The organism is Bradyrhizobium sp. SZCCHNRI1009 (assembly GCF_032487575.1).
Classification (GTDB): domain Bacteria; phylum Pseudomonadota; class Alphaproteobacteria; order Rhizobiales; family Xanthobacteraceae; genus Bradyrhizobium.
The window spans coordinates 1-40476 of sequence record NZ_JAUEUL010000037.1 but is presented as its reverse complement, the minus strand read 5'-3'; the positions used below and the strand labels follow the sequence as shown (position 1 = coordinate 40476).

Below are 40476 nucleotides of genomic sequence, written 5' to 3'. Positions count from 1 at the left end.
TTCGAAAGCGATTCGTCAGTCACTCGACCGAGGAATCATCCATTTCCGGCAGCAAAATGGTAAGTTAGCGCCAATGGCGTTCGCCCTCACCCTGGCCTATCTCGGCGAGCAGTGCAGCGCCGGCGAAGCCGGCAGCGCCTTCGCGGCCTATATCACCGGCAACGTCGCCAGCAATCTGGTGGGGCGGCTGCTCTCGGCCGGTCTGACCGGGGCCCTCGGCCTCAAGCCGACCTTCTACGTCTTCGCCGCGCTCAATGTCTGCGGCGCCCTGCTCGCCGCATTCGCGGTCGGAGGCACGGCCATGCGTGCGGAGGGAGCGATGCGGCTGCGCGGCGGGGCCATCGCCGATCACCTGCGCGACCGCCGCCTGCGCGCGGCCTTCGGCGTCGGCTTCTGCGTCCTGTTCGCCTTCATCGGCGCCTTCACCTTCGTGAACTTCGTGCTGGTGCGGCCGCCGCTGTCGCTCGGCATGATGGAGGTCGGACTGGTGTATTTCGTCTTCCTGCCGTCGATCGCCACCACGCTGCTGGCGGGCCGGATGGTCGCAAGGATTGGCACACAGGGCGCGATCTGGGGCGCACTCGCGACCGCAGGCCTCGGCCTCGTCCTGATGCTGTCGTCACGGCTCGGGGCGGTGCTGGCCGGCATGGTGCTGGTCGGCGCCGGCACGTTCTTCGCCCAGGCGGTGACCACAGGCTTCGTCGGAAAGGCCGCCACGCACGATCAGGGTGTCGCCAGCGGACTCTACCTCGCCAGCTATTTCGCCGGCGGCATCGTCGGCACGGCCGTGCTCGGGCAGTTGTTCGACCGGTTCGGCTGGACGGCCTGCGTCGCAGGCATCGCCGCCGCGCTGGGGATCGCGGGATACCTGGCGCGCTGGTTGACGCCGCCGGACGCTCAGGACCGGCTCGGCGCCGGCTCGGGCTGAGACGGCGGGGCCTGCTCATCGTCGTCGGCGATGGCGCGCCAGGCCGCCCCTTCGAGATCCTCATACTGGCCGCTCTTTAGCGACCAGAGAAAGCCGACCAGGCCGGCCAGGCCGAGCGCCAGAGCGAGCGGGACGAGAATGATCATCACTTCCATGACGCGGCCTCCCCGGCCACCTTGCGGGCACGTAGCGCATTCAGCATGACGATGATCGAGGAGCCGGACATCGCGGCTGCCGCGATCAGCGGGGTGACGACGCCGCTGATCGCAAGCGGCACCGCCAGGACGTTGTAGCCGACTGCGAGCCACAGATTCTGCCGCATCAGATGCAGTGCCTTGCGCGCGTAGTCGATCGCGGCCAGCACCGGCGCCAGGGGACGACCGAGGAAGACGAGATCGGCGGTGGCCTGGCTCAGATGTGCGGCCGAGATCGGCGACATGGAGACGTGCGCCGCGGCGAGCGACGGCGCGTCGTTCATGCCGTCGCCGACCATCATGACCTTGACGCCCGCGCGCTTCAGCTCCTCGATAACAGCGATCTTGTCGGCTGGCGTGACGCCCGCGCGCCACTCGCTGATGCCGAGCGCCTTGGCGGCCGCGGCCACCGCAGCCTCGCGATCGCCCGAGAGGATCTCGACCTTGATGCCGCGCCGCTGCAGGCCGGCGACGATCTTGGCGGCGTCAGGGCGCAGGCCCTGGCGCACCGAGAACAGGTACCTGCTATCGCCGCGGCTGAAGGCCACCACCGAGGCCTCGGGATCGACGCCCTTGGTCTGCGCAACCAGCGCCTCGGCGCCACAGAAGGCCGGACGTCCCAGCCTGATCTCGACGCCGTCGACGACGGCGCGGACACCCTGGCCCGGCTCCTCGACCGCGCCCATCAGCGGCGACCGCGCATTGGCGGCCTGGGCCACCGCCGCGGCCACCGGATGATGGCTCGACAGCGCGAGCTGGCCGGCCAGCGCGAACACATCTGCAGGAATGTCGGCGGCGTTGACGACCTCGAGCTCCGGCAGCGTCAAGGTGCCGGTCTTGTCGAAGATGACGTGATCGGCCTCGGCGAGGCGCTCGATCGCATCGCCCGCATTGAGCAGCACGCCGGACTTGAACATCGCGCCCGACGCCACCGTCTGCACGGTGGGAATCGCAAGCCCGAGGGCGCAGGGACAGGTGATGATCAGCACCGCGATGCCGGTGACGATGGCATCGTGCCAGCTCGCGCCCATCAGCACCCAGCCGAGCACGGTGAGCGCCGCCGTCGCGTGCACGACCGGCGCATAGAGCCGCGAGGCGCGGTCGGCGAGGCGCATGTAGCGCGAGCGCGCCTGCAGCGCGTTGTCGAGCAGGCGCGTGATCTCGGCGAGCAAGGTGCCCTCGGCGGCGGCGGAAACCCGGACACGCAGCGTGCCGGAAATGTTGAGCGAACCGGCATAGACGGCGGTCCCCTGCTCGGCCGGTACGTACAGCGTCTCGCCGGTGATCAGGCTCTGGTCGATCTCGGAGCGGCCCTCGACCACGACACCGTCGACGGCGCAGCGCTCGCCGGGCCGCAGCAGCACTAGATCGCCGGCGCGGACGGCGGCGACCGGCACCTCCGAAATCTCGTCGGGACCGATGAACTTGGTCGCGGTCTCCGCCTTCAGCGCGGCGAGATTGCCAGCGACCGCGCGGGTCCTCCGCCGCATGCTCTGGTCGAGATAGCGGCCGACCAGCAGGAAGGTCAGCAGCATGATCGCGGCGTCGAAATAGGCGTGCTCGGCGTGATGAAACGTCTCGACGATCGACATGCCCAAGGCCAGGATCACGCCGATGCAGATCGGCACATCCATGTTGACGTTGCCGGTCTTCAAGGCGCGCCACGCCGAGCGGAAAAACGGCTGGCCGGCATAGGCCGCGGCCGGCAGCGCGATCACGGCCGACAGCCAGTGGAAGAAGTCGCGCTGCTCGGGCAGCATGTCGCTGCCGTTGCCCGACCACACCGGGATCGACAGCATCATCACGTTCATGGTCGCGAACGCGGCGACGCCGAGGCAGCGCAGCAGGAAGCGCGATTCCTCGGCCTCGGTGGCCTCGGCGCTCGCCTTCTCGAACGGATAGGCCTTGTAGCCGAGCTCGGCGAGGCGGTCGATGAACCTGGCCGGATCGAGGGTGCCCTGCTTCCATTCCAGCGCGACGCGGCGGTCGGTGAGATTGACGCGCGCAAGCGTCACGTCGGGCAGCGCGGAGAGGCCGCGCTCGATCTTGGCCATGCAGCCGGCGCAGCTGACACCCTCGACCGCGAGGTCGATGTGCTTCAGGCCGGCGCCGAGATCCTTGACGTAATGGGAGAAGTCACGCGTCACATGCATGATCGGACGTCCTTCAGTTCAGCAGCACGCGGTTCTTCGACAGGAACAGGCGGCGGCCGCTGGAATCGCCTTCGAGCACGAGGTCCCACTGGCCCGGCGCGATCGCCTCCGCGGTGCCTCGATAGATGCCGCCGCCGATCTCGGCCAGCGCGACCTCCTGGTCGGCGCGCTTGTCGGCCGGACGCTCGAGCCGGCCCTGGAAGGTCAGGCCAGACAGCGGATTGCCGCTCGCATCGCGTGCGTTGACCTGCACCACCGCCGCGCCGCCTGCGCCGCGCTCGATATGCGCCTCGACCTGCCAGCGCCGCGCCTCCTGGGCGCGCGCCGCCGCGATCTCGTCCTCGTAGCCGAGGCTGGCGCTGTAGGCGCTGTCGACCTCGGTGCCCGGCAGGGTCGAGATCGCCGCCGTCATCATGTAGACGTTGACGCCGATCACCGTCCCGAAGAAGGCGAGAAGCATCGCGAGCACCATGCCTCCGGTCAGCTGGAAGGAAGGATTGGAACGGCTGGCCATTGATGGGCTCCCTTGCTCTACGGGCTGACGAAATTGTCGGTGGCGGAGGCGACGACGCCGAGACCGATATCCGTCACATGGAACTTCACCGGAATCGACTTCTCGGGATTGCTCTCTTCGGGCGCGGTCACCAGCAGGCGCAGCTCCTCGGTCTGGTCGCGTCCGATCACGATCATCGGCCGGTCCGGGGTCACGGAATCGGCGCCGACGACGTGGACGGCGGCGTTGGCCGGCCCTTCGATGTCGATGGCGATGACGCGATCGAAGCCGTGCTTGTTGAGGACGCGCACCGTATAGGCATTGCGGATCGAGCCGTCGGACAGCTTGATCGCGATCGGGTTGCGGTCGTGCAGCACGTTGACCTCGAGCAGCGACCGGGTCGCGAGCTTGTAGACCATGGCACCGCCGACCACGGCGATGATCGCGGCATAGACGATGGTCCTCGGGCGCACGAGCTTGTAGATCGGCGGCTTGCCTTCCTGTCGGCGATGAATGTTGATGTCGTTGTCATAGCCGATCAGCCGCGTCGGGCGGCCGATCTTGGTCATGACGGTATCGCAGGCGTCGATGCAGAGGCCGCACTGGATGCAGTCCATCTGGGCGCCGTCGCGGATGTCGATGCCGGTCGGGCACACCGCCACGCATTGCTTGCAATCGATGCAGTCGCCGGCAGGCTGGCCGAGCGCGCGCAATTCGGCGGCCTTCTTGACCGACATGCGGCTCTCGCCGCGGTCATAGCGGTAGGTGACGTTGAGCGCCCATTCGTCGGTCAGCGCCGCCTGGATGCGCGGCCACGGGCACATATAAACGCAGACCTGCTCGCGCATGAAGCCGGCGAGCGTGTAGGTCGTCGCGGTCAGGATCGCGATCCAGACATAGGCGAGCATCGGCCCCTGGAAGGTGACGAGATCCTTCACGAGCGTTGGCGCATCGCTGAAATACAGCACCCAGGCGCCGCCGGTCCACCACGCGATCATCAGCCAGATCGAATGCTTGAGCACGAGCTCCGAAATCCGCTCCAGCTTCATCGGGTCGCCGGAGGCATCCTTCTTCATGCGCTCCCGGCGGTCGCCCTCGATCAGGCGCTCGACGGCATAGAACAGGTCGGTCCACACTGTCTGCGGGCACAGATAGCCGCACCAGATGCGGCCGCCGATCGCGTTCATCAGGAACAGGCCGATGGCGGCGATGATCAGGAGGCCGGTGAAGTAGTACACCTCCTGCGGCCACAGCTCGATGAAGAAGAAATAGAAGCGGTGGTTCGGGAAGTCGATCAGCACCGCCTGGTCGGGCGCGCCGAGGCCGCGATTCCAGCGCACGAACGGCAGGAAATAATAGACGCCGAGACAGAAGCCCATCAGGCCCCATTTGATCCGGCGGAAAGTGCCCGAGACGCTCTGCGGATAGACCTTCTTGTGCGCAGCATAGAGCGGACCGTAATCGTCCACCTGTTGCAGATCTTGGGGCTGCAGGTCGTCCGGTTTTACCGTCTGGTTCATGGCTGGCGGATCATGGCTGGGGTCTTCTCGCAGTTGCGGCCGAAGGTATGTCCACCTCCGGCCGCTCAGTTGATCCAGCTCAATTGAAGGGAAAGTTCCGTTGGATTTCCGTTACTTTCCGCCGCCCAGCGAGTGGACATAGACCGCCATCGCCTTGATCGTGGTCGGGTCGAGACGGCCCTCCCAGGCCGGCATGACACCGGCGCGACCGTTGGTGATGGTCTCGATCAAGGTCGCCTCGTCGGAGCCGTACAGCCAGATCTTGTCCGTGAGGTTCGGCGCGCCGAGCTCCGGATTGCCCTTGGCGTTGTCGCCATGGCAGGCCGCGCAGTTCTCGGCGAAGATCTTGGCGCCGGCCTTGGCGTCATAGCCCGGCCGGGTCGGCAGGCCCGCCAGCTCGCGGACGTAGTTGGCGACCGTGATGATTTCCGCCGGCTTCAGGACACCGTCCTTGCCGAAGGCGAGCATCTGGCCCTCGCGGGTCTTCGGGTGCCCCGAGCGCACGCCGTACAGCAGGGTCTGCTGGATCTGCTCCAGCGAGCCGCCCCACAGCCAGTCGTCGTCGTTCAGGTTCGGGAAGCCCTTCGCACCGGCCGCGCCGGTACCGTGGCAGGCGGCGCAGTTGTCGCCGAACACGGTCTTGCCCTTGGCACGCGCCAGGGCAAGCATCGCCGGATCCTTCTCGATGTCGGCGAGCGAGGCCGTCGCGAGCGCGGCCATCTTGGCGCCGCGGATCTTCTCGAGATTGGCAAGCTCGACCGCCACGTCCGCACGGGACGAGTAGCCGAACATGCCTTGCGTGTTGCTGGAGATCAGCGGCCAGGCCGGATACACGATCCAGTAGCCGATCGCCCAGACGATGGTGATGTAGAAGGTGATCACCCACCACCGCGGCAGCGGGGTGTTGAGCTCCTTGATGCCGTCCCAGACGTGGCCGGTCGTGGCCGTGCCCGTGACGCTGTCAACTTCGTTGTGGTCAGCCATGATGAATTACTCCTCCCGCAACGGCATGCTCGCCGCCTCGTCGAAAGCGGCCTTGTTGCGAGGCCAGAGGGCATAGGTCACGATCGCGAGGAAAATCGCGACGAAGATCGGGGTCCACAGCGTCGTCACGAGTGACGACGCGATGTTTTCCACTGCAATGATGGGCTTCATGATGCTCGCCTCTCGATCTCAGCGCAGATTGGCTTTTTCGTTGTAGATCTTGAAGTCCACCAGCGTGCCGAGCATCTGCAAGTAGGCCACCAGCGCATCCATTTCAGTCGGCGCACCCGCCTTGCCGTCGAAGTTGCGCACCACCGCCTTCGGATAGCGCTTGACCAGCGCCTCCGCGCCGGCACCGTCCGGATCGACCTGCGCCTTGAGGTCGGCGGCGGCGTTGGCGATCTGGTCGTCGGTGTAGGGCACCCCAACCATCCGCAGCGTCTTCAGATGGTCGGCGATGTTGTCCGCGTCGAGCTCGGTCTCCTTCAGGAAGGGATAGCCGGGCATGATCGACTGCGGAACGATGGCGCGCGGGTTGGTCAGATGGGTGACATGCCAATCGTCGGAGTACTTGTTGCCGACGCGGGCGAGGTCAGGCCCCGTGCGCTTGGAGCCCCACTGGAACGGGTGGTCGTACATGCTCTCCGCGGCGAGCGAGAAGTGGCCGTAACGCTCCACTTCGTCGCGCAGCGGACGAATCATCTGCGAGTGGCAGAGATAGCACCCCTCGCGGACATAGATGTTGCGGCCGGCCAGCTCGAGCGGCGTGTAGGGCCTGACGCCGTCGACCGCCTCGATCGTGCTCTTCAAGTAGAAGAGCGGAGTGATCTCGACGAGGCCGCCGATCGCGACCACCAGCAGGATGCCGATGACCAGGATGATCGAGTTCTTCTCGAAGACTTGGTGTCGTTGCCAGAAAGACATGATTGGTTACCTCACTCCGCCGGCTGAAGGGCGACGGGCGACTGAACTTCTTCCTCACCGACACGGACCGTCATCCAGAGATTGTAGGCCATGATCAGCGAGCCGATGACGAACAGTGCACCGCCGGCTGCGCGGATGATGTAGAAGGGATGCATCGCCTCGACGGTCTCGATGAACGAGTACTCGAGGAAGCCGAGCGCCGTGTAGGACCGCCACATCAGACCCTGCAGGATGCCCGAGACCCACATCGCGGAGATGTAGAGCACGATGCCGAGCGTGGCCGTCCAGAAGTGCCAGTTCACGAGCTTGAGGCTGTAGAGACCCTTGCGGTTCCAGATCCACGGCACCATGCAGTACAATGCGCCGAAGGACACGAAGCCGACCCAGCCGAGCGCACCGGAGTGCACGTGACCGATGGTCCAGTCGGTGTAGTGGCTGAGCGAGTTGACAACCTTGATCGACATCATCGGACCTTCGAAGGTCGACATGCCGTAGAAGGCGACCGACACGACCAGCATGCGCAGCACGGGGTCAGTCCGCAGCTTGTCCCATGCGCCCGACAGCGTCATCAGGCCGTTGATCATGCCGCCCCAGGAGGGCATCCACAGCATGATCGAGAAGGTCATGCCGAGGGTCTGCGTCCAGTCCGGCAGCGCCGTGTAGTGCAGGTGGTGCGGGCCGGCCCAGATGTAGAGGAAGATCAGCGCCCAGAAGTGGATGATCGACAGCCGGTAGGAATAGACCGGACGCTCCGCCCGCTTCGGGATGAAGTAGTACATGATGGCGAGGAAGCCGGCGGTCAGGAAGAAGCCGACCGCGTTGTGGCCGTACCACCACTGGAACATCGCATCCTGTATGCCGCCCCAGGCGATGTAGGACTTGGAGCCGAACAGCGACACCGGCAGCGACGGATTGTTGCCGAGATGCAGCATCGCGATCGTGACGATGAAGGCAAGGTAGAACCAGTTCGCCACGTAGATGTGCGGCTCCTTGCGCTTGATGACCGTCACCAGGAACACCAGAAGATAGACCACCCAGACGATGGTGAGCCACAGGTCGGAGTACCACTCCGGCTCGGCATATTCCTTCGACTGCGTAACGCCGAGCAGATAGCCCGTGCCGGCGATCACGATGAAGAAGTTGTAGCCCAGCACCACGAACCACGGCGCGAGGTCGCCGGCCAGACGGGTCCGACAGGTCCGCTGCACGACGTAGAACGAGGTCGCGATCAGCACGTTGCCGCCGAAGGCGAAGATGACCGCCGAGGTGTGCAGCGGGCGCAGGCGACCGAAGCTGATCCATTGCAGATCGAAGTTCAGCGCCGGCCATGCCAATTGCGAGGCAATGATGAGACCGACGGTGAAGCCGGCAATGCCCCAGAACATCGCCATGATCGCGCCGAGCTTGATCGGACCGAGATTGTAGTTCGGTCGGCCATTGATCTCCTGCGGCGGCAGCTCGCCGCGCTCGAAGTAGCGGTTGAGGATGAAGAAGACGGACGCCGCGCTGGCGGCAGCCGCGAGCGAGGCGTGGAACGCGAAGGCCGTATCCAGTGCCTTCGCCGCAGCGAAGACGCACAGGAAGGCGGTGACGGCAAAAGTGAGCGACAAGCCACTTTCGCCGATGGTCATGGATTTTGTGGATGAGGACGCGCTCATGCGGAATCTCGCTGAAAGAACACGAGCCCAGCAACCACAATCGTTCACACGTGGAATTGATCGAAATCAACTTTGCGACCGGCTCGCCGTAAAGACTGGGAATGTTGCAGAACCAGCCGGAGGGAACCAGGACCGCGGCAGAGTACGATCCCGGCGATGCATGCTCCGATGCACAGAGCCAGAGAGGCCCGCACGCGGCACACGTGCGGGCCTCATCTCCCAGACGTTGGCACAAGGCCTGAGATCAGGTCTTCAGATCAGGTCCTCGCGATCATTCCTTGGCGGCGGCGGCCAGAGCCCTGACGATATCCTCGCGGGCGACGATCCCGACGACCCTGTTGTCGCCGTCGGTCACGGGCAGGCTGCGGATACGATGCTCGACCATCAGTTGTAGCACGCGCGTCAGCTTCGTATCCGGCCGGACATAGATGAACTCGGATGTCATCACGTCGGCGACCGTCCGGTTCATCAGGTCCGTATAGCGCGGCAGCATCTGATTTGGCGTGAAGGCAAAGCATTTCAGCACGTCGAACTTGGTGACGATGCCGATCACCTCGTCGTTCTCGACGACGGGGTAGGTGTTGAAATCGTCGCGGTCGAACATCTCGCCGAGCTCGCGGATCGTCGTCTCCCGGGTCACGGTCGTGACGTTCCGCGTCATGTAGTTGCCGGCGGTTTCCTCGAGAAATCTGTACAAGGCGGCAATCCTGTTCTCGAATGAAGCGGGTCGAATTTCAGTGCGACAGCAGAACGCAACGCTCGCTGCGCGTCATCAGATGCTCGGTGACCCCGCCGAGCACGAGCTCGCGGAATCGGGAATGGCCATAGGCGCCCGCCACGACGAGACCGGCCGAAACATCGGCGGCGACGGCGTCGAGCGTAGCCGCAACGTTGCGCCCCGGCCCCGGTTCCGCGATGCGCGCCGATGCGACGATCTTGTGACGGCCGAGCCATGCGACAACGTCCGCAAGACGCGCCTCGCAGGCGTCATATTCCGAGGTGTTCTCCGGGATCTCGGCGACCACGACGCCGCTCGCCCTGGCGAGCAGCGGCAGGGCATCGGCCAAAGCGCGGCGCGCCTCCGGTGTCTCCTTCCAGGCCACCAGCACGGTCCCGAGATCGAGGCTGCTGACGTTGTCCGGCACCACGAGCAGCGGGCGCCCGGCCTGCATGACAAGATCCTTGGGATTGGCCACCGCGAACGCATCGGACACCCCGGGCGGCACGCCGCCGGTGACGAGAATGTCGGCGGCACGGGCCTGCGCCAGCACGTAGCGCGCGGGGAAATCCACGGCGCTGCGCCAGCTCAACGACGCAGCCCGGTCACCCACTGCGGTGCGGAACTCCTGCTCGAGCTCGGCCAGTCGATTCCGCAGCGCGGCCTCACCCTGCTCGATCAGATCCTGCGCCTGCTCGCCGGTCGTGAAGTACAGCGGCGGCGCGAATTCCGCGGCCGCAACGCCGATGACAGCTGCGTCAAAGCGCGCCGCCAGGTCGGCCGCGACCCGAAGGCGGGCCTCATTCGGCTGACTGAGCGCAAGGCTCACCATGACAGTCGCGAACGTCATCCCGCCTCTCCAAACATTGCTTCCATGCAACTCTTAGAGGTGAAATCGCCTGCCGTGATGAGATAGATCAAGGTGCGGCGCGGGAGCATGGACGGCAGGACACCGTTGCAACCCGACCCAGGATCGGAGAAAGCCTTGAATTGTCGAACCAAAGTTTAAGTCGGCCCGGGTTGCAACGGCGCAATCTGGTATAGGATACCGCGGTGGTCGGCCTCCCGGCTGCGGCGGTAACGGCGAATCGGATAACGGCGAATCGATCAAAGGCTTCGAATTGCGCGACTTCACCCACCCCTTCCCGGATGCATCCGCCAGGCCCGAGGACGCTCCCGAGGACGCTCGGAGGCTGGGCTTCGGCGCGTGGGATCTCGATCTGGCCTCGGGCGAGTTCTACTGGTCGGTGACGACGCGGAAGCTGTTCGGCGTGGCGGCCGATCAGCCGGTGACCTACGGCTCCTTCCTGGCGCTGCTCGCGCCCGAGGATCGCGCGCCGGTCGAGGCGGCGATCGAGGATTCGCGCCATCGGAGCACCGGATTCGACATGTCGTTCAAGGTGTCCGGCGGCGGGCACTGGATTCGCGTGCTCGCCGGCGTGGTGTCCGACGAGGCCGGCACGCCGCATCATCTGCGCGGCATCGCCCTCGACATCGACCAGGAGAAGCGGCTGGAGGAGACACTGCGGCTGCGCGAACAGCATTTCCGCTCGATCCTGGACACCGTGCCGGACGCGATGATCGTGATCGACGGCAGCGGCACGATCCAGTTCTTCAGCTCCGCGGCGGAGCGGATGTTCGGCCTCACCGAGGCAGAAGCGGTCGGCCTTGACGTCAGCGAATTGATGCCCGAGCCGGACCGCTCGCGCCATGCCGGCTACCTCACCCGCTACCATGCCAGCCGCGAGCGCCGTATCATCGGCATCGGCCGCATCGTGACCGGCCGCCGCCGCGACGGCACGACGTTCCCGATGCATCTGTCGATCGGCGAGATGCAGTCCGGCGGCAAGCCCTATTTCACCGGCTTCGCCCATGATCTCACCGAGCATCAGCAGACCCAGGCACGGCTGCGCGAACTGCAGTCGGAGCTGGTCCACGTGTCGCGCCTCAGCGCCATGGGCGAGATGGCCTCGGCGCTGGCCCATGAGCTGAACCAGCCGCTCGCCGCGATCAGCAATTACATGAAAGGCTCGCGCCGGCTGCTGGCCGGCAGCAGCGATCCGAACACGCCCAAGATCGAGAGCGCGATGGAGCGCGCCGCCGAGCAGGCGATTCGCGCCGGCCAGATCATCCGCCGTCTGCGCGACTTCGTCTCGCGCGGCGAATCGGAGAAGCGGGTCGAGAGCCTGTCGAAGCTGATCGAGGAAGCCGGCGCGCTCGGCCTTTCCGGCGCCCGCGAGCAGAACGTCCAGCTGCGCTTCCAACTCAATCCGGATGCCGATCTCGTGCTCGCCGACCGGGTCCAGATCCAGCAGGTCCTGGTCAATCTGTTCCGCAATGGGCTCGAGGCGATGTCTCATTCCGCACGCCGCGAGCTCAGTGCGACGAATCGCAAGATCAGCGACGACTTGATCGAGGTTGCGGTGTCCGATACCGGAACGGGATTCCACGACGACGTCATGCCCAACCTCTTCAAGACCTTCTTCACCACCAAGGACACCGGAATGGGAGTCGGCCTCTCGATCAGCCGGTCCATCATCGAGGCCCATGGCGGGCGCATGTGGGCCGAGAACAACGAAGCGGGCGGCGCGACGTTCCGCTTCACCCTGCCGGCTGCCCCAACCAAGGTTGAGCACGATGGCTGAACAGGCCAAGGTCTATGTGATCGACGACGACGAGGCGATGCGGGACTCGCTGAACTTCCTGCTCGATTCATCAGGCTTTGACGTCACGCTGTTCGAGAACGCGGAGGTCTTCCTCGGCCAACTGCCGATGCTCCCTTTCGGCTGCGTCGTCTCGGACGTGCGGATGCCCGGCATCGATGGCATCGAGCTGCTCAAGCGCATGAAGGCCGCCGGCAGCAGCTTTCCGATCCTGGTGATGACCGGCCATGGCGATGTGCCGCTCGCGGTCGAAGCGATGAAGCTCGGCGCGATCGATTTTCTGGAGAAGCCGTTCGAGGACGAGCGACTGGTCGCCATGATCGAAACGGCAATCCAGCAGGCCGAGCCAGCCGCGAAGAACGAATCGGTCACGCAGGACATCCTGGCGCGCGTCGCCAGCCTGAGCCCCCGGGAGCGCCAAGTGATGGATGGGCTGATGGCCGGCCTCTCCAACAAGCTGATCGCGCGCGAATACGACATCAGCCCGCGCACCATCGAGGTCTACAGGGCCAACGTGATGACCAAGATGGGAGCGAACAGCCTCTCCGAGCTGGTGCGTCTGGCGATGCGCGCAGGCGCGCTGAAGGATTGAGCTAGATCAAGCTACCTTGACAGAATCGAGTGTTATGTTGTGCCTCGGTTCAACATCACATTCTCGCGGCACGTGCGATGTCGGCTCACACAAAACTCACGGTCTACGTGGCCGACGACGATGCTGATGTCCTCGGCTCGCTGCGCTTTCTGCTGGAGGCCGACGGCTTCGACGTGCGCACGTTTCGCAGCGGCACGGCGCTGCTCAAGGCGTCCGACCATGCGACCGTCGACTGCTTCGTGGTCGACTACAAGATGCCGGAGATCAACGGGGTCGAGCTCGCCGAACGGTTGCGTCAGCAGGGAGCCACCGCTCCGGTGGTGCTGATCACCGGCCATTACGATGACCGGCTTGCGGCGCGCGCGGCGGCCGTCGGGATCCAGGATTTCCTGCTCAAGCCGCTGCTCGACGACAACCTGGTGAAGCGGATCCGCAAGGCGATCGCCAACGACCATTCGGGTACCGCCCAGCGCGTCGTCTGACCCGGCCGGCCTACGTACATCTACGTAAGGGACCCCCCTTAAGATAACGGCCGAAATGTCCTTAACGGGAGCCGCAATGTACCACATCGCCATCCGCCGCAAGGAGATGGTCATGCTCAATCAGTCGATTACCCACCCGGTCGTCACCACCAACGCCCCCCACGCCGTCCCCTCTGCTGTCGTCCCTTCTCCTGCCGCCAATCCCTTTGCCGAGATCACCGGTCATGCCGGGCTGATCGCCAGCGAGTTCTCCTACAAGAAGGACGAGGAGATCTATGGCGAGGACGAGCCGGCCGAGTACGTCTACCAGGTGATCTCCGGCGCCGTTCGCAGCTACAAGCTGCTCTCCGACGGCCGCCGCCAGATCGGCGCCTTCCATCTTCCCGGTGACGTTTTCGGCCTCGAATTCGGCTCGATGCACCGTCTCGCCGCCGAAGCCATCATCGACACCACCGTGCGCCTGGTGAAGCGCCGCAGCCTCGAACAGGCCGCAGGTGTCGACGTCGCGGTCGCCCGCAAGCTCTGGACCATGACGGCCGGCGATCTCCGCCATGCCGAGGACCACATGCTGCTGCTGGGCCGCAAGACCGCGATGGAGCGCGTCGCGACCTTCCTGCTCGAGATGGACCGCCGCCTCGCCGTCGCCGGCATGATGGCGCTGCCGATGTGCCGCCGCGATATCGGCGACTATCTCGGCCTGACCCTGGAGACCGTGTCGCGCGCGCTGTCGCAGTTGCACAGCCAGGGCGTTCTCGGTTTCTCCGGTGCCCGCCAGATCGTGCTGCGCAACCGCCAGCGCCTGCGCAGCATGGACGCCTGAGGCGCCCTGCCCGTTCATGCCCTGCGCTCGCGCTGCCCGGTCTCCGGCATCAAGAGCGCGATCAAGAGAAGACCTGTCAGCGCCACGCCTGACAGACCCATGAATGCAGTGGCGCTGCCGTAGCGGTCGCTGGCGAAGCCGGCGACCACGGTGGACAGCGATCCGCCGATCCCGGATGCCGTCCCGACGATTCCCTGCGCCAGATTGAAATGTCCGCTGCCGAAGGCGACGTCGGCCACCGTCAGCGGAATCATGACGGCGAACACGGCCGCCGTGACGCCGTCGAAGATCTGCACCGCCACCAGCACGTAGGGATCGTGCACGACCGCGAACAGCGCGCCGCGCGCCGCGAGCGCGGCAAACCCCAGCATCAGCAGCGGCCTGCGGCCCCATTGCTGCGCGACCGCGCCGACCGAAGGCGAGGTCAGCGCCACGATCGCCTGCGGCACCACGATGCAGAACGCGATCAGCATCGGCGCCCATTCGCTCGATTTCGTCGTCACCACGCCGGCCATCAGCGGCAGCATCGCCGCATTGGCGAGCTGCAGTAGGAACACGCCGAGCGCGAAGACGAGCAGCGCGCGCTGGCGCAGCAGGCCGAGCAGGTTCGACAGCCGCGCGACCTCCTTGTCCTCGTGATCGGCCTGGCCGTGCGCCCGCGCGACGTCGATCTCGCGCTCGCGGATGCGCGACAGCGCGATCAGCGTCGGAAAGGCGAGAATGAAGGTGACCAGGAACACGGCGCGGCTGGACAGCAGATAGCCGCAGGTGCCCATCACGGCCGCAGCCACGCCGTTGCCGAGCGACGCGAACCGCGCATTGCGGCCGAGCCGCTCCGCCATGCCGCGCGGCCCGACCAGGCCGAGGCTGATCGCCGCGATCGCAGGTCCGAGCACGCAGCTCGCCGCCGCATGCAGCGTCGCGGCACCCGCGACCACGGGAAAGATCGGCCAAGCGGCATAGGCGAGCGCGCAGCAGCCGATGGTCGCGATGGCCAGACCGGCGACGCGGCGCTCGGACCGGGCCGCATCGATGATCGCGCCGCCCGGCATCTGCCCGATCAGCCCGACGATGCCGCCGATCGACAGCACCAGGCCGATCTGGGCCTGCGTCCATTTCTGCGTCGTCAGATAGACCGCGATGAAGGGACCGAAGCCGGTCTGCACGTCGGCCAGGAAGAAGATGAACCAGTCCAGCCCGCGCAGGCTCTGCCGCGACGGCGCAGGTCTCGCAATCGTCGGGCCATGATCCTGCCCTGCATCCGGACGCGCGCCCGCCTCTGCCGCGCCGTCAGGCTCGGGCTCCCGGTCAGGTGATCTCGACGGCCGTGCAATCGGCATGGCTTTCTATTCTCAACTCAAGAGGCTGACGGGACAGAACATCCCCCACCGTGTTCCGCTGCACGCGCAGGCCGGACCGGCAATCTCACGCATCAACTCAATGATCGAAATCCCAGGGTGACAGCTTGCCGGACGCGCCGAGCACGACGACGGGCTTGTCCTCCTTGTATTCGGGCGCGGCCTTCACCTGCTCCTTGGTAAGGTCGAGCGTGACCTGGTCGCTCTTCTCCGCGATGTGCTTGAAGTCGAGCGCGGTCCAGTCGACCACGATCTTGCGGCTGCCGACGCCGAGGAAGCCGCCGAAATCGATCACCGCGGCGCGCACCGTCCCGGTGGGATCGACGATGACATCGACGATGTGGCCCATGTCCTCGCCGGTCGAGCTGCGCACGTCGCGGCCGAGCACGCCATGCGCATCGCGCGCGCCGAGGATCGTGACCGAGGGCGGCGGTGCCGGCTCCTTCGCGGGCGCCGCTGCGTCCCTGGCAGTCGGTGTCGGCGACGGCTGCTGCGCATGCCCATCGCCTGCATACGGACCGATCAGCAGCGGCAGCATGACGAGGCAACTGCGAGTAGCCCGGCGAAGAGTGTGTTTCAGCGTCATCATTGCGCCAGCACCAGCGAGACCTGGATCTGACCGCGCCGCCGCAGCACCTCCATCGAGATATCCTCGCCGTGGCGGCGAATGCGCAGGTCGATCGTCGAGCTGCCGAGCCGGAGATCGCGCAGCACAACCCAGTCGAGGAAAGGCGGCAGCCGCGGATTGCGCAGACGGATCTGGCCGCGCTCGGCGTCGAACTCGAGTCCGAGGGCCGCTTCGAGCAAGGTGAACGGCGTCGCGCTGGCCCAGGCCTGCGGCGCGCAGGCCACCGGATAGAGCGTCGGGCCGCGATGCTTCTCCCGCCGGAAGCCGCAGAACAGCTCCGGCAGCCGGCGCAGATCCATGTAGGACGCCGCTTCGAACAGGCCGCCGAACACCTGCTCAACCGCATGCTTGAGGCCATAGCGCGACAGGCCGAGCGCAATCAGCGCGTTGTCATGCGGCCAGATCGATCCGTCGTGATAGGACATCGGATTGTAGCGCGCTTCGCCGCACGCCACGGTGCGGATGCCCCAGCCCGAGAAGAAATGCGGCCGCAGCAGGTCAGCGGCGAGCTTGCGGGCGCGGTCCTCGCGCACCATGCCGCTGAACAGGAGCTGCCCCGCGTTGGACGTCCGCACCCGGCACGGCTGCTTGTGGCCGTCGAGCGCCAGCGCATAGGTGTTCAGATCCTCGCACCAGAAGGCGTCCTCGAACCGTTCCGCGAGACGGGCGGCCTCGGCCTGGAGCCGGTCCGCCATCTCGGCCTTGCCGAGCCGACGGGCGCAACGCGCCGCCAGCTGCTTGCCGGCAAAGACATAGCCCTGCACCTCCGCAAGCGCGATGTAACCTTCCGCGAGGCGGCCGTCGGCATGGAACACCGCGTCGTAGGAATCCTTCCAGCCCTGGTTGGCGAGGCCCTGCTCGGAGGCGCGCTGATATTCGACGAAGCCGTCGCGATCGGGATCGCCGGGTCCGTCGATCCAGCGCAACGCCAGCTCGATCGCCGGCCAAAGCTCGCGCAGGGTGTCGATGTCGCCGGTGCGCTCGATGTAGAGGCCGGCGAGCAGCACGAACAGCGGGGTGGAGTCGACGCTGCCGTAGTAGCAGGCGAACGGCACCTCGCGCAGCGCCGCCATCTCGCCGCCGCGCATCTCGTGCAGGATCTTGCCGGGCTCGGCATCGGCCAGCGGATCGGTCGTGCGCGCCTGATGCACCGCGAGCCGGCGCAGCACGCCGCGGGCGATGCGCGGATCGACCCACAGCATCTGCATCGCCGTGATCAGCCCGTCGCGGCCGAACGTCGTCGAGTACCAGGGAATGCCGGCATAGGGATAACGTCCTTCCGGCGTGTCGGTCATCAGGATGTTGAGGTCGGCCGCCGCCTGGCACAGCACCTCGTTGAGGATGTCGTTGGAGGTCTCGATGGTGGTGGCGCCGTGCGTGCAGCGGCGCATCTCGCGCCGATGGGCGAGCAGGCTCCGAAAGAAGCGCCCCGGCCGCTCGCCGGCCTTGGCGTTGCACATCACGGCCACGAACAGGGACGCAGATTCCTGCGGCGCAAGATCGAAATGATAGGTCGCGACATTGGTGGTGAGACTGGTCGGACGCGGATCGAAGCTCATATCCGTGGTGCGTGTGACATTGTCCAGCCCACGATAGTGAAGCACGACCTCGCCTGGATCGACCAGCCGGCTCGAGCCGACCCCGCGGCGGGGCCGCACCGAGCCCCGCACCTCGAACAGGTCGGCGAAATCGTTGTCGAACGTGAGCTTGAGATCGAAGCTGGCGTGGCGATCACCATGGTTCTGCAGCCCGATGCGCTGATAGGCCGTGCCATGCCAGAGAAAGATCGTCCGCACGATGTGCAGCATGTCCTTCGGCAGCACCAGGCGGCCCTGGCTGTAGATGTCGGGATTGGTGAGATCGACGGTCAGCGCGGAGTTGTCGTCACGGAGGCTCGAGCCGAGCAGCAGGGGCTGAACGTCGTCCAGCGTCAATTCGAGGCGCGCGAGATAGCGCGTATCGGCGTTGAAGAGACCGTCCGGTCCGCCGGCCGAGGCGCCGATGTCGCCATGGCCGTCGAGGACGATGAACGTATCGTCATGCTTGAGCGAGCGCCGCGGCCGTGCCGCCGGCCCCGTCATGGGAATGTAGAACGGCTGCTCGGCAGGCTCGTCCGTCCGGGTGATCAACGACAGTGTGCTTGCGACTTCGGCGGACATGTTGGCCTCATGCGATATTGAAGTGCCCGGACAACCGAGAGTGCACGTTCTCGACGCGATCCGACGCAACGATCAGGCGGCGAACTTGGCGAGCCGGTTCATCTCCTGGGTCACGAGGTCCCGATACGGGCCCTCGTCCTGCATCAGCCGGTCGGGCGCGCCGTCCTCGATGATCCTGCCCGATTTCAGCACCACCACGCGGTCAAAATTCCGCAAGGTCGCGAGTCGGTGCGCGATCGCGATGACGGTGCGGCCGCGCATCAGGCGGCTCAACGCCTCACGGATGGCCTCCTCGGACTCGCTGTCGAGCGCCGCCGTCGCCTCGTCGAGCAGCAGGATCGGCGCATCCTTGAGGAAGGCCCGCGCGATCGCGATGCGCTGGCGCTGCCCGCCCGACAGCTTGACGCCGCGATCGCCGACCATCGTCTGCAACCCTTCCGGCAGCGTCTCGACGAAGTCGCAGCGCGCCGCGATCGCCGCCCGCAACACCTCATCGTCGGTCGCACTCGGACGTCCGTAGCGGATGTTTTCCAGGATGGAGCGATGGAACAGCGAGATGTCCTGCGGCACCACCGAGATCGCCTCGCGCAGGCTCTGCTGGGTGACCTTGGCGATGTCCTGGCCGTCGATCGTGATGTGACCGGCTTGCGGATCATAGAACCGTTGCAGCAGCGTGAACAGGCTCGACTTGCCGCCGCCGGACTGACCGACCAGGCCGACGCGCTGGCCGGGCTGCAGCCGCAGCGTGAAATTCTCGAACAGCTTGTGGCCGCCCGGATAGTGGAAGGTGATGTTGTCGAACGCGATCGCCGCGCCGCTCTTGACCAGCGGCTCGGCCTCGGGGTGATCGCGCAGCTCGTGCGGCTGCAACAGGGTCGCGATCGCCTCGCTCATGCGCGCCACATGCTGGGTGACGTCGACCAGCGCGACCGCGAGATCGCGCGTCGCGTTGAGAATGCAAAGGCCGAGCGTGCAGACCAGCACGACGTCGCCGGTCGTCGCCCCGCCCCGCTGCCACAGCGAAATCGCCCAGGCCATGAGCGCGACCGTCAGCACGATCGTCACCGTGGCGTGCAGAATGCGCAGCTTCTCGAGGTAGCGGAGACTGCGCCCCCGCGCCTCGAGCTCCCTGTCGATGGTCGCGTCGAACCGGTCGTGCTCGTGGCGCAGGCCGCAGAAGGCGCGCACCAGCGGCATGTTCGAGATCACGTCGACCATCTCGCCGTCGACCATCGCCGCCTTGTCGGCGAAATCGTCGTGCAGCGGCTTGCCGGCGGCGGCCAGACGGAACATCGCCACCACCATCATGGCCGCGATCAGCAGCAGGCCGATCGCCATCGGGCCGCTCACGGTTCCGATCAGGCAGATGGCCGCGACCGTGGCGAGGCATGGCGGCAGCACGTTCCACATGAACATGTTCTCGACGGTGAACACCGCGTTCGACGTGGCCGTGATCCGGCTCGACAACATTCCCGGCAGGCGATCGCCGAAATAGCTCGGCGCATGCCCAGTGAGATGACGGAAGATGTCGCGCCGAAGATCTCCGGTCACGCGCACGAAGGTGAAGCTCGCGATCCAGCTCGCGACGCGCCAGAGAATGTTGTCGGTCGCAATCAGCGCCATCAGCAGCAAGAACGCGGTCCAGACATTGCTGTCACGCGACGGCCCGGAGGAGAGAGCGTCGACCAGCGACTTCACACCATATTGCGTGCCCACCGAGCAGGCAACTGCACCGACGACGGACAGCAGAATAATGAGATGCGCTGCAGGGCGCCTCATGAGATAGCGCAACACGAACGGAAACGGCCGGTGCGCGTAGCCTGAAAGCTGATCCATGATCTTCCCATTGAGATGAGCGCGTCGTTGCGACACCTGTTGCGGCGAGTTGAACGATGAACAGTTTGTCCGGTTCCTTGCGCTGCCGCGCTGCAACCCTGCCCTTCGACAATGACGGCAGCAGCGTTGAGGATCAGGGATGGCATCAATGAGACGCCGAGGAACACGTTGTGTCGAAGAAAGAGTGATCAGGGCAAGGGAACTTCGCACATGCGACAACGTTCCCGCTTCGGCAGTGCCGGTGCCATTCGGTAGGGGGCTTCATCCATGATCACGAATAGGAGACGACGAGATGCGCATTGCGCAGGTAGCTCCATTGACGGAGGCTGTGCCTCCGAAGCTCTACGGCGGCACTGAGCGGGTCGTTCATTGGTTGACCGAGGAGCTCGTGGCCCTCGGACACGACGTCACCCTGTTCGCCAGCGGCGATTCGCAGACATCGGCGAAACTCTCTCCGACATGGCCGAAGGCTCTGCGCCTCGACGGCTCGGTAAGGGATCCGAACGCGCTTCACATGGTGATGCTCGAAAACGTACGGCAGCAATGCGACAACGAACAGTTCGACATCCTGCACTTCCATCTCGACTACTACCCGTTCTCCCTGTTCCACCGGCAACCCACCCCCTTCCTCACCACCCTGCACGGCCGGCTCGACCTGCCGGAGCATCAGCCGGTATTTTCGGTCTTCAAGGATGTTCCCGTCGTCTCGATCTCGGACTCGCAGCGCCGACCGGTGCCGAATGCGAACTGGGTTCGCACCGTGCTGCATGGGCTTCCCGAACGGCTGCTGATGCCCAAGCCTGTGACGCCGAGCTATCTGGCCGTGCTCGGACGCATCGCCCCGGAAAAGGGAGTCGACCGCGCCATCAAGATCGCGATGCGCTGTGGGATTCCGCTGAAGATCGCCGCCAAGGTCGACCGCGCCGACCAGGATTACTACGACGAGCTGATCCATCCCCTGATCAAGGACAATCCCTTGGTCGACTATATCGGCGAGATCGGCGACCACGAGAAACCGGAATTCCTGTCCGGTGCGCTCGGCCTGTTGCTGCCGATCGATTGGCCGGAGCCGTTCGGCCTGGTGATGATCGAATCGATGGCCTGCGGCACGCCCGTGATCGCCTACAATCGCGGCTCGGTTCCCGAGGTGATCGACGACGGCGTGACCGGCTTCGTCGTCGAGGACGAGCTTAGCGCGGTCGCAGCGGTCAGTCGCCTGTCCGGCCTGAGCCGCGCCCGCGTGCGCGAGCAGTTCGAACGCCGCTTCACCGCACGCCGCATGGCGCTCGACTATCTCGCGGCGTATCGCAGCCTGATCGAGATGGCGGAGCCGCGCATCCGTCTCGTCAGCAGCGCTGAATAAGTAGATCGAATCCGAGACCGGGCACTGAGCTGCCCGGCCTCCTGATCATCTCAGCTGATAGCAGCCCACTCCGGCGAACATGCGCTGGAACTCGTCCATCGGCGACATCAGAGCACGTGGTCGACCGCCTCGTCGATGACGGCATACACCGCCTCGAGGTCGCCGGAGGTGACGCAGTATGGCGGCATGACGTAGATGGTATGACCGAGCGGACGCAGCAGCACGTCGCTGTCGCGGAAAAAGGCCTGCAGCCTGGGACCGACCTCGGCGAGGTAGCCGGGCTCATCGGCATGGACATCGAGCGCCGTGATGGTGCCGCAACGCCGCAGTGCGGAAAATCGCTCGTCGTAACGCAAGCGGTCGAGGCAGCGCTGCTGCGCGGCCGCGACGGCGGCGAGCCGGGCTCGCGTCTGCGGCTGCCGCCACAGCTCGAGATTGGCGCTGGCCGCCGCGCAGGCGATCGGATTGGCCGTGTAGGAGCTGGAGTGGAAGAACGTGCAGGCGCGGTCGGTCGAATAGTGCGCCTCGTAGATCGCGGGACTGCACAGCGTCACCGCAAGCGGCAGCGTGCCGCCGGTGAGCCCCTTCGCGTAGCAGGCGATGTCTGGCGCGATGTCGGCCTGTTCGCAGGCGAACAGCGTGCCGGTGCGGCCCCAGCCTGTCATGACCTCGTCGGCGATGAACAGCACGCCGGAGGCCTTGCAGATCCGGTGCATCTCGCGCAGGACCGCGGCCGGATACATCAGCATGCCGCCGGCGCCGAGCACCAGCGGCTCCACGATGAAGGCGGCCGGCCGGTCGCTTTCACACAGCGCAGCGAGCGCGTCCAAAGTCGCCTGTTCTCTGTCCGGCGTCGGAAACGGGATGACGGCCACGTCGAACAGCAGCGGCTCATAGGCGGCATTGAACACGCCGCGCGCGCCGACCGACATCGCGCCGATGGTGTCACCGTGATAGGAATGCTGCATCACCGCGATGCGCGTGCGCGGCTCGCCGATGTTCCTGAAATAGCCCAGCGCCATCTTCAGCGCGACCTCGACGCTGGTGGCGCCGCTGTCGGAGAAGAACACGTGCGCAAGGCTCGGCGGCACCAGCGCGAGCAGCCCGGCGGCCACCTGCTCGGCCGGCTCATGGGTATGGCCGGCGAAGATCACCTGGTCCAGCCGCTCGGCCTGGTCCTGAATCGCGCGCACGATATGCGGATGGCAATGGCCGTGCGTGACCACCCACCACGACGCGATCGCATCGATGATCCGCCGGCCGTCGGCGGTGAAGAGATAGGCGCCCTCGCCGCGCGCGACCGGCGTCATCTCGGGCTGGAGCGCATGCTGCGTGAAGGGATGCCAGATCGGCGAGGTTGCCTTGCGCATCATGGTTCGAAATCCCTGCGCTGGAATTGCGTGGCGAACACGTTCTGCAGCGATCGCGCCGTCAGCGGCGTGATCCAGGGCAGCCGGCCCAGGCGCTTCACCCCGCCGAGCCGGCAGATGGTCTCCTCGTTGTCGGCATGGCCGTCGCCGATGAAGGCGATGCCGAGCACGTCGATGCGGCGGCTGCGCAGCGCCGCCAGCGACAGCAGCGAGTGATTGATGGTGCCGAGGCTGGTGCGCGCGCAGAGCACGACCGGCAATTGCCATCGCGCGAAGACATCGAGATAGAGCGTCTGGGAATCGAGCGGCACCATGACGCCGCCGGCCCCCTCGATCACGACAGGCCGGCCGACGGACTGCGGAGGATGCAGGCTGAGCGGATCGATGCTGATGCCTGCGAGGCGGGCCGCGCGATCCGGCGAGGCCGGCTCCGGCAAACGATAGGCTTCGGGCAGAACGCGATCGTCGGCGAGCTCGGCGAGCCGCTGGACACGGCAGGCGTCCGTCTCCTCGGCAAGGCCGGCCTGGACCGGTTTCCAATAGCAGGCCCCCAACAGCGCCGTGAGGCCGGCCGCGAACACCGTCTTGCCGATCCCGGTATCGGTGCCGGTGACCACGATGCGTGGCGTCATGCCCCCGGCCTCCCGATCTCGTCGGCGAGCGCATCGAGCAGCGCCACGATCGCGGCCTCGTCGACGTTCAAGGTCAGCGACAGCCGGAGCCGCGCCGTGCCAGGCGGCACCGTCGGCGGCCGGATGCCGCGGACGTCGAAGCCTCGCGCCTGCAGCGCGGCAGCGAGGCTCATCGCGCGCGCATTGTCGCCGACCACGCAGGGAATGATCTGCGACGGCGACCAGCTTTCACCGAAGCGCGCGTCGATCGCGCGATGGGCGAAGCCAACGAGCTGCGCCAGCCGCTGCTGCCGCTCCGGCTCGTCGCGCAGGATCGCAAGCGCCTCCAGCACCGCCACCGCCATCAGCGGCGACGGCGCCGTGCTGAAGACGAAAGGCCGGCAGCGATTGATCAGCGTGTCGCACAGCACGCCGCTTGCGGTGACCAATGCGCCGGCCGCGCCCAACGCCTTGCCGCAGGTGTGAACGGTGACGACGCTCTCGCGTCCCTCATAGGCTGCGGCAAGACCGCGGCCCTGCGCGCCGTGGACCCCGGTCGCATGGGCCTCGTCGATCAGCAGAAAGGCGTCGTGGCGCTCGGCGATCGCCATCAAATCCGCCAGCGGCGCGAGATCGCCGTCCATGCTGTAGAGGCTTTCGACGACGATCCAGGCCTGGCCGACACCGCCGTCCCTGCGCCAGGTCAGGATCGCGTCCTCGGCCGACTGCGCGTTGTTGTGGATGAACTGGCACGTCTCGGCGCGACCGGCACGCGCGCCCTCATGGGTGCTCGCATGAACGAGCGCATCGAGCACCAGCAGGTCGTCGCGCTGCGGCAATGTGGTGAGCACGGCGAAATTCGCCATGTAGCCGGAGCCGAAGAACAGCGCGCGCTCGGCGCCGAAGAAGCGCGCGGCCTCCGCCTCGAGCCGTTCGTGCTCGTCGCAATTGCCGCGCAGCAGGCGCGAGCCGCCGGCGCCGACCGGCGTGCCGGCCTCCATGGCCGCGGCGACCGCGCGCTTGATGCGTGGCGCCTGCGCCAGTCCGAGATAGTCGTTGGAGGAGAAATCGAGACCGGCCGGTGGACTGAGCTGCCGCAACCGGTCATCGGCCGCGAGTCTCTGCAGGCCGTCGGAATAGATCGCCAACCTGTCGGACAGCATGGACATGGCTCCGCTCTGTTTCGGTCAGCCGCGGGCGTGGACCGGCACGACCAGGCAGTTCCGTGGGCGCGGTCGCGCCGAACTCGCGATGAGGTTCGAATCAGGCCGGGGACGATGCGTCTGCGCTTTCGCTAGCGGCGGCCGGTGCGACCGGACGCGCCGACAGCGACGAGGTCATGCCGAGCCGCGCGAGCAGATCAGCGTCGCGCTGTGCCTGGGGATTGGCCGTGGTCAGCAGCACGTCGCCGATGAAGATCGAATTGGCGCCGGCGAGCAGGCACAGGCTCTGCAGCTCGTCGCTCATGTATTGCCGGCCCGCCGACAGCCGCACCACGCTCCGGGGCATCAGGATGCGCGCGACCGCGATCAATCGCACCAGCGCAATCGGATCGGGCCGCGTGGCCGTCTCGTGGACCGGCACGCCCCTCACCTCGTTCCACATGTTGATCGGCACGCTGTCGGGATGCTCAGCGAGGTTGGCGAGCAGCACCAGCATGCCGAGCCGGTCGTCAATCTCCTCGCCCATGCCGACGATGCCGCCGCAGCACACCTTGATGCCGGCCTGTCGCACATGCGCGAGCGTATCGATGCGGTCCTGCAGCGTGCGCGTGGTGATGATGCGGTCGTAGAACTCGGGCGAGGTGTCGACATTGTGGTTGTAGAAGTCGAGCCCGGCCTCTCTCAGCCGCTGCGCCTGCGGCGGCGTCAGCATGCCCAGAGTCACGCAGGTCTCCATGCCCAGATCCTTCACCGCGCTGACCATGTCGCAGACCTGATCGAGGTCGCGGTCCTTGGGACTGCGCCAGGCGGCGGCCATGCAGAAGCGCTCGGCTCCCGCTGCCTTCGCGCACCGCGCGGTGGCGACCACCGCATCGCGGTCCATCAGCTTCGTCGCCTTGAGACCGGTGTCGTAATGCGCGCTCTGCGAGCAGTAGCCGCAATCCTCCGGGCAGCCGCCGGTCTTGATGCTGAGCAGGCTCGCGGTCTCCACGCGGGTGGGATCGAACTGCCGGCGATGCGCCGACTGCGCCAGGAACATCAGATCCGGAAATGGCAGGCCGTAGAGCGCCTCGGCCTCGTCCCGGGTCCAGTCGTGACGGACGGCAGCGTCGTTGTCGGGGCGATCGGACAAGCTGCTTGGAACGGGCATTTCGACACCTCACGCGGATTATAGATTTTCAAAGATATTATCTATAAAAATCCGTATTAAAGCACCGTAGGGCACAGCGGCTTTCCTCGCATCGGTTTTTTCGATAGATAATCTATCGCCATGCAGGACGAGAATCTCACCACGGCCCACCGCATCGCCGAGGCCATCACCGAACGGATCGTCAGTGGCGCGCTCCCTCCGGATGCGCCGCTGCGGCAGGACCACGTCGCGCGCGAGTTCAAATCCAGCCACGTGCCGGTGCGCGAGGCATTTCGGCAGCTCGAGGCGCTGTATCTCGTGGTCGCGGCACCGCGGCGCGGCGTGCGGGTGGCGCCGCTCGATGCGAAGTCGACCAGGGAGATCGTCGAGATGCGCGTCGCGCTCGAGGTGATCGCGCTGCGCAATGCCGCGCCGCGCTACACGCCGACGCATCTCGCCGCGATCGAGCTCGCGCTGATCGAGGCCGACAATGCCGAGACCATCCAGGAATTCGAGACCGCGAACCGCGCCTTCCACCGCGCGCTGGTCGCGCCCTGCGCGATGCCGCGGCTGCTGGCGAGCCTCGACGGATTGCGCCTGGCGAATTCACGGCTGGTGCTGGCGATGGCCCGCAATGCCGGCTGGCGTCCGCGCACCAACCAGGATCACCGGCTGATCCTGCAGGCCCTGCGCGCCCGCCAGATCGGCCACGCCTGCGAGCTCCTGACGCGGCACAACCAGACGATCGAACGGCTGGCAAGGCCGGGCGTGTAGCCGGCTTCGACCCGTTCCTTGCGACCGGGCGCATACCGCCATGCGCCCGCGACGGCTGGGGCGCTCGCCTGCTCCCGTGTACATGCTGATCCGGACGCGCCCCGCGAACCGAAGGTCTCCAAAGGTCTCATGTCCGACCGCCACCACGCTTCGAAGCTCGCCGGCGACGGCACCACCGATGGCCTGCCGCCCGGCAAGCGGCCCTGGGCCATCGCCGCGATCTTCACGGCGCTGTCGATGGCCTCGCTCGACGTCGCCATCGCCAACATCGCGCTGCCGTCGATCTCGGCCGATCTCCACGTCTCCCCGGCCGAGGTGGTCTGGGTGGTCAACATCTACCAGATCGCACTGGTGGCCACGCTATTGCCGCTCGGCGCGCTCGGCGAGATCGTCGGCCATCAGCGCATCTATCTCGGCGGCCTCCTGCTGTTCACGCTGGCCTCGGTCGGCTGCGCGCTGGCGTGGTCGTTGCCGACCCTGGTCGTCGCGCGCGCGTTGCAGGGCCTCGGCGCCAGCGGCATCATGAGCGTCAACACCGCGCTGGTGCGCTACGTCTATCCCGGCAAGATGCTGGGACGCGGCCTCGGCCACAACGCGCTGGTCGTCGGCATTTCCTTCACCTTCGGCCCGACGATCGCATCCGCAATTCTCTCGCTCGGCTCTTGGCCGTGGCTGTTCGCGATCAACCTGCCGTTCGGCCTGATCGCGATCGCGATCGGCATGAGGATGCTGCCACGGACGCCGCGCGCCGAGCACGGCTTCGACTTTCTCGGCGCCGCCCTCGCTGCGCTCTGCCTCGGCCTGTTCATCACCGGCATCGGCAGCGCCGCGCACGGCGCGACGCCGGCCATGGTGGTCGCCGAACTGGTCGCAGCGCTCGTGCTCGGCGTCATCCTGGCCCGCCGCCAGGCCGACCACCCGGCGCCGATGCTGCCGATCGACCTGTTCCGCCGCGGCGTGTTCGCGCTGTCGGCCGCGACCGCGGTGTGCTCGTTCTCGGTGCAGGGCCTCGGCTTCGTGTCGCTGCCGTTCTATTTCGAGGACATTCTCCAGCGCTCGCAGGTCGAGACCGGGTTCTTCATGACGCCCTGGCCGCTCGCAGTCACGATCATGGCGCCGATCGCCGGCCGGCTGTCGGACCGTTTTCCCGCCGGCCTGCTCGGCGGCATCGGCCTGGTGATGCTCGGCTCCGGCATGGCGCTGCTCGCCATGTTGCCGGAGAACCCGAGCATCGCGAACATCGTCTGGCGCATGCTGATCTGCGGCATCGGGTTCGGCTTCTTCCAGGCGCCGAATATGAAGGCCATCATGTCAAGCGCTCCGCCGCACCGCAGCGGCGGCGCCAGCGGCATCGTCGCCACGGCCCGGTTGACCGGCCAGACCACCGGCGCGGCGCTCGCCGCCTTGTGCTTCAGCCTTGCGGGGCACCAAGGAGCCACCCTTGCCTTGGCCCTCGGCGCCGGTTTCGCCGCGCTCGGCAGCGTGATGAGCTTCCTGCGGCTTGCCGTCGCTCCGCCGCGCGGCCCATGAGCCGACGCAACTACAAGCCGGGCCCATCACAAATCCTGCGCGCGGCAAACGCATATTCTTGATTTGAAGGATGCAAACGTTCGCGCCACAGTGCCGCCCTCTGTTCAACTGGCGCGTTGAACGAATGGGATCTGCGATGGCAAACCTCACGATCAACGGACAATCCTATACTCTGGACGTCGAGCCCGACACGCCGCTGCTGTGGGCGATCCGCGAGAACGCCGGACTGACCGGCACCAAATATGGCTGCGGCATTGCACAATGCGGCGCCTGCACCGTGCATCTCGACGGCGCGGCCGTGCGCTCCTGTGGCGTCACCGTCTCCGAGGCCCTGGACAAGCAGATCACCACCATCGAGGGGCTCGCGAGCGACACCGGCCTGCACAAGGTGCAGCAGGCCTGGGTGGAGAACGACGTTCCGCAATGCGGCTACTGCCAGAGCGGCATGATCATGGCCGTCGCGGCGCTGCTCAAGGACAATCCGAAGCCGAGCGATCAGGACATCAACGACGCCATCACCAACATCTGCCGTTGTGGAACCTTCGCGCAGGTGCGCGAGGCGATCCACGCCGCCGCCAACGCCTGAGGAGGACGGCATGAACCAGCATGTAACGCCGCGCCTCGACCGCCGGTCCTTCGTCATCGGCACCGCCGCGCTCGGCGGCGGCCTCGCCCTCGGCCTCGACATCCCCTTCGGCGGGCCGCAGATCGTGCGCGCCGCGGATGGCTCGCCCGAGGTCAACGCCTGGGTCGTGATCCGCCCCGACGACACCGTGGTGATCCGCATCGCCCGCTCGGAAATGGGCCAGGGCTCGCTGACCGGTCTCGCCCAGCTCGTCGCCGAGGAATTGGCTTGCGACTGGAGCAAGGTCACGACCGAATATCCGACGCCGGGCCAGAACGTCGCCCGCAAGCGCGTGTGGGGCGATTTCTCCACCGGCGGCAGCCGCGGCATCCGCGCGTCGCAGGACTACGTCCGCAAGGGCGGCGCCGCCGCGCGCATGATGCTGATCCAGGCCGCCGCCGACGAGTGGAAGGTGCCGGCGGCCGAATGCACGGCTGCGAATAGCGTCATCACCCACAAGGCCTCGGGCCGGACCACGACCTACGGCAAGGTGGCCGAGGCCGCCGCGAAGCTGACGCCGCCAGCCGACGTGAAGCTGAAGGATCCCAAGGACTGGACCCTGATCGGCAAGGGCGTGAGACGGCTCGATACCGCCGACAAGGTCACCGGCGCGATGATCTACGGCGCCGACATGAAGCTGCCGAACATGCTCAACGCCGCGATCAAGGACTGTCCGGTCACCGGCGGCAAGCTGAAGAGCTATGACGAGGCCAAGATCGCCGGCATGAAGGGCGTCAAGAAGGTGGTCGCGATCGACGGCACCGCCGTGGCCGTGGTCGCCGACACCTGGTGGCACGCCAAGACCGCGCTCGATGCGCTGCCGATCGTGTGGGACGAAGGCGAGAACGCCAAGGTCTCCTCGGCCTCGATCGCCAAATGGCTCGCGGAAGGATTGGAGTCCGGCCCAGCCTTCGTCGGCAACGAGAACGGCGACGCCAAGGCGGCGCTGGCGAGCGCGGCGAAGAAGGTCGAGGCCGTCTACAACTATCCCTATCAGAACCACGCCACGATGGAGCCGATGAACGCCACCGCGCTCTACACGCCCGAGCGCTGCGAGGTGTGGTGCGGCACGCAGAACGGCGAGGCGGCATTCGCCGCAGTGCTGGAAGCCTCAGGGCTGCCTGCCGACAAATGCGAGGTGCACAAGCTGATCCTCGGCGGCGGCTTCGGCCGGCGCGGCCAGACCGACTATGTCCGCCAGGCGGTGAAGATCGCCAAGGAGATGCCGGGCACGCCGATCAAGCTGTTGTGGTCGCGCGAGGAGGACATGACGCATGGCCGCTATCACCCGGTCACGCAGTGCAAGCTGACCGGCGGCTTCGATGCCGACAACAATCTGACCGCGCTGCACATGCGCATCTCCGGCCAGTCGATCCTGTTCAGCCTGCGACCGGATGCACTCGTCAACGGCAAGGACCCTGCGACCTTCCAGGGGCTCGCGCCATCAGGCGAAGCGACGATCGGCTATTCCGTGCCGAATTTGCTGATCGAGCATGCGATGCGGAACCCGCAGATCAATCCGGGCTTCTGGCGCGGCGTCAACGTGAACCAGAACGCGATCTATCTCGAGTGCTTCATGGACGAGCTCGCCGATGCGGCCGGCCAGGACCCGCTGGACTTCCGCCGCAAGCTGATGGCCGATCATCCCAAGCATCTCGCGGTGCTGAACGCCGTCGCGGAGAAAATCGGCTGGGGCACCCCGGCGCCGGACGGCGTGTACCGTGGCCTCGCTCAGCTGCACGGCTATGGCAGCTACGTCGCGGGCGCCGCCGAGATCTCGGTGATCGACGGCAGCAAGATCAAGATCCACCGCATCGTCGCCTCGACCGATCCGGGCTATGTCGTCAACCCGGCGCAGGTGGAGCGGCAGATCGCCGGCTCGTTCGTCTACGGCCTGTCGGCGCTGTTCTACGGCGGCTGCACCGTGAAGGACGGACGGATCGTCGAGACCAATTTCGACAGCTACAACTCGATGCGCATCGCCGAGATGCCGAAGGTGGACGCGATCATGATCCCGAGCGGCGGCTTCTGGGGCGGCGTCGGCGAGCCGACCATCGGCGTCGCCGCCCCCGCCGTGCTGAATGCGTATTTCGCCGCCACCGGAAAACGCATCCGCTCGGTGCCGCTGCGCGACCAGAACATCACCTTCGCATGATCCGTGTGGCGGCAGCCGTTGGGAACAATGGCCGCCGCCATGCTATTCTGAATGGATGAGAGTGAGCCAGCGCACCCGCAGAGAGGTCGGCGGCCTGATCGCGGCGGGCGCAGCCCTGCTCGCCGCGCCGGCGGTGCTGCGCGCGCAGACGACGGCGCGCGTGATCATCATCGGCGGCGGTTTTGGTGGCGCGAGCTGCGCCCGCGCCCTGCGCCAGGCCGACGCAAAGCTTGACGTCACGCTTGTGGAGACCAACAAGACATTCACCTCGTGCCCCCTGAGCAACGAGGTCATTGCCGGCCTGCGCGATATCACAGCGCAGCAGTTCGGCTACGACAAGGTCGCCGCCGAAGGCGTGCGCGTCGTGCTACAGGCGGCCACCGCCATCGATGCGGCTGCACACAAGGTGACGCTCGCCGACGGCGCCATGCTGGCCTATGACCGCCTGGTGCTGGCACCCGGCATCGATCTCGATTTCACGGCCCTGCAAGGCTACGACGAGGCTGCCTCGACGGTCATGCCGCATGCCTACAAGCCCGGCGAACAGACGCTGCTGCTGCGCAAGCAGATCGAGGCGATGCCGGATGGCGGCACGGTCGCGATCGCCGTCCCCGCTAATCCGTCGCGCTGCCCGCCGGCGCCCTACGAGCGCGCCAGCCTGATCGCGCATTACCTCAAGGCCCACAAGCCGAAGTCGAAGGTGCTGATCCTCGATGCCAAGGACAGCTTCTCGCAGCAGAAGCTGTTCGAGCAGGCGTGGCAGCAGCTCTACCCCGGCATGATCGAGCGCATTCCGCTGTCGCAGGGCGGCCGCGTCACCGGCGTCGAGATCGGCACGCGCACCGTGGTGACCGAGTTCGGCAACTACAATCCCGATGTGACCAACATCATCGCGCCGCAGAAGGCGGGCCGCATTGCCGCGCTTGCCGGTGCGGCCGACCGCACCGGTTGGTGCCCGATCGATGCCACGACCTTCGCCTCGAAGCTGCTTCCGGATGTCCACGTCATCGGCGACGCGTGCCTCGGCGGCGGCATTCCGAAATCGGCCGGCGCGGCGCGGGCGCAGGGCCAGACGTGCGCGGCGGTGATCGTGCGCGACCTGACCGGACGGCAGTCCGATACGCCGCCGCTGACCGGCGTCTGCTACAGCCTCGTCGCGCCGGACTACGCGTTCTCGTTGTCGGGCGTGTATCAGCCGAAGGGAGACCTGTTCGCCGAGGTGGAGGGCAGCAGGACCAGCCCCCTCGATGCCCCACCTGCGGCGCGTGCCAACGAGGCAGAGGCGGCAACGGCCTGGTTCAAGGCGCTGACCCATGATGCGTTCGGCTAGCCGGTTCATCGCGATCCTCATCATGGCCCTGCCCGCGTCCGTCGCCGCGCAGGCGCTCGCGCCGTATACGATCGTCGGCGACGGCATCTCCTCTTCCCTCACCGGCCAGTCCGGCGACGCCGCGCGCGGCCGCGCGCTCGTTCTCGCACGCAGCTCGACCTGCATTCTCTGCCATTCCGGCCCGTTCCCGGAAGCGCGGTTCCAGGGCGATCTCGCGCCCAGCCTTGCCGGCGCCGGCAGCCGTTCGACGATGCCGCAGCTCCGCTTGCGGCTGGTCGATGCCTCCAGGCTCAATCCGGCAACGATCATGCCGTCCTACTATCGCATTGACGGGCTGACCCGCGTCGGTTCCGCCTGGCGCGACAAGCCGATCCTGTCGGCGGAGCAGATCGAAGACATCGTCGCCTATCTCGCGACCTTGCGCGAGTGAGCCCATATGACCGGCATGTTCGAACGATCCCACATCTCGCGCCGCCATTTGCTGCAACTGGCGGGAACGCTCACCGCGGCCAGCGCGCTGCCGCTGATCACGGTCCGGCCGGCGCAGGCGACGCCGGCGATGCTGGCGTCCGCCATCCGCAACCTCGTCGGCGAGGCCAAGGTGACGGTCGGCAAGGTCCGGCTCGACATCCCGCCGCTGGTGGAGAACGGCAACACCGTGCCCATGACGGTCAGCGTCGATCACCCGATGACGCCTGACAATTTCGTCAAGAGCATCCACGTCTTCAACGAGAAGAACCCGCAGCCCAACGTCGCCAGTTTCCACCTGACGGCGAGCGCCGGCCGCGCCCAGGTCACGACGCGCATCCGGCTCGCCGACACCCAGAAGGTGGTGGCGATCGCGAAACTGTCCGACGGCACGTTCTGGTCGGCGAGCGTCGACGTCATCGTGACCTTGGCCGCCTGCACCGAGGAGATGCCGTGATGCCTGCCGCCCTCGTCAACGTTCCCGCCAAGGCCAGGCGCGGCGCCGTCATCGAGATCAAGACGCTGATGAGCCACGTCATGGAGCCGGGCTATCGCCATACGGCCGCAGGCGAGGCCATCCCCCGTGACATCATCACGAGCTTCACCTGCAGGTTCAATGGCGCCGAGATCTTCCGCGCCGACCTCTATCCGGCCATCGCCGCCAATCCGTTCCTGTCGTTCTTCACCACGGCGACCGAGAGCGGCCGCTTCGCCTTCGAGTGGATCGGCGACAACGGCTTCGTCGCTACCGCCACGGCGACGATCACGGTCGACTGATGCGGCCGGCGCTTCTCACTGTCATGACGATGATCGCCCTGACCTTGCCCGTGCTGGCCGGCGAGATTGCAGAGTCCGCGCGCCGCTCCGGCTATGACTTCATGTCGTCGGACACCAAGGCGATGCAGGACGACGACACCGCCAATCCAGCGATGCTGTCGGTGCTCGACGGCGAGGCGCTGTGGACGACGAAGGCCGGCACGGCCAACAAGGCGTGCGGCGATTGTCACGGCGCGGTCGATGTCAGCATGAAGGGCGTCGCTGCGCGCTATCCCGCCTTCAATGCCGCGAGCGGTGTGCCGGTCGATCTCGGCCAGCGCGTCAATCTCTGCCGCAGGCAGCATCAGGAGGCCGCGCCGTTCGCAGCAGAGAGCCGCGAGCTGCTGGCGCTGACGGCGCTGATCGCGAAGCAATCGCGCGGGATGCCGATCACCGCCGGTAACGACCCGCGGCTGGCGTCCTCGATCGCACGCGGCCGCGACTTGTTCTTTCAGCGCCAGGGCCAGCTCAATCTCGCCTGCGCCAACTGCCACGACGATAATTGGGACAGGCATCTCGCGGGCTCATCGATCACACAGGGACAGCCGACCGGCTATCCGATCTATCGCCTCGAATGGCAGGGCATGGGCTCGCTGCAGCGCCGCCTCCGCGGCTGCATGACCGGCGTGCGCGCGCAAGCCTTCGACTTCGACGCGCCGGACATGATCGCACTCGAGCTCTATCTGATGTCGCGGGCACGCGGCATGACGATGGACGCGCCGGCCGTGCGACCGTGAACGTGGGGCACCATCGGTGCGCTCCCTCTTCCCATTCGTCACGGGGCCGCAACGAGCTTTGCTCGCGCTGAGAGGGTTGGGGTGAGCAGACGCACGGGAAGTGTTCGTGGAGAGACCTGTCCCCGTCACCCGGATTGCATCTTCGATGCAATCCGACCTCTCCCCGCCCTAGCGAAGCTTCGCTTCGCCCTGGCGGGGCGAGGTGCACCTTCACTGCCGCGAGAGCTCAACAACATCATGCTGCTATACATCGAGTCGAACTTGTAGAAATTGATAGCCAGCGATGAGCACACCCCAGCTCAGATCGCGAGCTGCCAAGGCCGCCACGCGCATCACGCCCCTGTCTTCCGCCGCTTCCGCCCGCGCGCCCTGATCGTATCGATCGCAGGCGGCGGCCCTTCCGAGACCTGCTTCAGGCGTGGATCGGCGGCGATGAAGTCGATGAAGGTGCGGACCTTGGCCGAGAGATATTTGCGGCTCGGATAGACCGCCATCAGCGGCGCCTTGAGCGTCAACGCCTCCGGCAGCACCGTCTCGAGCCGGCCTGTCGCGAGATCATCCATGATCAGCCAGCGCGGCAACACGGCAATGCCCATGCCAGCGACGGCGGCATGGTGAAGCAGCGTTTCGTTGCCGCTGATCAGCACGTCCTTGAAAGCCGGCATGACCTCGCCGTCGGGGCCAGGCAGCGTCATCGCGCGCGTGGGGATCAGCGCATATCTCAGGAACGCATGGCCATTGAGATCGGCCAGCGCCGTCGGCCGGCCCGCCGCGGCGAGATAGCGTGGCGCAGCGACGAACTGCATCAGGATCGAGGGTAGCGGACGGGCGATCAGTCCGTCACCGGGCGAGGCCGAGGTGCGGAGCGCGAGATCGAAACCCTCGTCGATGAGATTGACGAGCCGGCCGCTGAGGTCGACATCGAGCACGACCTCCGGATAGCGCGAGCGATAGGCGGCGAGCACGTCGGCGAACAGCGAATTCGCAAACCACACGGAGGCGCTGAGCTTCAACGTGCCGCGCGGCAGCACGGTGGCCTCGCTGACATCAGCCTCGACGTCGTCGAGCTGCTCCAGCAGCTGACGCACCTGCTCGAAATAGACCACACCGGCTTCGGTCAGCCCGACGCGGCGGCTGGTGCGGTTGAGCAGCCGGGTCGACAGCCGCCGCTCCAGCTCCATGACGTGCTTGGAGACCATGGCGGGTGACAGGCTCAGCCGCTCGGCCGCCGCAGCGAAGCTCTTGAGCTCGGCGACCTGGCAGAACACCCGGATGCTGACGAGGGAGTCCATTGATCATCAACCAGCAAGAAATGATTTCTCAACGGGAGGCATAATGATCAATCCAGAAGAAATCATCAACCTGCGCCGACCAACCCCCACTCGTTTGGAGACTTCCATCGTGTCCACCACTGCATCGACCACCGATCTCACCCCGCTTCGGCCCTCGCTCGCGCTGCGCATCGGCCTGTGGACCGCACAGGCCCTGATCTTCGTGGCCTTTGGCGGAGCCGGCCTGACCAAGCTGTTCACGCCGATCCCGCAGCTTGCGGCGATGATGCCGTGGGCAGGTGAGTATTCCGAGGTTTTCGTGCGCGCGATCGGGCTGGTCGATCTCGCCGGCGCGCTCGGCATCATCCTGCCGTCGCTAACCCGCATCATGCCGCGCCTGACCGTCCTCGCCGCGCTCGGCTGCGCCACGCTCCAGGTGTTCGCCCTCGCCTTTCATCTTTCCCGCGGCGAGGCCGCCGTCACCCCGCTCAATATCCTGCTGCTCGCCTTGTCGCTGTTCGTGCTGTGGGGCCGCAACAACAAGGCGCCGATCCGGCCGCGCAACTGACCCGGCAACCACCGGCCTTGGAATCGCCACGGCCGACGGTTTCCCTTGCGACGAGAAAGCAGCGATGAGCGAACCCGTTCAAGATCTCTCCCGTCGCGGCTTCGTCGCTGGCGCGACGGCCCTCGGCACTCCAACCCCCGCCGTGCCGGCCGTCGCCCAGCATCGCGCCGGCATCGTCATCCTGATCGATCGCAATGATCCGCACGTGATGGGCCACGCCATCAGCTATTCGGGGAATCTCACGCGGCATTTCGCCAGCCTCGGACAGACGCCCATCATCGAGGTCGTCGCCAACGGCAGCGGCATCGATGTCTTCCGCGCCGACAAATCTCCGTTGAAGGAGCCGATCGCCGCACTGCGCCAGATGTATCCGCATATCGGCTTCAGCATGTGCGCCTCGTCGAAGGCGATCGCCGAGAGCAAGGAGAATCTGATGATCGAGCTGATCGAGGGCGCGAAGCTCGTGCCATTCGGCATCGGCCGCGTCGTCGAGTTGCAGCGCAAGGGCTGGGCCTACATCCATGGCTGAGACTGTTTCCTTCAGCGCCCTCACGCGCCGCACAGCGCTGCTGGGAGCCGCCACCGCCCTCCTTGTATCCTCGCCGCGCGTCCGCGCCGCGGCTGATGATCCGAGGCCGCCGCTGTTCCGCAGCGGCCGCAGCCAGTTCATCGTCGAGCGGCCGCGCAATCCGCTGCCGCCGTTGAAGCTGCAGGACTTGAGCGGCAAGGACGTGACGCTCGCGCCGAAGCCAGGCCATGTCACGCTGGTGAACCTGTGGGCGACGTGGTGCGCGGCCTGCAAGACCGACCTGCCGACGCTCGCCGCACTGGACCGCGTCCGGATGCCGGCGCTCGACGTCTGGACCATCTGCACCGACCGCCGCGACATCAAGACCATCCGCCGATACGCGGAAACGGTCGCGATGCCCCGTCTGTCCTTCGCCGACCCGCATGCGCAGGCGACCAATCCAGCCAATGCCGACGCCTCCGTCTTCGCCACGCCGGCGATGCCGATCACCTATCTGATCGGGATGAGCGGCTTGATCGAAGGCGATGTGACCGGTGCGGCAGAGTGGCTGTCCGAGCCCGGTGAGGCGCTGCTGCGCTACTATCTCGATCAGCCGGCCACGTGACGGTCGAAGACTGATCCGGCGGCCGGACTGGTGAGACGGTGCAGGCATTTGCCTCACCACAACGTCATTCCGGGGCAAGGCCGACAGGCCGTGAACCCGGAATCTCGATGTTGTCTTGCGTCGGCTTTCAACAAGCTCGAGATTCCGGGTTCAATCGCCAACCCGCCGCCGCTTCGCGACGTCGAGTTGACGATTGCCCCGGAATGACCGTCTGAACCAACTTGGCTTTCGTGCCGCAGTCGGCCTACTCCGCCGGCGCCGCTTGCATGTCGGCATGCGGCACGTAGCTCTCGGACATGCCGAGCCGTCCCAGCCAGAACAGCCCGCCCGCGACCACGACATAGGCCAGCGCCACCGCCGGCGTCACACCGAAGCCGCCGCCGATGCCGACAGCCTCACCATGCATGAAGCCGAAATAGGTCATGACCGCACCGGCGAGCGCGAACGCCGCCGCCTTGGTGAAGTCGCGCTCGATGACGAACACACCGATGGCGCCCAGCACGAGGCCGGCGAGGATCGAGCCGCCACCCATCACTTCCAGGCCGTGATACAGCACGCCCTGCTGCGGCAGCGCGGCGATCGCGGCGGTCTTCACCGCGTCCACCTTGTCGGCAGCGAGCCCGCCGACAGCCTGCGCCGCCGTCACCGTCGAGGCCAGCATGGTGTCGATCTGCAGCTTGGCCCAGGCGGCGAGATGCGGCGTGAACGCGAGCACGATCGCCGGCGCGTGCTTGACCGGCGTCGTCTGGAACGCCTGCGCGCCGATCAGCATGCCGATGTAGAGCAGGATCGGCGAGATCGCGACCACCGGCACCAGCGCCAGCAGCACCGAGATGATGCCGAGCCAGGACAGCACGATCACCATCAGCCCGGTCGCCGCGGAGTAGCCGATGCGGCCGCCCATCGCCTTCCAGCCGGGATGGCCGATGTAGACGGCGTTGATGAAGGGATTGCCCATCATGCAGCCGATCAGGCTGACGACGCCGTCGGCGGTCAGCACGCGCGTCGTCGGATACTCGTCGCCCGCGGCTTCCGCGCTCTCGACATTGTCCATGGCCTCGACGAGGTCGTAGATGCCGAACGGGATCGCGGTCACCAGGATCACGCCGAGATATTCGAAGCCGGAGAACACCGTGCCGAACGCCGGCAGCGGCACCGAGAAGCCAAAGTTGGCGAAGGCATCGCCGACGCCCTTCACGCTGAGCCCGCCGAGGCCGAGGCCGAACAGGTTGGAGCCCCAGGCGATGACCATGCCGACCGCGATCGCCACGAGACCGGCCGGCAGGCCTTTCGGATATTTCACGCCGCCGAACCAGCTGACCAGGATGATCGCGAAGCACACCAGCCCGATCTGCGGCGTCATGTACATCTCGAGCGCCGGCCGCATCGAGATGAAGGTGACCGAGACGCCGGCGAGCGTGCCGAGCAGCGCCGCCCTCGGCGTGATCTTGCGGATATAGGGCGCGACGAAACCGCCGATCATCAGGATGAAGCTCTGGAAGAACACCCAGACGAGGCCGGCCGACCAGCCCTTCAGGGGATCGCCGGTCTTCAAGGTGACCGGCAGCATGATCACGAAGGTCACGATGAACATGTGCGGGACGCTGACGCCCGAGGGCAGCGCGCAGACGTCGCTGCGTCCGGTCTTCTGCGCCAGCCGATAGGCGAGGAACGCGTAGTACAAGGTCGACAGGCACATCATCAGGCCGAGCGCCGGCAGGATGCGGCCGAACACCAGGCTGTCCGGCATCTTCAGCACGAAGCGCAACAGCCCGGTGAGGACGAGCATGTTGACGAGGATGTTGGTGCCGAACCCGAAGAACGCGTTCCAGTCCCCTTGTGTCCAGAGCACCGGTTTGAAATCCGCACTTGTCGAGCTTGCCGTCCCGCTTCCGCTCATCGCCTTGCTCCCCTGTTGCCTGCAGCGACTACATGATCAAACTCATCCGTCTCAGATCTTTCAGCTCGTCTCTCAGATCATGGCCTTCAGCACCGCGGCCGAGTCCGCGACCCAGCCGAAGATGCCGCCCTGGGCCTTGATCATCCTCAGCCCCATCTCGTGGAATTCCGGGAAGTAGGACGCGCAGCCATCGGAGATGACGACGCAGCGATAGCCGCGGTCATTAGCCTCGCGTACGGTGGTGTTGACGCAGACCTCGGTGGTGACGCCGCACACCAGCAGATTGGCGATGCCATGGAGCTTCAGCACCTCGCCCAACTCGGTCGCGTAGAAGGCACCCTTCCCCGGCTTGTCGATCACGACCTCGCCATCGACGGGATAGAGCGCGGGAATGATGTCGTGCCCGGCCTCGCCGCGGATGAGGATGCGCCCCATCGGACCGGGATCGCCGATGCGAAGCGACGGCGCGCCGCGCTCGACCTTGGCCGGCGGCGCATCCGACAAATCCGGCTCGTGGCCCTCACGGGTGTGAATGACCAGCATGCCGGCCTCGCGTGCCGCCGCCAGCACATTCGCGATCGGCTCGACCGCGCGGGCAAGCTGCGACACGTCATTGCCCAGTGTCTCGCCGAACCCGCCCGGCTCCATGAAGTCGCGCTGCATGTCGATGATGACCAGCGCGGTCTTGGACAGATCGAGCGTGATCGGCTCCGGCTCGGCGATGATCGTCGCGGTTGCCGCTGCAGATGAGTTCGCCATGTCAGCCGCCTGCCTCCCCGCGAGAATGTCTCGCAACTGATGAAGCAAGCGGTGTGCCATTGTGTACAATGCGGCGAGGCGCGACGGCCCTGGCGAAGCACGAACTAATTCAAGGGGTTGAGAAGATGGCCGACATTGCCCGGTTGCTGGGCAGGCTCGTTCGGCGCGAACTCAGCCCATTTCATGAGCGATCATTGCATGCAATGATCGCCATGCTGCATCGCCTTGCGCCAAGGAAGGAGATTGAGCTTCACCTCGTCCCGCCTGTGCGCAGCATGACCACCGATCGCGCCAAACCGACAAATGTCGGGTCAAGCCCGGGACGACGGCGGGAGAACGTCACATCACCTTCCGATAAAAATAATCTTCTTGCTATTTTTCGGAAATCATGATTGTCTATGCGCATCCCGCCTCATCGCAGAGGGGCGTAGCGCGCGATCGTCACGACACGCGAGGCGGGGAAGCGATGGCCGCGAGAGATCGCAGCGTCCTCTTTCGAGGGCGCGGACGAACGATGGCTTGCGGACGTGAAGTCGCAGCGTCCTGACACCCCGACGCTGGTGTCACCCGCGCAATGCGCAAGCATTGTCGCGGCATGGTGGCCAACAAGCCCGGCGCACCAGGGAGACTGCGTATAAGCGTGAAGACCGTCGCGCAGGGAATG

Annotated in this window: 40 protein-coding genes; 19 read left to right on the top strand and 21 right to left on the bottom strand. The window is 66.3% G+C overall.

All coding sequences use genetic code 11. The annotated features are described in order from the left end of the window. The coding region (locus QX010_RS31900) for an MFS transporter (RefSeq protein ID WP_410052001.1) at positions 1 to 928 on the top strand (928 nt) is incomplete at its 5' end. Here the strand turns inward: QX010_RS31900 and ccoS are convergent. The 10 genes from ccoS to QX010_RS31850 all read right to left on the bottom strand — a co-directional run bounded on the left by ccoS (position 898) and on the right by QX010_RS31850 (position 10422). Further along, the gene (gene ccoS / locus QX010_RS31895) at positions 898 to 1083 is read right to left on the bottom strand and encodes a cbb3-type cytochrome oxidase assembly protein CcoS (RefSeq protein WP_315802502.1); all 186 of its coding nucleotides are present in this window, start codon (positions 1081 to 1083) and stop codon (positions 898 to 900) included. The two genes, QX010_RS31900 and ccoS, sit on opposite strands and share 31 nt — an antisense overlap. Beyond that, complete coding sequence (locus QX010_RS31890) at positions 1074 to 3275, bottom strand: cation-translocating P-type ATPase (protein ID WP_316183545.1); 2202 nt, start codon at positions 3273 to 3275, stop codon at positions 1074 to 1076. Before QX010_RS31890 ends, ccoS begins: the two co-directional genes overlap by 10 nt. Before the next feature lie 13 nt (positions 3276 to 3288). Beyond that, entirely contained in the window at positions 3289 to 3789 is a 501-nt protein-coding gene (locus tag QX010_RS31885; RefSeq protein WP_316183544.1) for a FixH family protein, read from the bottom strand. A 17-nt stretch (positions 3790 to 3806) separates the two neighbouring features. Then, the gene (ccoG, locus tag QX010_RS31880; RefSeq protein ID WP_316183543.1) at positions 3807 to 5288 is read right to left on the bottom strand and encodes a cytochrome c oxidase accessory protein CcoG; all 1482 of its coding nucleotides are present in this window, start codon (positions 5286 to 5288) and stop codon (positions 3807 to 3809) included. A gap of 111 nt (positions 5289 to 5399) precedes the next feature. Continuing rightward, positions 5400 to 6272, bottom strand: a complete 873-nt coding sequence (ccoP, locus tag QX010_RS31875; RefSeq protein ID WP_315802498.1) for a cytochrome-c oxidase, cbb3-type subunit III — start codon at positions 6270 to 6272, stop codon at positions 5400 to 5402. Between the two features lie 6 nt (positions 6273 to 6278). Continuing rightward, positions 6279 to 6443, bottom strand: a complete 165-nt coding sequence (locus tag QX010_RS31870) for a cbb3-type cytochrome c oxidase subunit 3 (RefSeq protein WP_315802497.1) — start codon at positions 6441 to 6443, stop codon at positions 6279 to 6281. Positions 6444 to 6461: 18 nt separating this feature from the next. Continuing rightward, the gene (ccoO, locus tag QX010_RS31865) at positions 6462 to 7196 is read right to left on the bottom strand and encodes a cytochrome-c oxidase, cbb3-type subunit II (protein ID WP_315802496.1); all 735 of its coding nucleotides are present in this window, start codon (positions 7194 to 7196) and stop codon (positions 6462 to 6464) included. An 11-nt stretch (positions 7197 to 7207) separates the two neighbouring features. After that, positions 7208 to 8854, bottom strand: coding sequence for a cytochrome-c oxidase, cbb3-type subunit I (gene ccoN / locus QX010_RS31860; protein ID WP_315802495.1), 1647 nt, complete (start codon positions 8852 to 8854; stop codon positions 7208 to 7210). Between the two features lie 271 nt (positions 8855 to 9125). Next, entirely contained in the window at positions 9126 to 9551 is a 426-nt protein-coding gene (locus QX010_RS31855) for an HPP family protein (protein WP_315802494.1), read from the bottom strand. A gap of 37 nt (positions 9552 to 9588) precedes the next feature. After that, entirely contained in the window at positions 9589 to 10422 is an 834-nt protein-coding gene (locus QX010_RS31850; protein WP_315802493.1) for a universal stress protein, read from the bottom strand. A gap of 271 nt (positions 10423 to 10693) precedes the next feature. Between QX010_RS31850 and fixL the strand changes: the two genes are divergently transcribed. From fixL to QX010_RS31830, 4 genes are all read left to right on the top strand, one after another. Then, positions 10694 to 12217, top strand: coding sequence for a sensor protein FixL (gene fixL / locus QX010_RS31845; RefSeq protein ID WP_410052000.1), 1524 nt, complete (start codon positions 10694 to 10696; stop codon positions 12215 to 12217). Then, on the top strand, positions 12210 to 12827 hold the full coding sequence (fixJ, locus tag QX010_RS31840; RefSeq protein ID WP_316183542.1) for a response regulator FixJ: 618 nt from the start codon (positions 12210 to 12212) through the stop codon (positions 12825 to 12827). Before fixL ends, fixJ begins: the two co-directional genes overlap by 8 nt. Before the next feature lie 77 nt (positions 12828 to 12904). Next, positions 12905 to 13309 carry a response regulator gene (locus QX010_RS31835; RefSeq protein ID WP_316183541.1) on the top strand — a complete coding sequence of 135 codons (405 nt, stop codon included), beginning with the start codon at positions 12905 to 12907 and terminating at the stop codon, positions 13307 to 13309. A 112-nt stretch (positions 13310 to 13421) separates the two neighbouring features. Then, positions 13422 to 14129: a helix-turn-helix domain-containing protein gene (locus tag QX010_RS31830; protein WP_315802551.1), complete on the top strand. Its 708-nt coding sequence runs from the start codon at positions 13422 to 13424 to the stop codon at positions 14127 to 14129. A 14-nt stretch (positions 14130 to 14143) separates the two neighbouring features. Here the strand turns inward: QX010_RS31830 and QX010_RS31825 are convergent, their stop codons facing one another. The 4 genes from QX010_RS31825 to QX010_RS31810 form a co-directional block, all read right to left on the bottom strand. Next, on the bottom strand, positions 14144 to 15469 hold the full coding sequence (locus QX010_RS31825; protein ID WP_316183540.1) for an MFS transporter: 1326 nt from the start codon (positions 15467 to 15469) through the stop codon (positions 14144 to 14146). Positions 15470 to 15566: 97 nt separating this feature from the next. Further along, complete coding sequence (locus QX010_RS31820) at positions 15567 to 16025, bottom strand: PRC-barrel domain-containing protein (RefSeq protein WP_316183539.1); 459 nt, start codon at positions 16023 to 16025, stop codon at positions 15567 to 15569. Positions 16026 to 16072: 47 nt separating this feature from the next. Next, a complete protein-coding gene (locus tag QX010_RS31815) occupies positions 16073 to 18274 on the bottom strand; it encodes an amylo-alpha-1,6-glucosidase (protein ID WP_316183538.1) in 2202 nt (733 codons plus the stop codon). 72 nt (positions 18275 to 18346) lie between these two features. Continuing rightward, on the bottom strand, positions 18347 to 20110 hold the full coding sequence (locus QX010_RS31810) for an ABC transporter ATP-binding protein (RefSeq protein ID WP_316183537.1): 1764 nt from the start codon (positions 20108 to 20110) through the stop codon (positions 18347 to 18349). 292 nt (positions 20111 to 20402) lie between these two features. Here QX010_RS31810 and QX010_RS31805 point away from each other — a divergent pair, with 292 nt between their 5' ends. Then, on the top strand, positions 20403 to 21473 hold the full coding sequence (locus QX010_RS31805) for a glycosyltransferase family 4 protein (RefSeq protein ID WP_316183536.1): 1071 nt from the start codon (positions 20403 to 20405) through the stop codon (positions 21471 to 21473). Between the two features lie 107 nt (positions 21474 to 21580). Here the strand turns inward: QX010_RS31805 and QX010_RS31800 are convergent, their stop codons facing one another. The 4 genes from QX010_RS31800 to bioB form a co-directional block, all read right to left on the bottom strand. Next, positions 21581 to 22846, bottom strand: coding sequence for an adenosylmethionine--8-amino-7-oxononanoate transaminase (locus QX010_RS31800; RefSeq protein WP_316183535.1), 1266 nt, complete (start codon positions 22844 to 22846; stop codon positions 21581 to 21583). Next, positions 22843 to 23475 carry a dethiobiotin synthase gene (gene bioD / locus QX010_RS31795; protein WP_316183534.1) on the bottom strand — a complete coding sequence of 211 codons (633 nt, stop codon included), beginning with the start codon at positions 23473 to 23475 and terminating at the stop codon, positions 22843 to 22845. Before bioD ends, QX010_RS31800 begins: the two co-directional genes overlap by 4 nt. After that, positions 23472 to 24617 (bottom strand): 8-amino-7-oxononanoate synthase, encoded by a 1146-nt coding sequence (locus QX010_RS31790; RefSeq protein WP_410052002.1) that lies wholly within the window; start codon positions 24615 to 24617, stop codon positions 23472 to 23474. The genes bioD and QX010_RS31790 overlap by 4 nt, the downstream gene beginning before the upstream one ends. Positions 24618 to 24717: 100 nt before the next feature. Continuing rightward, the gene (gene bioB, locus QX010_RS31785; protein WP_316183532.1) at positions 24718 to 25767 is read right to left on the bottom strand and encodes a biotin synthase BioB; all 1050 of its coding nucleotides are present in this window, start codon (positions 25765 to 25767) and stop codon (positions 24718 to 24720) included. A 120-nt stretch (positions 25768 to 25887) separates the two neighbouring features. On the opposite strand from bioB, the gene QX010_RS31780 reads away from it, so the two are divergent. The 9 genes from QX010_RS31780 to soxA all read left to right on the top strand — a co-directional run bounded on the left by QX010_RS31780 (position 25888) and on the right by soxA (position 34181). Further along, the gene (locus QX010_RS31780) at positions 25888 to 26520 is read left to right on the top strand and encodes a GntR family transcriptional regulator (protein WP_315802482.1); all 633 of its coding nucleotides are present in this window, start codon (positions 25888 to 25890) and stop codon (positions 26518 to 26520) included. Positions 26521 to 26649: 129 nt separating this feature from the next. Continuing rightward, a complete protein-coding gene (locus tag QX010_RS31775) occupies positions 26650 to 28050 on the top strand; it encodes an MFS transporter (protein WP_316183531.1) in 1401 nt (466 codons plus the stop codon). A 136-nt stretch (positions 28051 to 28186) separates the two neighbouring features. Next, positions 28187 to 28636: a (2Fe-2S)-binding protein gene (locus tag QX010_RS31770; RefSeq protein WP_316183530.1), complete on the top strand. Its 450-nt coding sequence runs from the start codon at positions 28187 to 28189 to the stop codon at positions 28634 to 28636. Positions 28637 to 28646: 10 nt separating this feature from the next. Beyond that, positions 28647 to 30830, top strand: coding sequence for a xanthine dehydrogenase family protein molybdopterin-binding subunit (locus tag QX010_RS31765; RefSeq protein ID WP_316183529.1), 2184 nt, complete (start codon positions 28647 to 28649; stop codon positions 30828 to 30830). A 61-nt stretch (positions 30831 to 30891) separates the two neighbouring features. Continuing rightward, entirely contained in the window at positions 30892 to 32160 is a 1269-nt protein-coding gene (locus QX010_RS31760) for an FCSD flavin-binding domain-containing protein (RefSeq protein WP_410051999.1), read from the top strand. Continuing rightward, positions 32144 to 32590 (top strand): sulfur oxidation c-type cytochrome SoxX, encoded by a 447-nt coding sequence (gene soxX / locus QX010_RS31755; protein WP_316183527.1) that lies wholly within the window; start codon positions 32144 to 32146, stop codon positions 32588 to 32590. Before QX010_RS31760 ends, soxX begins: the two co-directional genes overlap by 17 nt. Before the next feature lie 6 nt (positions 32591 to 32596). Beyond that, entirely contained in the window at positions 32597 to 33085 is a 489-nt protein-coding gene (locus QX010_RS31750) for a SoxY-related AACIE arm protein (protein WP_315802476.1), read from the top strand. After that, entirely contained in the window at positions 33085 to 33405 is a 321-nt protein-coding gene (soxZ, locus tag QX010_RS31745; RefSeq protein ID WP_316183526.1) for a thiosulfate oxidation carrier complex protein SoxZ, read from the top strand. The genes QX010_RS31750 and soxZ overlap by 1 nt, the downstream gene beginning before the upstream one ends. A 23-nt stretch (positions 33406 to 33428) precedes the next feature. After that, entirely contained in the window at positions 33429 to 34181 is a 753-nt protein-coding gene (gene soxA / locus QX010_RS31740; RefSeq protein ID WP_410051458.1) for a sulfur oxidation c-type cytochrome SoxA, read from the top strand. A gap of 332 nt (positions 34182 to 34513) precedes the next feature. Here soxA and QX010_RS31735 read toward each other — a convergent pair whose 3' ends face one another. Then, the gene (locus tag QX010_RS31735; protein WP_315802473.1) at positions 34514 to 35473 is read right to left on the bottom strand and encodes a LysR family transcriptional regulator; all 960 of its coding nucleotides are present in this window, start codon (positions 35471 to 35473) and stop codon (positions 34514 to 34516) included. A gap of 109 nt (positions 35474 to 35582) precedes the next feature. Here QX010_RS31735 and QX010_RS31730 point away from each other — a divergent pair, with 109 nt between their 5' ends. The 3 genes from QX010_RS31730 (at position 35583) to QX010_RS31720 (ending at position 37153) form a co-directional block, all read left to right on the top strand. Then, positions 35583 to 36020: a DoxX family protein gene (locus QX010_RS31730; protein ID WP_315802549.1), complete on the top strand. Its 438-nt coding sequence runs from the start codon at positions 35583 to 35585 to the stop codon at positions 36018 to 36020. Between the two features lie 64 nt (positions 36021 to 36084). Continuing rightward, a complete protein-coding gene (locus QX010_RS31725) occupies positions 36085 to 36549 on the top strand; it encodes a hypothetical protein (protein WP_315802472.1) in 465 nt (154 codons plus the stop codon). Between the two features lie 112 nt (positions 36550 to 36661). Then, the gene (locus QX010_RS31720; RefSeq protein WP_316183546.1) at positions 36662 to 37153 is read left to right on the top strand and encodes a TlpA disulfide reductase family protein; all 492 of its coding nucleotides are present in this window, start codon (positions 36662 to 36664) and stop codon (positions 37151 to 37153) included. A gap of 244 nt (positions 37154 to 37397) precedes the next feature. Here the strand turns inward: QX010_RS31720 and QX010_RS31715 are convergent, their stop codons facing one another. Both QX010_RS31715 and QX010_RS31710 read right to left on the bottom strand, forming a co-directional pair. Next, complete coding sequence (locus tag QX010_RS31715; protein ID WP_315802471.1) at positions 37398 to 39053, bottom strand: regulator; 1656 nt, start codon at positions 39051 to 39053, stop codon at positions 37398 to 37400. Between the two features lie 72 nt (positions 39054 to 39125). Further along, positions 39126 to 39812 carry an isochorismatase family cysteine hydrolase gene (locus QX010_RS31710; RefSeq protein ID WP_316183524.1) on the bottom strand — a complete coding sequence of 229 codons (687 nt, stop codon included), beginning with the start codon at positions 39810 to 39812 and terminating at the stop codon, positions 39126 to 39128. A gap of 125 nt (positions 39813 to 39937) precedes the next feature. On the opposite strand from QX010_RS31710, the gene QX010_RS31705 reads away from it, so the two are divergent. Next, complete coding sequence (locus QX010_RS31705; protein ID WP_316183523.1) at positions 39938 to 40204, top strand: hypothetical protein; 267 nt, start codon at positions 39938 to 39940, stop codon at positions 40202 to 40204. Positions 40205 to 40476 lie beyond the last annotated feature (272 nt).

What these genes read in the sequence shown, in the direction of transcription:
- ccoS (WP_315802502.1), bottom strand. Translation starts at nt 1,083, where the DNA reads ATGGAAGTGATGATCATTCTCGTCCCGCTCGCTCTGGCGCTCGGCCTG.
- QX010_RS31890 (WP_316183545.1), bottom strand. Translation starts at nt 3,275, where the DNA reads ATGCATGTGACGCGTGACTTCTCCCATTACGTCAAGGATCTCGGCGCC.
- QX010_RS31885 (WP_316183544.1), bottom strand. Translation starts at nt 3,789, where the DNA reads ATGGCCAGCCGTTCCAATCCTTCCTTCCAGCTGACCGGAGGCATGGTG.
- ccoG (WP_316183543.1), bottom strand. Translation starts at nt 5,288, where the DNA reads ATGAACCAGACGGTAAAACCGGACGACCTGCAGCCCCAAGATCTGCAA.
- ccoP (WP_315802498.1), bottom strand. Translation starts at nt 6,272, where the DNA reads ATGGCTGACCACAACGAAGTTGACAGCGTCACGGGCACGGCCACGACC.
- QX010_RS31870 (WP_315802497.1), bottom strand. Translation starts at nt 6,443, where the DNA reads ATGAAGCCCATCATTGCAGTGGAAAACATCGCGTCGTCACTCGTGACG.
- ccoO (WP_315802496.1), bottom strand. Translation starts at nt 7,196, where the DNA reads ATGTCTTTCTGGCAACGACACCAAGTCTTCGAGAAGAACTCGATCATC.
- ccoN (WP_315802495.1), bottom strand. Translation starts at nt 8,854, where the DNA reads ATGAGCGCGTCCTCATCCACAAAATCCATGACCATCGGCGAAAGTGGC.
- QX010_RS31850 (WP_315802493.1), bottom strand. Translation starts at nt 10,422, where the DNA reads ATGACGTTCGCGACTGTCATGGTGAGCCTTGCGCTCAGTCAGCCGAAT.
- fixJ (WP_316183542.1), top strand. Translation starts at nt 12,210, where the DNA reads ATGGCTGAACAGGCCAAGGTCTATGTGATCGACGACGACGAGGCGATG.
- QX010_RS31835 (WP_316183541.1), top strand. Translation starts at nt 12,905, where the DNA reads ATGTCGGCTCACACAAAACTCACGGTCTACGTGGCCGACGACGATGCT.
- QX010_RS31830 (WP_315802551.1), top strand. Translation starts at nt 13,422, where the DNA reads ATGCTCAATCAGTCGATTACCCACCCGGTCGTCACCACCAACGCCCCC.
- QX010_RS31825 (WP_316183540.1), bottom strand. Translation starts at nt 15,469, where the DNA reads ATGCCGATTGCACGGCCGTCGAGATCACCTGACCGGGAGCCCGAGCCT.
- QX010_RS31820 (WP_316183539.1), bottom strand. Translation starts at nt 16,025, where the DNA reads ATGCTGCCGCTGCTGATCGGTCCGTATGCAGGCGATGGGCATGCGCAG.
- QX010_RS31815 (WP_316183538.1), bottom strand. Translation starts at nt 18,274, where the DNA reads ATGTCCGCCGAAGTCGCAAGCACACTGTCGTTGATCACCCGGACGGAC.
- QX010_RS31810 (WP_316183537.1), bottom strand. Translation starts at nt 20,110, where the DNA reads ATGGATCAGCTTTCAGGCTACGCGCACCGGCCGTTTCCGTTCGTGTTG.
- QX010_RS31805 (WP_316183536.1), top strand. Translation starts at nt 20,403, where the DNA reads ATGCGCATTGCGCAGGTAGCTCCATTGACGGAGGCTGTGCCTCCGAAG.
- QX010_RS31800 (WP_316183535.1), bottom strand. Translation starts at nt 22,846, where the DNA reads ATGATGCGCAAGGCAACCTCGCCGATCTGGCATCCCTTCACGCAGCAT.
- bioD (WP_316183534.1), bottom strand. Translation starts at nt 23,475, where the DNA reads ATGACGCCACGCATCGTGGTCACCGGCACCGATACCGGGATCGGCAAG.
- QX010_RS31790 (WP_410052002.1), bottom strand. Translation starts at nt 24,617, where the DNA reads ATGCTGTCCGACAGGTTGGCGATCTATTCCGACGGCCTGCAGAGACTC.
- bioB (WP_316183532.1), bottom strand. Translation starts at nt 25,767, where the DNA reads ATGCCCGTTCCAAGCAGCTTGTCCGATCGCCCCGACAACGACGCTGCC.
- QX010_RS31780 (WP_315802482.1), top strand. Translation starts at nt 25,888, where the DNA reads ATGCAGGACGAGAATCTCACCACGGCCCACCGCATCGCCGAGGCCATC.
- QX010_RS31775 (WP_316183531.1), top strand. Translation starts at nt 26,650, where the DNA reads ATGTCCGACCGCCACCACGCTTCGAAGCTCGCCGGCGACGGCACCACC.
- QX010_RS31770 (WP_316183530.1), top strand. Translation starts at nt 28,187, where the DNA reads ATGGCAAACCTCACGATCAACGGACAATCCTATACTCTGGACGTCGAG.
- QX010_RS31765 (WP_316183529.1), top strand. Translation starts at nt 28,647, where the DNA reads ATGAACCAGCATGTAACGCCGCGCCTCGACCGCCGGTCCTTCGTCATC.
- soxX (WP_316183527.1), top strand. Translation starts at nt 32,144, where the DNA reads ATGATGCGTTCGGCTAGCCGGTTCATCGCGATCCTCATCATGGCCCTG.
- QX010_RS31750 (WP_315802476.1), top strand. Translation starts at nt 32,597, where the DNA reads ATGACCGGCATGTTCGAACGATCCCACATCTCGCGCCGCCATTTGCTG.
- soxZ (WP_316183526.1), top strand. Translation starts at nt 33,085, where the DNA reads ATGCCTGCCGCCCTCGTCAACGTTCCCGCCAAGGCCAGGCGCGGCGCC.
- soxA (WP_410051458.1), top strand. Translation starts at nt 33,429, where the DNA reads ATGACGATGATCGCCCTGACCTTGCCCGTGCTGGCCGGCGAGATTGCA.
- QX010_RS31735 (WP_315802473.1), bottom strand. Translation starts at nt 35,473, where the DNA reads ATGGACTCCCTCGTCAGCATCCGGGTGTTCTGCCAGGTCGCCGAGCTC.
- QX010_RS31725 (WP_315802472.1), top strand. Translation starts at nt 36,085, where the DNA reads ATGAGCGAACCCGTTCAAGATCTCTCCCGTCGCGGCTTCGTCGCTGGC.
- QX010_RS31715 (WP_315802471.1), bottom strand. Translation starts at nt 39,053, where the DNA reads ATGAGCGGAAGCGGGACGGCAAGCTCGACAAGTGCGGATTTCAAACCG.
- QX010_RS31710 (WP_316183524.1), bottom strand. Translation starts at nt 39,812, where the DNA reads ATGGCGAACTCATCTGCAGCGGCAACCGCGACGATCATCGCCGAGCCG.
- QX010_RS31705 (WP_316183523.1), top strand. Translation starts at nt 39,938, where the DNA reads ATGGCCGACATTGCCCGGTTGCTGGGCAGGCTCGTTCGGCGCGAACTC.